We start from the raw sequence: 57362 nt of genomic DNA on the forward strand, positions 1-57362 counted from the left end.
CTGATCGCGGTGGTCGCGCTGCGCAAGGGCGAGTCGAGCTACGAACAGCGCGACGCGCCGCTGGTGCAGCGCGCGAGCGGGCCGGCGCGGGCCGAGGGCCGCAACTTCGCGGTCGAGGTCGGCAACGTCAAGGCCGCGCGCGCCTATCTGCTCAAGGGCGATTTCAGCCGCTCGGAGGATCTGCTGCTGCGCACCCCGGGGCTGTGGCTGTCGGTGCTGGCCAAGGTCGAATCGACCGAGCGCCCGGGTTACGTCAGCGCGCAATTGCTGACCCGCGACGGCCTGGTCTACGCCGCATCCAGCGCCGAGCGCCCCAAGCTGCGCGGCATCAACCTGAGCGAGCGTCCGGTCGCGCCGGGCCTGCCCGAGAGCGGCGCCTGGTTCTTCGAAGTGCCGGCCGACCGGCTCGAAGGCGCGCACCTGCAACTGTATTGGGGCAACGGCATGCCGCAAGGCGGCGACAGCCTGGTCGACGTCGACCTGGGCATCGACGCGGCGCGCGCGCGCAAGCTGCTGGCCGAAGCGAAACCGGTATTGGATCTGCGCTGATGAGCATCGAAATTCCCGCCAGGCCGGTCGCCGGTCCCGCCCCCATCGGTTGGTGGCGGCGCAACACCGGCTGGTTGATCGGCACCGCGGTGCTCGGCGCCATCGCGATCTATGCGCCGTATCGCAACGCCTTGAACGAGTATCGCGACCGCAACCCGAGCATCGCGATCGACGCGCCCAATCACGACTGGGTGCAGTTCGAAGGCGCGCGTTGGCGTCTGGTCGAAGCCGAAGCGCTGGCTCCGCGCGATCCGCGCATCCTCGGTTCGCTGCGCAAGGATGCCGGCGTGTTGCTGGTGCGCTACGAAGTGATTCCGGATTCGGGCACGCCGATCAAAACCCTCGACACCTGCCGCGGGCGCATCGCCGATGCGCAGGGCCGGCAATGGGAGGCCGACCCGGTCGGCCTGCCGCGCCTGGGCGGGCCGAAGCTGCCGACCCGTTGCGGCAGCGGCTACGACGCGCAGTTCAAATCGGTGCTGGCGGTGCCGGGCCGGCCGTTCGCGTTCCAGCACGCCTACGTGTTGCCGCGCACGCAGAAGCTGGAAGGATTGGAGGCGCGGATCGAATTCGGCCCGCTGCAATCCGCCAAGGGCCGCTACCTGCGTTTCAAGCTGTAGCGATCGCGCCGGAGCCCGAGCGCACCGCGCAGTCTGCGCGGATGTGGCTTCCGCCCCGAGGCGCTGCGATCAGCCGCGCGGCAAGCGCGCGATCGCGCGGTCGAAGGTCGCCGCCAGCAATACCACGCGCAACACATCGGTCAGCAACGAGGTGCGGAACGACAGCGGCGTGTTGAGGAACACCGCGAACGGCTGACCGATCACGCTCTGCCATTGCGGGTCCTTCGGACCGACGAACTGCTGCATCAGCCGCCACGACCACGAGTCGATGTAGGCCAGCAGCTGCCAGCACACGCACAGGGTCAGCAAGGCCGGCAGGCCCGCGCGCAACACCAGGCGCAGGCTGTTGACCACCGGCACGCCCTTGCTGCTCCAGCCGGCGCTGGCCTTGTCGGCGAGCATGCGCAGGGTGAAATGCATCGACTTGAAGCGCTCGGCGACTTGGCCCAGGCGCTCGTCGGCCGCGTCGATGCGTTGCGCGCGGCGCAGGTCGATGCCGTAGATGATCGCGGTGATCGCCAGCCAGATCAGCGGCAAGGCGATCGCGCCGGCCGCGGTCGAAACGAAATCCCACAGCGGCGCCAGCGCGCGCTTGCTCGGCGCCAGCAGCTTGAACGCAGCGGTCGGGCTTTCCCACCACTCGGTCGCGGCGACATAGACCACGCGCTCGTGCCACCAGTCCTGGCCGCTCTTGATCAGCTGCGCGATCGCCGCCGCGCCGACGAACACCCAGTACGCCTCGCAACTGGTCGCCACCACATTCCACAACGCATGCCCGGTCGCGGCCGCGCGGCGCTTGCTGAACCAGCGCACCACCCAGGCCACCGCGAGCGCGATCCACAAGCCCTTGAGCTTGAGCACCTGATGCAGGTTTTCCTTGTCCCACACGCTGAAGGTGTAGTGGGTGCGGAAGTTGCGGCGCAGATCCTCGAGTAGGCCCCAGCCGGCGTAATAGGCGAAGAACGGCAGCATCGCGATCGCCAGCGCGGTGATCCACTGCTTGCGCACCGCCGCGGTGTCGGGGGTGGTCGCGCCGCCGGCGAGCATCGGCAGCGACGGCCGCAGCGACTGGAACATCAGGATGGTGCCGGCCAGCTGGGTCACGATCAGCACCGACAGCACCGCGAACGACAGCAACACCGAGCGCTCGCCGAGCTTGACCGCTAACTGCATCAACAGGTCGTAACAGACCCGCTGGGCGAAGAACCAGAACGCCAGCGCGGGCCAGTGGCGCCACAGCAGGCGGGCGCTGAGCAGGGGGATTTCGAGCCACGGGTGGCTGCCGCCGTCGCGAACGGCGGACGGATCGGAGGCCGAAGCCAGGGCGCTGGTCGGGATCGTGCTCGTGGACATCGGATTGACGGACATCGGCGGGGCCGGATCGAGGTCGGGCGATGGTAACCCGCATCGGCGTGGGGCTTGCAGTGACGGATATCAGAGACCCGCCAGTTGACGACCGGCCAGTCCTCAAGGCCACGCCGTATCGATTCGGGCGTGAAGCTATCGCAGCAGCGTCGGCGCCGGCCACCGGCGTCAATGCGCGTTGATCGTTTAACCCACAATTCAGCGGCAAATGACCGAGTCGCCGATCTTCACGAACATCAACGACACAGACCAGCCGCGCCCCTCAACTCAAGCGTCAACCCGCTCGACTGCCGCAGACCCACAGCATCGCCACCATTCCGCCGACCACACAGACCACGCCATCAATCCTCCAACGGCAGCAAATCTTCACGAAAACCCAGCGGCACAGTCGCGCCGTCGACACGGAATACGAACAGTCCGCCCGGCAGTGCATGCACATGCCTGTTGCGGGCATGCACGGCTACGTCGGCATCCTTCAGGCCCAGCCGCGACGGCAGTTGCTGGGTGTACAACGCATCCAGCAAGCGCCCTATCTCGTCCTTCGCCTGATCGACCGCGACGTGCATGCGCTGGCAGCTATCAGCACTCCAAAGCATCGCGCGCTCGCGCTTAAGCGAATCCGCGGACCAATCCGTGGCCCGGGCTTCCCGCATGTTCTTCTGATGCAACTTCATGGCTTCGACCGCTTTCTTGCGATCCAGCGCATCGACACTGCTTTGCGCATTGACGCGCTGAATCAACGCTTCGCCACCGCTCGCCTCGAAACGGGCCTGCTCTTCACTCACCATCCGATCGATGTCGGCCTGAGTCTTGGCCGGCGGCTGCACCTGATCAGAAACGACGATCAACAAGTCCTTCCATGCCGGCTTGCTCTTCCAGCTCGACTGGCCGTCGGCGGGTGCATAGGCAGCGACCTCCACCGAGGTCACCAAGGCATCGAACTCGGGGGTCAATGACGCAGTGATTGCGAACACCTGACGCGGCCCGTCGCTCGCTACGAGTTTATCGAGATCACGATCGTCGGCGGCCGCCATCGCGGGAACCACAGAGGCGCCCCAAGCGCTGCGACCAATCGCGTCCGCTACAGACCGCTGCAGCAACGAATCCACGCGCAGGTCGCAGCCAGCCTGCTGGATCGGCGCGAAGGTTTCGCGGGTCTGACGCTTGAGCCAGACATAGTGCGAACCCGCGACAATCGCGCCGCCGAGCAACCCGCCTCCCATCGCCATGTCCAATCCCGCCCAGCGCGGGTCGGGCGGAGGCCTGGTTTCCGCACCGACTGGACGATGCCTGAAACCCAATTGCGGCCTGATTTTGGTGTTCAACGCCACGATATGCACCGGCAAGGTTGTCGCCAGCGCGGCACGCTCGGCGGTGTAGCCGGCGACGTCTTTTTTCGCGCCATTCGCTGTCGTAACAAAGGCAAGCGCAAGTGCGCCCAATGCGAGCGGCGATATCCTGGTCATACGATGCAATCCCCTGTGGCCGCTTCTCCCCCGAGAAGCGACGGCATCATCCCATTTTCGCGCTCACGGTCACAACTCGGCGCGAGTTGTCAGGCCGCGGCCGGCGGCGTTTCCACGGCCGGCTTGGCCATCTCCGGACTGATCTTCTCGATCGTATGCCGCAGTTCGCGGCCGAGGATCACCTTCGCGTCCTTCGCCCATGCGTCCAGGCGCTGGTCGAAGGCGAGCTTGCCCTCGCTGTCGGGCCAGACCAGCTTGAGTTCGCGCAGTTTCTGGATGAAGCCGCGGAACAGGGCCTTGTCGAAGAATTCCGGCGCGGCCGGCGCGTACAGCAGCGACAGGCGCTGCGCGGCGAGCTGGCACAGGCTTTCGAGTTCGCCGGCCGACATCGTGCCGGGGCCGTTCTTCACCAGCACCGAGATGGCGATGTAATAGCGCTCGAATGCCTGTTGCAGCGAGTGGCCGATCGCGCGCAGGCGGAACACTTCGTCGGTCTGGCCGGCGTTGCGCGCGAGGATGCCGCCGTCGTCGTCGCTGACCCGCTCCAGCAAACCTTCGCGCACGAATACATCGACGGTACGCGACAGGCGCTGGGTGAATTCTTCCTCGCTCCACGGCAGGAACAGTTCGGCCTGCAGGAACGGGTACACGCTGCGGCCAAGGCGCAGCACGCCGGCCAGGCTCATGCGCCGGTTGTGCTGGAAGCAGCAGGCGATCCACGATGCCGCGGTGAACAGATGCAGCACGTTGTTGCGGAAATAACTCAGCAACACCGCCTTGTCGTCGCCGTCGACACCGAGCACATCGCCGAGCGGATGGGCGACGCGTTCGAGCACGTTGATCTCTTCGCCGTGGGCGACGATTTCCTGCGGCGTGTGCGGGGTGACGGTGACGCGGTCGGAATACGGCAACTCGGCCAGCAAGGTTTTCGACAACGCGATCTGCGCGAGCAGGTCGGCCTCGCCCATCGCGTGCTTGGGCGTGGACAGCAGCGCCAGCGCGAGCAGGTTGATCGGGTTGACGTCGGCGGCGCGGTTGACGTTGATCTGGATCTGCTCGGCCAAGGCATCGACCGTGGCCGACAGCCACGCCGGCTTGTCTTCTTCGTCGAGCGGACGGCCGTCCCACTCGGGCGCATGCGTGGCGAGCATGTCGTTGAGCCGGATCGGCTCGCCGAAGTTCACCACCACCTGGCCGTAGTTGGAGCGCAGCACCTTGGGAATGCCCCATAGCAGCTGCCAGATCGATTCTTTTTCCTTCGGCTTGCCCGACAGCTCGTCGAGGTAGCTGTTGCCTTCCATCAGCTTTTCGTAGCCGACGTAGATCGGCTGGAACAGCACCGGACGGGTCGGCTGGCGCAGGAAGCCGCGCACGGTCATCACGATCATGCCGCCCTTGGGCTGCAGCAATCGGCCGGTGCGCGAACGTCCGCCCTCGATGAAGTATTCGATCGAATAGCCGCCCGACACCAACTGCGCGACGTACTCGCTGAGGATGGCCGAATACAGCACGCTGCCGCGGATGCTGCGGCGGATGAAGAACGCGCCGCCGCGGCGCAGGATGCCGCCGATCACCGGCAGATTGAGATTGATGCCGGCGACGATATGCGGCGGCACGATGCCCTTGGCGTAGAGCAGATAGCTCAGCAGCAGATAGTCCATGTGGCTGCGATGGCAGGGCACGTAGACGACTTCGTGGCCGGGCGCGTCCTGCTTGAGCTGGTCGAGGTGATGCACCAGCACGCCGCGGTAGATGCGGTTCCACACCGGGGTCAGGATGAAGCTCAGCGAACGCACCACCGGGTGCGAGTAGTCGGCGGCGATTTCGTAGGCGATCGCGTGGGCTTTCTTCCAGGCTTCGGCGCTGGAGCTGCTGTCGCGACGGGCCTGATCGGCGATGGCTTCCTTGACCGGATCGGCGGCGAGCACGCGATCGATCAGCATGCGCCGGGTCGACAGGTCGGGCCCGATCACCGCCGCGCGAATGCGGCGGAAGTGGGTGCGCAGCACGCGCGAGAGCTTGCGCACGGTGCGTTCGGGCTCCAGCCCTTCGTCGACGATGCCGCGCAGCGACACCGGCGGCGAGAACCGCACCATGGTGTGACGGCCGTTGAGCGCGATCGCGAGCAGTCGGCGGAAGCGGCCGACCAGGGTCCAGTTTTCCGAGAACAGCACCGAGAACCAGCCGCTGCTGCGGTCCGGCGCGCGGCCGACGAAGATCGACACCGGCACCAGTTGCACGTCGAGTGCCGGGTCGGCGCGGTGGGCGTCGAGCAGACGCGCGAGCGAGCCGGAATGGGTCTTGGCCGAGGGCGGGCCGGACGGCGCCAGGGTGCCGGCGTTGCGCCGCGACAGCGCGACGTAGGCGCGCTTGCGGCCCAGCGGATCGCCCGGCAGCGGCTGCAGCGGCGACGGCAGGCCGCTTTCGATGCAGGCGCGTTCGAGGATCAAGGCGTTGGACAGGCCGTAGTCCTCGAGCACGTAGCAGACCGGGCGGCCGTTCCATTCCTCGGCGATGTGTTCGGCCGGGGTCTTGGGCTCGATGGTCAGCGACACCCACGGCGCCATCAGCTGGCCGAGCAGGCGCGCCCACCACGGGCGGTTCTTGGTGGCGGCCTGGATGACTTGGGCGGACGGCTCCGCGGCGGGCGGCGCGGGCGCGTCCATCGGCAGTTCGGCCTGGTGGGTCGGTTCGTCGGCGTGGTGGCTCGACGGCTCGACGGCGGGTGAGGCTTGCTGCGAGTTCGTGACGTCCGGTTCGCGGGCGGTCGAAGCCGTGTCCAGGTCCATGGACGCTGCCGCGGGTGCTTCGGACGCGGGCGGCGCGGGCTCGGACGGCGTTACCTCGGACGGCGCGATCCCGGACGGCTCGGTCGCGGCGGGTTCAACCGGCGCGGGCTCGATCGGGCCGTGTTCGGTCGGGCCAGCATCGGTGTGCGACGCGGCGGTGCCCGGCAACGAGGTCGCGCCGGGCTCTACGCCGGGCGCGGACGGATCGTTGGGGTCAAGCCCGGGGTCGACGGGTGGGGTCGGTTCGGGCATGGCGGAAGGTATGTCGGAAGAGGACGCCGGGTCGGCATCGGCAACGGTGGGGTCGATCGGGTCGGTCGGCGTGCGTGCGCCGGCAACGTCGGTCGCGTGAGGATCGGCCGCGGCGGCGTCGGGAAAAGGCAGGGGCGTCTGTTTCGGCATCCCCGGCATTATGCCTATTCGGCTTCGGCGCGCGCCTGGGCCGAATGGGCGGCTGCCGGGACGGGGTTGGCCCGCTGGCCGGGAGTCTTTTCGTATGCAAGGCGCCGGCCCCGCGGCGGTCCGATCCGCCGCGGCAGGGGCTCGAAGCGGCCTGCGCCGGAAGCGTGCGGCCTGAACGCCTTCCCGAAATGCCGCGGGGCGCGCGGGTCTCGATTGGCTTAGCGGGGTTTCGGCGGCGCGGTGGCGGTGGGACCGGCAGCGGCGGCCGGAGCCGCTGGCTTGGGCGCCGTCGCGGGTGGCGTGGTGGTGGCGCTTGGCTTCGCGGCGGGCTGGGCGGTCGCGGGCGTCGACACGGGACCGGCTTTGCCTGCGCCGGTTTGAGCGGCCCCGGCTTTGGCCGCGGGCTCGGCGGCGTTCGCTTCGGCCACGCCTGCTTTGGCCTCGCTCGCTTCGGGCAGGCTCACCGCTGGCCGGGCCGCTTGAACCTTACCGGTAGCCGGCTTGGCCGGCGCCGGTTTCCTGTTCGCCACGGCCCGCGCCCACGCCGCCTGTTGCCCCGCCTCCGCGGCCGCGCGCGGCGGCGCCTCGATCTCGGCCTGGGCATGGCGCAGCACGTCGCTGAGGTACCAGCGCTCCTGGCGGCGTTCGACCAGCACGTAGGCGTCGACCGGTTCGCCGGCCAGCTGGTAACGGATTCGGACCCGTGCGGTGTCGCCGGTCTGTTCGGCCAGGGTGGCGTCGACGCTGTCCAGCGCCGCGTCCAGGTCCAGGCCGTAGCCGCCGAGCACCTGCTTGAACCGTTCCACGAACGGGCCCAGCCGGCGCAGGCTGCGGTCCATGCCGTTGTGGGCGAAGGCGTCCGGCGCCGCCAACCCGGTCGCGCGCGCGGCCGAGACGAGCTGCGGGATCGCCGCCCGGCCCTTGGCCGAATCGCCCAGCGAGGTGGCCTGCGCCCACTGGCTGATCGCGCCGATCAGCTGGGCGTGGTGGTCGCGCTCGGTGTCGCTGTAGACGGCCTCGCTGCGCACGTACTGGATCGCGAACACGCCCAGGGTCCTGGCCGCCGAATGCAGCTCGCCGTCGGCGCCGGCGAACTGGCGGCGGAAACTCGCCACTAGGTCCCGCTCGGCGTTCTGCGCGGCCAATGCGGCTATGAAGGTCGGGAAGCGGTCGTGCAGCGGCAGCTCGGTCAGCGGCCAGGTGGTGCGGCCCTCGCGCCAGGCGGTTTCAAGGCGCGCGTGCAGCTCCGGCGGCAGCGCGTGGCGGGCGTAGCCGGCCAGGTCGTTGCGACGCAGGTCGGCGACCAGTTGGGTCACCGCCTGGGTCGGCAGGCTCGCCACCGGCTCGGCCGGCGCCGGGTCCGGGCCGCAGCCGGCCGCCGCCACCAGCAGGGCGGTCGACAGGCAGATCGTTCGGACGCGTCGGACGATGGTCATCGGCTCTAAAGCTCGCAAGGCGTGGCTCCGGGCATGGGCTCCCCCCAGGCGTGGGGCATCTTGGCCGCGCGTCCGGGCCGGCACAAGCCGGTGGCCGGCTCACGCTCGCTCACCGATCGCGACGCCAGCCAGCACTTGCTGACGCGCGAGGTCGCTTGCGCTCGCTTTTTTGCAACGCCGAAAAGTGAACGAATCCAGCAGAAAAACCGCTGAACAGGCCGGAGCGGCGATCCCGTGACCCCTATCACCCCGTGCAGGTCCGGCGCCCGATAGGGTGCCGGTACTGGCATGTTTTATGCGTTCTAAACAGGCAAAACCGGCACATCTGTCGGTTCGCCAACGCGCTGCCGCGCAGGAGAACGACCATGCGTCCTACCCCGACCTGTCTGTTCGTCGCCGTCCTGGCCCTGGCCGCTGCCGGCCCCGCCTCGGCCGCCAACGACACCACCCAGTTCAACGTCACCATCACCATCACCAGCGTCTGCGACATCCACACCGTCGCGCCCACCGACGTCAATTTCGGCTCGGTCGCCTCGACCGCGACCAACGTCGACCAGCAGGGCCAGCTGACCATCAACTGCACCCCGGGCACGGCGTACACGATCGGGCTCGACAACGGCCAGAACGGCACCGACGTCAACAGCCGCAAGATGGCCTCCGGCGCCAACCTGGTGCCGTACCAGTTGTACCGGGCCGCCGCGCGCGGCGCCGCCGACGTGTGGGGCAGCACCGCCGGGGTCGGCGGCAACGTCCTGGCCGGCAGCGGCACCGGCGCGGCGGTCAACGTGCCGGTCTACGGCCGGACCCCGAGCGCCAACTTTCCCACTGGTACTTACAATGACGTGGTGACCGCCACGGTGACCTACTGACCGGGCCGGGCCGATGAGCGGCGGCCGGTGGCAGCAGGCAGTCCGCGCCTCGGCCGCGTCCAGCGGGGCTTCGTCGGCCTTGCGCCCGCTCGCGCTCGCTCTGCTGTTGGCCCTGATCGCCGCGCCGGCCGGCGCGACCGGGCTGCAAGTCACGCCCACCACCCTGACCCTGCAGGCCCGGCAGAACGCCGACGGCCTGTGGCTCAGCAACACCGGCACCACCCTGCTGCAGGCGCAGGTACGGGTGTTCCGCTGGACCCAGGCCAACGGCGAGGAACACTTCGAACCGACCCAGGCGCTGGCGATCAGCCCGCCGATGCTGGAACTGGCGCCCGGCGCGCGGCAACTGGTCCGGGTGATCCGGCTTGGCGCCCCGCCGACGCGCGAGGACAGCTACCGCTTGATCGTCGATGAGCTGCCGCCCGACGACGCCAATCGCCCGCCCGGCCTGCAGTTCGTATTGCGCTACTCGCTGCCGGTGTTCCTCGCCCCGGCCGGCGACGCCGCGCCGGCGCCGAAGCTGCGCGCGCAGCTGAGCTTCCAGGGCGAGCAGGTCCGCATCGAAGTCCGCAACGACGGCGACCAGCACGCGCAGCTGGCCGACCTGGTGTTCGTCGACCGCCACGGCACCCGGCATGCGCTGCAGTCCGGCCTGCTCGGTTACGCCCTGCCCGGCCAGCGCATGCGCTGGCCGCTGGCGGCCCCGGCCGAGCTGTTGCGCGGCGGCGGCACCCTCAAGGCGAGGATCAATGGCGAAGCCACCGAGCAGGCGCTGGCGCTGGACCCGCCGGCTGGCTGATGCCATGCCGGCCGGCCTGCTCCTGGCGTCGCAGCTGGGCCACGCGGCGGAACCGCCGCCGCTGGCGGTGCTGCGCGCGAATGAAGCGCTGGGCGGCGGATCGCTGAGCGCCACCGCGGCGGCGGCGAACATGGCCCTGTATCTGGAAGTCAGCCTCAACCAGACCGCCTACGGCCCGCCACAGCCGTTCGAGCTGCGCGACGGCCGCCTGTACGCCAGCGTCGCCACCTTGCGCGCGATCGGCTTCCGCCTCGACGGCCACGACAGCGGCGACACCCTGGCGCCCGACAGCCTGGCCGGCGTCAGCGTGCGCTACGACGCCGCCAGCCAGCGGGTCGCAATCGACGCCCCGCTGTCGCTGCTGTCGCTGGCGACCACCCGGCTCAACGCGCCCGGCGCCGATGTCCCGATCGCCAGCGCCTCGCCCGGGCTGCTGTTCAACTACGACCTGTATTCCAGCCGCGACCGCCACAGCGACAGCACCAGCGCGTTCGCCGAGCTGCGCGTGTTCGGCCTCGGCAGCGGCGTGTTCAGCCAGACCGCGGTGACCCGCAGCTACAAGAACGAGGACGACCCGCGCCGCACCGACTCGGTGCGCCTGGACAGCAGTTGGCGCTGGTCGGCGCCGGCCTCGATGTTCAGCGTCACCGCCGGCGACGTGATCAGCGGCCAGCTCGACTGGACCCGGCCGCTGCGCCTGGGCGGGATCCGCATCGGCCGCGACTTCGGCCTGCAGCCCTACCGCATCACCACCCCGCTGCCGACCCTGCTGGGCGAAGTCGCGGTGCCGTCGGCGGTGGACCTGTACGTCAACGGCATCCGCCAGTACAGCGGCGAGTTGTCGCCCGGGCCGTTTCAGTTGGCGACCCTGCCCGGCATCACCGGCGCGGGCAACGCGCAACTGGTGGTCACCGATGCGTTCGGCCGCACCCGCACCCTCGACTTCCCGTTCTATGCCGCGCAGCAACTGTTGGCCAAGGGCTTGTCGGACTGGTCGCTGAGCCTGGGTCTGGCGCGCGAGGACTACGCGATCCGCTCGTTCGCCTACGGCAACGAACCCTTGCTCAGCGGCGACCTGCGTTACGGCATCAGCGACCGCTTCACCGTCGAAGCGCATGGCGAAGGCGGCGACGGCGTGGTCAACGGCGGCGTGGGCGGGGTATGGCTGCTCGGCCAGGCCGGCGTGATCAGCGGTTCGCTCGCGCACGGCCGCGACGGCGACGACGGCGGCTGGCTGTATGCGGCGGCGTACAACTGGAGCAACGGGCGTTTCAATATTTCCGCCGACACCCAACGCACCCGCGGCGAGTACCGCTATCTCGCCTCGCGTTACGGACTGGGCGCGCCACGCGTCAGCGAACGCGCGGTGGTGAGCTGGAGCGATACGCGGCTGGGCAGCCTCGGCCTGAGCTATGTGCGCCTGATCTATCGCGACGAACCCGCCGCGCGCTACGCCAGCGCGACCTGGAACCGTAGCTTCGGCGGCCGCGCCGCATTGAGTCTGTCGTACAACCAGAACCTGGATCGCGGCGAGGACCGCAACGTCTATCTGGGTTTCACCCTGAACCTGCAGGATCGCGATCGCCGCGCCAGCACCCAGATCAGCGTGTCGGCGCAGCGCAGCCGCGATCTCGATCAGGGCGTGATCGACATCAGCCGCCCGGTGCCGGGCGACGGCGGCTTCGGCTGGCGGGTGCAGGCGCGCGGCGGCGACGGCGAGGAAGGCGGCCTGGCCGAAGCGGGTTGGCTGACCTCGTTCGGGCGCTTCAATTTCGGCCTCGCGCGCCAGGGCGACAACGACTACGGCTACGCCAGCGCCAGCGGTTCGCTGGTGTGGATGGGCGGCCATGCCTTCGCCGCGCGCAACGTCAGCGACGCGTTCGCGGTGGTCTCCACCGGCGGCGTGGCCGACGTGCCGGTGCTGCTGGAAAACCGCCCGATCGGCCGCAGCGATCGCGACGGCATGCTGCTGGTCACTCCGCTCAACGCCTGGCAGCGCAACCGCATCGCGATTGATCCGATGGAACTGCCGGCCGATGTGCAGCTCAGCGAAGTCGAAGTGCAGGCGACACCGAAGGATCGCTCCGGCACCTTGGTGCGTTTCGCGATCGACAAGATCCGCCCCGCGGTATTGGTGCTGCGCGATGCCTCGGGCCAGCCGCTGCCGCTGGGCAGCCGCGTGCGCCTGGACGATGGCGGCAGCGCGATCGTCGGCTACGACGGCGAGGCCTACCTCGATCGCGTGGGCGACGCCAACGACCTGCGCGTCGACACGCCGAGCGGCGCCTGCCGGGTGCGGTTCGCGTATCCGCAGGGGCCGGGCATTCCGCGCATCGGCCCGCTGACCTGCGCACCGGAGCGATCGCCATGAGCCTGCGCCGCCGCCTGATCGTCGTGTTCGTCTTGCTGGCGCTGGCCGCGCCGATGCCGGCGTATGCGTTGACCACCTGCACCGCGACGATGACCAACCTCAGCTTCCCCGCCACCACCGGCGCGATCAGCGACGCCAGCGCGACCTTGACCGTCACTTGCACCACCGGCGCGCTGTCGCTGCTGGCGCGGGCCAAGGTCAACATGTGCGTGAGCATCCTCAGCGGCACCGACGGCGGCGGCACCCTCAACCCGCGGCGCATGATCAATGGCTTCAACGATCCGTTGCAGATGCAGCTGTACACCGACGCGGCGCGCAGCGCGATCTGGGGCGCGCGCGGCAACGGCACCGTGCCGAATTTCCTGCCGCTGCAGTTCGACTACTCCGTACCCCTGCTCGGCGGCAGCCAGACCTTGAACGCGACCCTGTACGGCCGCATCCCCGCGCAGACCGCGCTCAACGCCGGCAGCTACAGCAACCGATTCACCGGCGCGCTCGACACCCTGATCGAATTCCGTTACGCCGAGGCCTTGCTCGGCGATCCGCCGATGCCGACCTCGTGCCTCGCCGGCGGCAGCGGCGGCGCGCCCAGCCAGTTCCCCTTCACCGTGACCGGCTCGGTGCCCAACACCTGCACGCTCACGCCCAAACCGGTGCCCGACCTCGCGTTCGGCAACGTGCCCGGCCTGATCACCGCCAACGTCGACCGCACCACCGCGATCGGCCTGGTCTGCACCGGCCGCACTGCGTGGCAGATCGGCCTCAACAACGGCTTGAACGCCAGCGGCGCGGTGCGGCGCATGCGCAACGCCGGCGGCCAGTTCGTCAGCTACGAGTTGTACCGCGACAGCCCGCGCAGCCTGCGCTGGGGCAACACCCTGGGCAGCGACACCCTGGCCGGCACCGGCACGGGCACCGCGCAATCGCTGACCGTGTACGGCCGGGTCGCGCCGCAGACGCCGAACGTGGGGACCTACAGCGATACGATCGTGGTGACGGTGACGTATTGATCGCGGTGCGTGGTTGCGGTGCGACGAATCGCGTCGCTATCGTCGGCAGGCGGTAACGCTGCGAAACCGCGACCTGCTTGTTCTCGCATGGCGATGTCGTAACCGCCTTGCGCTGGATGTTTCGCGCCTTGCGTCTGGGCATGCCGTGGACCGCAGGCGCCCTCATGGTTGAAAGCACTAACTTGAAAGTTGGTTACGTGCCTTGAACGTTGTTCGCATTGGCGAGCGTCAACCGGTAGCAGCAACTTTCGCAGACAGATCGGAGGGTGATCGAGACGTCTGGGATGACGCGTCGGCAACATCGCTTCGATTCCGCCGTCGGCCAGAAGCGGGCATACGCCCGCCAGGCAGCCGGACGTCTATTTCGTCACCCGGCAAGGACCGATCGATCAGACGGCCTTGCAAGTCGGCGCGTCGACGCGCCGTCGGGGAGTTCTTGCACACTCCCCGACGGCGGTCCTCATATCGATTACTTCGCTGCCGCTCGCGCCGCTTCGACGATGACCTTGGCCACCGATTCCGGGTCGGACGCCATCGGCACATGACTGGTCGGCAGCACCGTGGTCTTCGCGCCGATCTTCTTGGCCAACGCACGCTGCGCGCCCGGGTCGATCATGCGGTCCTGGGCGGCGACGATGTACCACGACGGCTTGGTGGTCCATGCGGCCACGGTGACGGGCTGTTCGAAGTTGGCGCCGCGCACCGCGCCTTGGGTGGCGTGGATCAGGTTGGCTTGCTCGGCGCTGACGTCCTGCGCGAAGTCGCGGGCGATCGCGTCGGCGGGCAGGGTCAGGTAACCATCGGCGTCGGCGATGAAGTGGGCGAAGCCCGGCGGAGTCGGGAAGTCCTTGGTGTCGACCACCGGCGCGGCATTGAGCGAAGGCGCGAAGGCGGCGACGTAGACCAGCGCCTTGATCTTGGCATTACCGCCGGCCTGGGTGATGACCGAGCCACCCCAGGAATGGCCGACCAGCACGACCGGGCCGGACTGCGCGTTGACGACGCGGTTGGTGAAGGTCACGTCGTCTTCCAGCGAGGTCAGCGGGTTCTGCACCGCGACGGCGTTCAAACCCTGGGCCTGAAGCAACGGGATCACTTTGTTCCATGACGAGCCGTCGGCGAAGGCGCCGTGGACCAGCACCACGGTCGGGCGGGGCTTGGCGGTCGGGGCGGGGGTGGCGGCCGAAGCCGTGCCCAGGCTGAGGGAGGCGGCGAGGACCAGGGGGGCGAGGATGTTCATAGAGGCTCCTTGAGGATGGGATTGGCTGGACGGGCCGGGTCGTTCCCGGTGACGTCACTATCCTCGCCCCACCCGGCCTTTAAGTGACGTAAAGTACGAATAACTTGCCATAGAGTCCAAACATGACCGACAGGCTCGAGGCCCTGCTGGCCCACTTCCCGGTGCGGGCATCGATCCTGCACGCCGGCGCCCTGTGCGGCATTCACGAGCTGCCGCCACGCGGAACGCTGGGCCAGTTGCACCTGGTCCGGCGCGGCACCGTGGTCGTGCATCACGCCGCGGGCAAGCCGATCACGCTCACCGAGCCCAGCCTGCTGCTGTATCCGCGGCCCTGTGCCCATCGCTTCGTGATCGACGACCGCGAGGGCGCCGAATTGGCCTGCGCCGACCTCAGTTTCGACGGCGCGGCCGAACATCCGCTGGTGGCTGCGTTACCCGACCTCGTCTGCCTGCCGCTGGACCAACTGGGCAGTGCGCGGCCCTTGCTGGATCTGCTGTTCGAGGAGGCGTTCGACCAGCGCTGCGGTCGTGGCGAGGTGCTGGCGCGACTGTTCGAACTGGTGCTGATCCAGGTGTTGCGGCATCAGATGGAAGGACAGCGGGGGCAGGCGGGATTGATGTCGGGGCTCGCGCATCCGCGCCTGCGCCGCGCGATCACCGCGATGCACGAACGGCCGCGGGAAGACTGGACCCTGGAGGCGCTGGCCGCGACCGCCGGCATGTCGCGCAGCTCGTTCGCGCAGACGTTCCGCAGCACCGTGGGCAACACGCCCGGCGAGTACCTGCAGCGGTGGCGGATCCTGCTGGTGCAGAAGGGGCTGCGCAGCGGCAAACCCCTGAAGCTGCTGGTGGACGACGTGGGCTACGCGAGCGAGTCGGCCTTGTCGCGGGCGTTCAAAGCGCAGGTGGGGGTGTCGCCGAGGCAGTGGCGGGGACGGGCTGCTCCCAGTCCGCCGTGATGGAACTCCACCTTCCCTGTTGAGGGCCCGGACCTGAGACGGGAAGGACATCAACGCCCTCGGCCTTCAAGCCTCGGCTGTCACCGTGCCCGGCTCAATGAAGGGCGGCCGCGGGCAAAAGAAAAGGAGGCCGAAGCCTCCTTGCAAATCGGCTTGCGCCGATAGATTTCGAGTTGTGGCATGGCCCCGGCTGGCACCGGGATGGGCGCAGACTACCGCCGGGGACTAGTTAATGCAACACTTGAAGTAATTCGATATAACCTATTGATTTTAAATGATCGTCAGTCGCCATAACGACTGAGATCGCTCAGGGCGCCACATCCAGCGCGGCGCGCTTGGCCAGCCGGCGCGCGTCGCGCGACTGGCTGTAGTCGTTGTTGAAGGTCATCGCCTCCCATGAGCCGTAGCTCGGGTTCGGCAGCATCCACCAGCGTTCGCCGAACCAGTCGTGGTACTGCGCCAGCAACGCGTCGCGGCCCTCGGGCGTGTTGGCCACGACCTGGACGAAGTCGCCCATCTGGTCGCCGAACTGCATCAGCACGCGGTACTGCTTGCCGGCCAGCAGGCGGCGGCAGTTCTTTTCGCTGCCGTTCTGTTCGCAGCCGTCGACCACCGTGCCCAGGCCGAGGAACACCGAATCGTCGGCGACCGGCAGGCCGGCCTGGCGCAGGTTGGCCAGGGTCGCGTCCTTCAGATGCACCGCGCGGTTGGACAGGTACAGCACGGTCACGCCCTTGGCCTGCGCGGCCTTGGCGAAATCGACCACGCCCGGCAGCGGCTTGGCCTTCTTCTCGGCGACCCAGGCGTCCCAGGTCACTTCGTCGTATTCCTTGCCGTCGCGGACCAGCCGCGCCTGATACGGCGAGTTGTCGAGCACGGTCTCGTCGACGTCCATCACCACCGCCGGCTTGAGGCCCTTGGCCGGATTGCCGCGCTCCTCGGGCACCAGCGCGTCCCAGTTGGGCTGCTTGAGCGCGAGGTCGAGCTTGTCGGCGGCGGCGCGGTAGACCGTCTCGGTGGTCGCGCGGTACTCGACCGAACGCTGCATCCACAACACGGCGTTGAGGTTGTCGTCGGCGCCGGACGGCTTGGCGGCCGGCGCGGCCGGTGCCGCCGCGGGCTTGGCATCGGCGGGAGCGGCGGACGGCGTGCTCGGCGGCGCCGGTTTGCAGGCGGCCAGGGCCAGCACGCAGGCGAGCGTGGTCAGGGGCAGGGCGCGGATAGGCATGCGCGGTCGGTCCATGGGAAAGGCGGGGAGTGTAGGCCGCGAATCAAAACGGTGTCGATTCTCGACCGCCCCGGCTTGGGCGCTCCACAGGGCCCGGACCGGCATGCCGCGACGCTAGTCCGAAATGCTGCAGGCCTCGAGGACCGGCTCGCCCGACTCCTGTCCCGCGCCGGTGCAGTCCAGGCTGATCGACTGGCCCCGGCTCAATCCGGCCACGGCCTCGGCCGACAAATTCTTCGCCCGCACCGGCCCGACCCCGCGATCGGTCAATTTCAGCATCGGCTTATCGCTCGCATCGCGGCCGATGCTGGCGATCCGCCCCGACACGCGCAGCGCAGTGTCTTTGTAGAGCCAATCGGCCGCGGTCGCATCGTCGCGGTAGGCCCTCGCCAGCGTGTTCACATCGACCTCGCGCGGGCTGGCGTCGGCGGCGCGGTCGATCTCGTGAGGGCTGTCGGCATAGCCGTTGTTCTCCAGCGCGGACATCGCCGACAGCCCGCCAAGCAGGAAGATCCAGCCGAACAGATACACCAGCGGCGACACGATCAACGACGCCAGCAACTGGAACAACCCGCCGAGCGCGCCGTGCTTGGCCATGCCAACGATCGCCAGGATGAAAGCGGCCAGGTTCAACGGCCAGCCGATCAGCAGGCCGCTGCCCGGTATCGGGATCAGGAAGCACACCCAGGCGATCACCAGGCAGATCCACGCGGCCCGGCCGGCGCCGTTCGGCGCTGGATGCGAGGGGCTCATTGCATTCATCGAAACAGTCCTTGTCCGGGTGCCATGCGCTCAGCGTCATGGGGATAACGGTTATCCATCGCAACGAACGCGCAGGCCTCGTCGTGGATGGCGACGACTTACTCGCCGCCGCGGCGTCGGCGCATCGGCTCACGCATCAGCGTTTGCGCGACGCAGACGCGGCCGGCGCGGCCACATGCGCGATGCATTCGACCTCGACCTTCGCGCCCATCGCCAGCCCCGAGGCCGCCAGCGCGCTGCGCGCGGGGAACGGCGCGCTGAAGTGCTTGCGATAGACCTCGTTGAACGCCGGCCATTCGGCGATATCGGCCAGGAACACCGTGCATTTGACGACGTTGCGCATCGACGCGCCGTGGCGTTCGAGCACGCCGCGGATATTGACCAGGGTCTGCTCGGCCTCGGCCTGGATGCCGCCCTTGGCCAAGGCATTGCCGCTGCCCGGCACGGTGCCGATCTGTCCCGACAGGAACAACAGCTCGCCGCTGCGCACCGCTTCGGAGAACGGCAGTTTGGCCGCGGCCGGATCGGGCGAACTCAAGAATTCCGGCGCGCGCGCGTCGCTGGCGCAGGCGGCCTGCGCGGCGAACAACAGCGGCACCGCAATGCCGAAGCGGGCGATGGAAGCGCAGTGGATCGCGGCGGATGCAATCGACGGGACGAGGCGCATGCGGACTCCGGTTTCGATAAAGGGTTGGTGGATACGATGCCGCGATCATCGACGCGACGCCGCGCCTTGGCCAGTGTCCGCGCTCAGTCGGCGTCGATCGCGTCGCGGGTCAGCCGGAAGCGCCAGAAATCGCGGGTGCGGCCTTGCACGATCCGCAGCCCGCGCACCAGTTCGTCGCGCCGGAAACCGCATTTCTCCAGCACATGCTGGCTGGCCAGATTGACGTCCAGGCAATAGGCCTCGACATAGTCGTAGCCGCGGATGTCCAAGCCCCAATCGGCGATCGCCAGACAGGCTTCGCTGGCGATCCCGCGGCCCCAGTGATCCGGATGCAGGTTGTAGGCGATTTCGCCGCCGCGCGGCGCGTCCCAGACGGTGTGGAAACCGACCGTGCCGATCAACTCGTCCAGATCGTCGACGATCGCGAACAACGCGGGCGCGTCGTGATCGAACGGCTTGGACGCGATGATTTCCGGGTACAGCACCTCGATGCCGTCGAGCTTCCAACTGGTGTGCTCGGCCGCGCCCGGCAGCGACAGATACGCGAACCAGGCCGGCGCATCGGCCATCGTCATCGGACGCAGGTGCAGGCCGACGCGATGCAGGCGCGGCATCATGCCGGCGGCGCGCCCGGCACCGGCGCGACCTGCAGGGACACCTGCTTGGCGCCGTCGGCGACCCACTGCGTGCCGACCTCATTGAAGCCATAGCGCGCGTGGAAGCGGCTCGACACTTCGTTGAACGGGACGATGTAGAACTCGCAGGTCACCTGCTCGAAGCCGCGCTCGCGGGCCAACGCGAACAGATCATCGTAGAGCAGGCCGCCGAGCCTGCGGCCCTGGTGACTGCCGGCCACGGCGATGCGGTCGACGTAGAGGAAGGTCGGATAGCGCTGCGAGAACCACAGGTAATTGGGGCTGTCGTAGTCGGCGCCCTGGGCGAAGGCGAGCAGGAACGCGACCACGGTGTCGCCGTCGCAGGCGACGCGGTGATAGACCGATGCGCGATCGAGTCGGGCCAGGCGCTGCGCATCGAGCGGGCTCATCAGCGCTTCGGATTCGAGATTGAGGGCGAGGATCGCCGGGTAATCGGCGGCGGTGACGGGGCGGATGCGCAGGCTCATGCGCGCAGTATGCGCGAGCGGTCGTTGCGTGTGCGCATGGGGTTTGGCGTCGTGTGCCCGCAATGCCGGGATGGATGGTTGCGCCGGCGTGTGTGGTTTCGCGGTCGCGGCTTACGCCGCTCCTACACGGCGCGAGCGAAGCACGGCTGCCCCCTGTAGGAGCGGCGCAAGCCGCGACCGCGCGACCGCGACCGCGACCACGACGTCACCTCATGCAATAGACGTCTCGCCAAGACGCCCCGCTCCACTCAGGTAGGCGTCCCCACCTCATCCCAATCCTGCTCATCGAACCGCAGCAACCAATTCAATGCGTAATGCCGCTCGTACACCACGCTGGGATGCAGACCGATCGGCGGCTCACGTTCGTCCAGACGCGCCTGCCGCACCAGCCAATGCCGCCGGTACAGGCCATCGAGCGCATCCAGCAATTCCGGCAACGGCCGCAAGCGCGCCTGCGCGATGCTCGCTTCGTCGGCATGATCGATCGCGATGCGCGCGATCTGCCCCGCATCGCAAATCGCGGTCGGCGGCGGCAAGGTCTCGCTCAGGCCCAAAGCCCATTGCAGCAAGGCCGCGCTTTCGTAGCGCCAGCCGTGGTTGGCCCAGGTTTCCTCGTCGGGCGCGTCGCGCTCGATGAAGTCGCGCTCGGCCGGGGTCAACGCGGCCACGCCGGCGCCGAGTTTGCTGGCGATGTCCTGCAACGACAACGGCTCGGAACTCAGCGATTCGGCGCGCACCGCGACCGCGCACAGCGCGAGCATGCGGCGCATGGTTTCCTCGGGCGTGCGCAGGCGCACCTCGCCCGCGCCGAGCACCGGCGGCAGATGCGCCGGCGAGTGCGCGCCCAGACGTTCGAGCTCGGCCTCGCTGCGCGCCTTGCGTTCGCGCGCGTCGGGCGGATACGGCAGCGTCGCATCGGCCTCGACCGCCGGATCGCCCTGGCTCGCGAGCACATTGCCGGCGGCGTCGCGCACGCTGCCGTCGGGCAGGAAGCACAGCACGTTGGCGGCCTCGCCCCAGGCGGCGAGCGCGTCGAAGTCGTGATCCTCGACTTCGAAGCTGTAGTGGGTCTGCACGCGTTGCAGATGGCGCAGCACGCCGAAGGTGCGCGCGTCCATGCCTTCGACGGTGCCGAGCACGTAACCGACGAAGCCTTGCAGGTGCGGCACGAGTTCCGGATCGCTGCGATCGCGGCGGGCCGGCGGTTCGCGCAGGAACCGCGGTTCCGGCGGCGAGGCGAGCGTGGAGTAGGCGTTGATCAGCAGGCTCATGGCATTGCGCGTTCGCTGGGACGATGCGGGCAAGACTAGCCGATTCGGGGCGTGGGTTCGTAGGGGGCGGTTGTGTTGTGGGACGAGAAGCAAATCCCCCGGCGCAGGAAATTGCGCAACTTCGTTGCAGCAACGCAGGCGCCAGCCCCCTTTTTCAAAGTGGGCTAATTGTCTGCTGGTTCTGTGGATCGAAGTACGCAGGCATACAGCGTCAGCTCAGGCTTAAGGCTCATGAGCGGTGAGCGGTGAGCGGTGAGCGGTGAGCGGTGAGCGAAACTCTAACCAAAGCCAATTGGCGTCATCACGGCGACCCGACGCACCCACCACCCGCTACGCAAGCATTCCCCCCTTTGAAAAAGGGGGCCAGGGGGGATTTGCTTTTGCTTTGTTTTGCTTCTACATACGAAGCAACCCAACCCCTCACCCCTCCAGCAACGCCTTGATCGCCGCAAACCCCGCCGTAGCGCGCTCATGCTTGCGCGCCGCATCGGCGACCGGGTCGGCGCCGTCGCGCTGCAGTTCCTCGGCCGGCAGTTCGTCGATGAAGCGGCTCGGCTTGAGCCGGATGCGCTCGCCCCAGCGCTGGGTTTCGCGCGCATGCGACAGGTACAGCGCTTCCTTGGCGCGGGTGATGCCCACATACATCAGGCGCCGTTCCTCGTCGAGGTGGCCCTCGTCCAGGCTGGCGTCGTGCGGCAGATTGCCGTCTTCCACGCCGACGATGAACACGTAGCGGAACTCCAGGCCCTTGGCCGCATGCAGGGTCATCAGCCGCACCTGATTGCCGGCGTCGCCCTTGTCGGCATGCGACAGCAAGGCCAGCTGCGCGGCCAGTTCGCCCGGGCCCGAGCCCTTGCCGCCGTCGAACCAACCCGACAATTCGGCGAGGTTTTCCTTGCGCCGCTGGAACGAGGCCTCGTCCTTGCACTGGGCGCGGATCGACGCCAGCAGGCCGCTGCGTTCGGCCAACACCCCGACCAGTTCGGCCGGGCTGATCTTCTGCGCTTCGCTGCGCAGGAAGCGCACGATCTGCACGAAGCCGTCGAGCGCGTTGCCAGCGCGCGGGGTCAGCTGCTTGATCGCGTTGATCGATTCGGCCATGCGCGACATCGGCATCTGCGCGTGCTGCGCCATCTCGGCCAGCTTGGCCAGGGTGGTCGCGCCGATCTCGCGCTTGGGCGAGGTGACCGCGCGCAGGAACGCCGCGTCGTCGTCGGGGTTGGCGATCAGCCGCAGCCACGACAGCGCGTCCTTGACCTCATGCCGTTCCAGGAACGCGGTCCCGCCGCTGAGGTGATACGGCACGCGCAGCAACTGCAGGGCTTTTTCCAGCGCGCGGCTTTGGTGGTTGCCGCGGAACAGGATGCAGAAATCCATCCACGGCGCTTCGTTCTTCTGCGCCAGGAACTGGATCTCGGCGGCGACCTTCTCCGCCTCGTGGGCGCTGTCGCGGCATTCCCACACCCGGATGCGCTCGCCGTCGGCCTGATCGCTCCACAGGGTCTTGGGATATTCGTGCGGGTTGTGGGCGATCAGCGCGTTGGCCGCGCGCAGCACCCGGTTGCTGCAACGGTAGTTCTGTTCGAGCTTGATGATTTCCAGGTTCGGATAATCCTTGCCCAGTTCCAGCAGATTGTCCGGATTGGCGCCGCGCCAGGCGTAGATCGACTGATCGTCGTCGCCCACGCAGGTGAACAGGCCGCGCGGCCCGGCGATGCCCTTGAGCAGCCGGTACTGAGCGTCGTTGGTGTCCTGGCACTCGTCGACCAGCAGATAGCCGATGCGTTCGCGCCAGGCCAGCTGCACCTCGGTGTCGGCTTCCAGCAACTGCACCGGCAGGCGAATCAGGTCGTCGAAATCGACCGCGTTGAAGGTGCTCAGACGCGCCTGGTACAACTGATACAGCACCGCCGCTTCCATCTCGCGCGGGCTGCGCGACTCGGCCAGCGCTTGTTCCGGCGACAAGCCGGCGTTCTTCGCGCGCGAGATCAGGTTGCGCATGTCGTCGATCACGTCGGGCTTGGTGCCGGCCGGCAGCAGGTCCTTGATCTGGGCGTTGCTGTCGTCGCTGTCGAACACGCTGAAGCCCCGGCGCAGGCCGAGCTTGGCGTGTTCGAACTGCAGGAATTTCAGCCCCAGCGCGTGGAAGGTGCAGATGGTCAGGCCTTCGGCGCCGTCGCCCTTGATCCGCTTGGCCACGCGCTCGCGCATTTCCTTGGCAGACTTGTTGGTGAAGGTGATCGCGGCGATGCGCTTGGCCGGCATCCGGCCCGAGGCGATCAGGTGGGCGATCTTCTCGACGATCACGCGGGTCTTGCCGCTGCCGGCGCCGGCCAGCACGAGCAAGGGGCCCTCGATGGCGAGAACGGCGGCGCGTTGGGGGGGATTGAGGCCGTGCATGAGGTCTACGTCGCCGACGGAAGGCCGGCCCGGCGCGGCAGTTTATATGACCACGGGGCCGCGCCGCGTCGCTGCGAGCTCGCCGCCGCCGCTGGGACGAACCAGGCGAAATTCGCAACCGATGCGATTGGCGCCACAGACGCCGAGGCGTATGGTTGGCGGCATCGCAGCGACGGTCCGCGCGGACCGAGGGGACGTCATGAAACGCTTCGCCGCCATCGCCTTGGGCCTGGGCCTGTGCAGCCTGGGTTTGTGCAGCTTGAGTCTGTACAGCTCCGCCGCGCTCGCCGCCGACGACGCGTCGCCGCAGGCCGCCGCCGCGGTCAGCGCCGACAGCGATCTGATGACCCGCGACGAATACGACAAGCGCAGCCGCGTCGCGCTGACCCATCCCAACGAGCTGTGGCGCCTGTACGGCAGCCGCGCCGCCGCACGCGGCGACTGGGACGACGCGTTCCGGCATTTCCGCCGCGCCGCCGGTTTCGCCGACAAATATTCGCAGCACCGGCTGAGCCTGATGTACTGGCACGGCGTCGGCGCCCCGCGCGACCGCGCGCTGGCCTACGCCTGGGCCGACGTCGCCGCCGAGCGCCAGTACCCGCAGTTCCTGCTGCTGCGCGAGAAGATGTGGCTGGAACTCGACGAAGCCGAACGCGCCCGCGCGCTGCGCGAGGGCCAGGGGATCTACGACCGTTACGGCGACCAAGTCGCCAAGCCGCGCTTCGAACGCGCCATGGCCCAATCCAAGCGCCAGATCACCGGCAGCCACCTGGGCGATGTCGGCAAGTTGCAGGTGTTCGCGCCCGGCCCGACCGGCTGGACCGATCCGGGCACGGTCGATCTCAACCAGATGTTGAACGAGTGGCGTTGGGACAGCGGCCGCTACTGGGCCGCCGAGGACGTGATCTGGCGCCACGGCAATGTCGAGGTCGGGCCGACCGAGGTCGCGCCGCGCAGTCAGTAACCCGAGGTGCACCGGTCGCATCAAGCCGGCGAGGCCTTGCGCGGCCGAGGTATCGGCCACTGTCCGCCCGGCCGCGACCGGGCGAAAACCGCGCCGATCGCCGCGTCAAGTCTGTAGCGCCGCGCCCGCGCGGCCTAAACTGGCCGCATGGCCAAGCTCTATTTCTATTATTCGGCGATGAACGCCGGCAAGACCACGACCCTGCTGCAGTCGGCGCACAACTACCGCGAACGCGGCATGCGCGTGGCGATCCTGACCCCGCGCCTGGACCACCGCGCCGGCAGCGGCACGGTCGCCTCGCGGATCGGCCTGCGCGCCGACGGCATCGCCTTCGAGCACGACCAGGACCTGGAGGCGCTGATCCGCGCCGACATCGCCGCCCGCGGCGCGCTGCATTGCGTGCTGGTCGACGAAGCGCAGTTCATGACCCGCTCGCAGGTCTGGCAGCTCAGCGAGATCGTCGACCAACTGCGCATCCCGGTGCTGTGCTACGGCCTGCGCACCGATTTCCGCGGCGAATTGTTCGAAGGCAGCCAGTACCTGCTGGCCTGGGCGGACGAGCTGACCGAGATCAAGACCATCTGCCATTCCGGCAAGAAGGCGACCATGACCGTGCGCGTGGACGAAGCCGGCCGCGCGGTGCTGGACGGCCCGCAGGTCGAGATCGGCGGCAACGAGTCCTACATTTCGGTATCGCGCGCCGAGTACAAGAAGGTGATGCGCGGCGAGGGAACGATCGAGCCGTTGCAGCGGTCGTTGGCGTTGTCGGATTGAGCCAGAAGGCGCGCAAACCGTTCCTTTCGCTCGTCATACCCTTGAGGTAAGAACCGCGACGCGAGGTTTTCGCTCGTCATCCCCGCGAAGGCGGGGATCCAGGGCTTCATCCAGGCATGACTCTGAAGTCTCTGGATCCCCGCCTTCGCGGGGATGACGAGCAAGAAAAACCGTGGTCGCCGTGAAGTCTTTAGTGGAAGAGACTTCAGCCCGTCGCTGTTCGTTCAAGACAAGAGTTACGTCGCGATCGGACCGAAGGGCATCGGAGCTGAAACGCCGCCTGCAACAGATCCCGCCGCAGTCCCATCGTCCGCCCCGCACTCACATCAGCGCGGAACGGAAGAACTCGTCTAGCCGATCGGCACTGCCCTTCCCCGCCGCCAACACCGGCGACGACGCCTGCATCCGCTCGAGCTCGGCCTCGAGGAAATCGCTGATCGCCGCGATCCGCGGTCCGGCCGCGACCTCGGCGCTTTGCCGCTTGCGCACCAGCAAGGCATCGACCGCCTCGCGCACCGGCCCGTCGGGCAACAACCGCGCCAGCAAATCCTCGAACGCCATCGGCGGCGGCCCCTCGGCGCGCTCGATCCACTGGCAGGCCAGCACCGGCCGCAGCACGTACAGGTACTTCTTGGTACGAATCTCCTCGCCCTGTAGATGACCGCGGAAAGTTCCCTTGGCCATGCTCAGGTAGTGATGCCACGCCGCGACCGGCGAATAGAACTCTTCTGCCAAGGTCCGCAGCCCCGCGCTGAGCACGCCGTCCTCGCGGTACACGATCGGCGAGCGCAGCCATTCCGACAGGGTCGGATTGGATTTCGACAGCAGCCGCAGGGCCTTGCGCAGGTCCCAGCCGCTGACGTCCAGTTCGCTGTCGATCGGCAGCTCGATCACGTCGCGCTGCGGCTCGTTCGGGCCGCAGCGTTCGTTGACCGTCAGATACCACGGCTGTTTGTGGACATAGACGAAACGCGCGTCGTAATCGCTGTCGGGCGAGGAAAAGCCCCAGCCGCGGCTGCCCGATTCGCAGGCATAGACGATCCGCACGTCGTGATCGCGCTCGATCGCCGCCAGCGCGTCGAGCACGGCGCGGCGCTTGTCGTCGGCGATGGGGTGAATCTCGTGGTGGCGGGACGGATCGGACATGGCGGCGACGCGCGTTCGGGGCGGGCCAGTGTAGCCGCGCATGGCGGCTTCATCGTCGCCTCACCCGGACCGGCCACGCTGCGCCCATGCTGTCGTATCGTTGACCGCACCACCCACCGACCGATCCGCCCATGCCCACGATCCAGACCGAACGCCTGCTGTTGAGCGAACTGACTCCGGACGATGCCGGCTTCATCCTCGAACTGCTCAACGAACCGTCCTTCATCGACAACATCGGCGACCGCGGCGTGCGCGATCTCGACGGCGCGGTGCGCTACATCCTCGACGGCCCGGTCAACAGCTACGCGCGCTACGGCCATGGCCTGCTGCGGGTGTCGCTGCGCGACGGTGGCGAATCGATCGGCATGTGCGGGCTGCTCAAGCGCGACACCCTGCCCGACGCCGACCTGGGCTATGCCTTCCTGCCGCGCCACTGGTCGCGCGGCTACGCGATCGAATCGGGCACCGCGGTGCTGCAACACGCACGCGACGTGCTGGCCCTGCCGCGCGTGCTCGGCATCGTCGACCCGGCCAATCAATCCTCGGTCAAGGTGCTCGAACGGCTCGGCCTGCGCTTCGAACGCGAGCTGCGCATGGGCGAGGAAGACCTGCATGTGTTCACCACCGAAGCGGCTGCCTGAGTGCGCTTGACGGTCGCCACCGCGATGGCGTGGTCGCTGCTGTGCGCCGGCTGCGCCGCCGCGCAAGCGCCGGCCGCGCGCGACGGCGACCTGATCTTCCAGACCTCGCGCTCGGCGCAGAGCCTGGCGATCCAGCGCGCGACCGGTTCGCGTTACAGCCACATGGGCGTGATCGTGCATCAAGGCGGCAAGCCCTATGTGTTCGAAGCGATCGGGCCGACCGTCTACACCCCGCTGGCGCGCTGGATCGCGCGCGGCGAAGGCGGCCATTACGTGCTCAAGCGCCTGCGCACGCCGCTGAGCGCGCCGCAGCAGGCGAAACTGCGCGTGCAGGCCAAGGCGTTAAGCGGTCGGCCTTACGATCTGACCTTCGGGTGGTCGGATCGCAAACTGTATTGCTCGGAAGTGGTCTGGAAAATGTACGACCGCGCGCTCGGCATCCGCATCGGCGAATTGCAGCAGCTGCGCAGTTTCAAACTCGACGATCCCGCGGTGAAGGCCAAACTGCGCGAACGCTACGGCGCCCGCGTACCGCTGGCCGAACCGGTGATCTCGCCGGTGGCGATGTTCGACTCGCCGTTGCTGACGACGGTGGCGTCGGACTGAGCGGCGGGTCGCCGATTGTTCGGATTTCGCGGGATCGCCCTCGTTCGCAACATCGCCTGGGCTGGACGATGCTCATGCAGGCAGCGTCGCCGCGAGGTCTTTTGTGGGAGGGGATTCATCCCCGACGCTTTCCGGCCAGCACTGGTGAAGTTTCGACGCGATCTGAGAAAAGAGCGTTGGGGATGAATCCCCTCCCACAAAAGACCTCCAGCGCCTGCGGTGCTTTTGCTCATCATCTCTGCGTAGACGGGGGTCCGGAGACTTCAGCGAATTACCCCGAGCCAACCGCGATGCCCTTGCGCCAGACCAGACACCGGTTATTCGCCGGCATCGCCACATCCGCGACCAATCGCAGACCGATCCCCGCGGCCAGCGCGTCCACCGCCTCGAAATCGCGCACGCCCGAGACCGGATCGCGCGCCTTCAACCACCCATCGAACTCGCGATTGCTGTCGCTGCTGAACTGCCCGCCGTAGTTGAACGGCCCGTACACCACGACCGTGGCGTCCTTGGCCAACACGCAATCCAATCCAGCGAACAAGGCCTCGACCTGCGGCCATCCCATGATGTGCAGGGTATTGGCGCTGAATACCGCATCGAAACCGACCGCGCCGTCGTCGCCCGCACCCGGCAACACCGGCTGCGGCGAGAACCCGGCCCGCGGCGCGGTCACCGCCTGCAACTCGATCGCCGCCGGCGTATTCGGCAAGCGCGCTTCATCCAGCCACGCGCCGATGCCCGGCAAATACTGCGCGCCATCCGAGCACTGCCACGTCAGCCACGGCATCGCCGCGGCGAAATGCACCGCGTGCTGACCGGTGCCGCTGCCGATTTCCAGCACATGGCGGCGATCGGCGAAGTGTTCGCGCAACACCGCCAGGATCGGTTCGCGGTTGCGCTCGCAGGAAGGGGAATGCGGCTTCATGACGATCACGGCGTCTCTCGGTGAACCCAGGCGCGGCGCCATGCCGCGGGTCGAAGCCGTACCTTAGCCCGCCCGCGCCGCCGCGAACGCCAACCCCGACACCACGCCCAGCGACGCATCGCCAGCCACCTGCTTCGCCTGCGGGAAACAGCGGCGCACCGCTTCGCGCACGTACGGCGCGCGCGACATGCCACCGGTCAGAAACACCGCCGCGGGCGGTTCGCCGATCTGCGCGCCGACCTCGGCCAGCAGTTCGGTCAGATACCCCAGAAACGGATCGGCGGCGCGGGCCAGATCGTCCGCGCTGGAAGCCAGGGCCAGGCCGCGTTCGATGTAGTCGAGTTCGGCGCGGCTGTCCGAGGCGCTGCTCAATACGATCTTGGTCGATTCCACCGCCCGGCTCAGGCGCGTGGTGTTGCCGGTCTGCTGCAGCGCGATCAGGCGCGGGCCGAACGGCGCGTCGACTTCGCGGTAGGCGTCGCGACGCTGGAAATCGCGCTGCCGGACCACGTCGTGCACGGTCGCGGCTTCGACGAAATGGTGCGCGGGCACGCGGGTCGCGCCCTTGCCGAACAGCGGCATGAACCGCGACAGGCTCAGCGACAGATCGACGTCGACGCCGCCGCGCGCGATGCCCCACGACCCGAGCACCACCGGCGCCTGCGCGCCGCCGACTTCGGCCAGGGTGATGTCGGTGGTGCCGCCGCCGATGTCGACCACCAAGGTGCGATGACGATGCGCGCTCTGCGCGTGATAGCCCAGCGCCGCGGCGACCGGTTCTTCGAGAAATTCGACCTCGTCGAAACCGGCGCCGGCCGCGGCTTCGGTCAGGATCGCCAGCGCCTGGTCGCCGCCGGCCGCGCCGAGCGAACTGCGGAACTGCACCGGCCGGCCGAGCACCGCCGAACGCACGTTGGCGCCGAGCTGCTGGCTCGCGCTCAGGCGGATGTGTTCGAGGATGTAGCCGGCGATGCCGACGATGGTCTGGCGCACGTGCGGCGCGAGCTGATAGCCCAGCATCGACTTGGGCGATTGCACCAGGTTGCCGAAGCCTTCGGTGAGATACGCCTCGACTGCTTCTTCGCCGTAGACCGCGTTCTGCAGGCTCGCCGCGGAGGCGCGCGCCTCGCGCACCTGCTGCTCCAGCCACTGCCGGCGCACCGCGCGGATGGCGTCGCGGCGCAGATCGGTTTCCGAACGCTGCGCCGGGGCCAGGATCAGCGCCAACGCGGCCTCGCGCTGATCGGCGGGCAGGCGCGCGGCTTGCTCGCGCCGTGCCTGGGCCTCGTTGAGCGCGCGGGTCTGCGCGCCGCGCGCATTGCGCACCAGGCTATCGACTTCGGCCTCGAGCGCATCGGTCAGTTCGAACTGACTCGGGTCGGGCACGGCCTCGGGGAAATACACCGTGGTGCGGAACTGGCGTTCCTCGCCGAAGGCGACGGTGCGCACCGCGCCGTCGATCACCGCCGCGGCGGCGGAATAGCTGGTGCCGAAATCGATGCCGATCTTCATGACGCGGGGGTCTGGGGTGCGGCGCGCAAGGATACTCGGTGTGGGGCGATGCGACCTGAATTTTTCGGCTTGGGTTGAGTTCGGCCAGAATCGTCAGAGGCCGCTACTTCTGGATTCCTGTGCCATCAACGGCCGTCATTCCCGCGAACGCGGGAATCCAGCGACTTTCGTGCCGCTACGGTTAAAGGCACTGGATTCCCGCCTTCGCGGGAATGACGAGCAAAAGCAGATTCGGCAAAGCCATCCCGAATCCCGAATCCCGAATCCCGAATCCCGAATCCCGAATCCCGAATCCCGAATCCCGAATCCCGAACTAAACCTTCCCCAACCGTCGCCGCAACAGCGCCAGATCATCCTCGGACAAATCCACCACCGGCAGCGTCAGAAACTGCGCCTTGGAAGTGAACAGCATCCAGTAACCCGGCCGCTCCCAGACTTCGATCAGGCTGGCCCACGGAATCGATGCCGACCCGACCCCAGATTCGACCGCCAGACCATCCTCGGCGAACACGAAGGTCGCCTCGGGCGCCGGCAGGTTGCGGAACTTGCCGACCGTGTTGCGGTGGTGCACACGCCATACCACCGCCAGCAGCAGCGGCGGCAACAGCACGACGATGCTCAGCGCGCCCACCAGCCAGCCTCGATCCCCGCGCCACAGCAGGAACGCCACGAACACGAGCAAGGCCGACGCGGCGAGCCACAAGCCCTTCTCGGCGACGACCACCCGCCGCCATACGAAGGTGCGCACCGCGTCGCGCACCATCGCCTCGGTGTACACCACCCGGTGCCGCGTTTCCGATTCGCTCAACGTCCTGTCTCCTTCAACATGAGTACCCCCGGCCGCGGGACCCGACCCTCGCGTACCACCGCCGTATCGCCACCGATCCGGCACGGCACCGTCTCACACACTGAGATCGCCGTCGCGTACAACGAGACTCCGCCCCTGCCGTCGCCGCCATGTCCGCCCTGATCGACCCGTCCTCGCGCGATCTCGTCCCCTCGCCCGCCGCAGCCCGCGCGCTGGCCCGCAGCGACAGCGAGGAGGCCATCGACGCCCGTCACGGCGGCGCATTGGCCGAGCGCCTGCAACGCCGCTACCGCGACCGCATCACCGGCAGTTTCACCCTCCCCGGGCGCGAAGGCCGCTACGCGCCGTTGCCCGAGGACCTGCCCGAATCGCTCAAGGCCGCGCTGCGCGCGCGCGGCATCGACCGCCTCTACAGCCATCAGGCCGAAGCCTGGGACGCGACCCAGGCCGGCGAGCACGTCGCCGTGGTCACCCCGACCGCCTCGGGCAAATCGCTGTGCTACACCCTGCCGGTGGTGGCCGCGGCGATGACCCGCGGCGCCAAGGCGCTGTACCTGTTTCCGACCAAGGCGCTGGCGCAGGATCAGGTCGCCGAATTGCTCGAGCTCAACCGCGCCGGCGACTTGGGGGTCAAGGCTTTCACCTTCGACGGCGACACCCCCGGCGACGCGCGCCAGGCGATCCGTCTGCACGGCGACATCGTCGTGTCCAATCCCGACATGCTGCATCAGGCGATCCTGCCGCATCACACCAAGTGGGCGCAGTTCTTCGAGAACCTGCGCTACATCGTGATCGACGAGATCCACACCTACCGCGGCGTGTTCGGCAGCCACGTCGCCGGGGTGCTGCGGCGGCTGCAGCGGATCTGCGCGTTCTACGGCGTCACCCCGCAATTCATCCTGTGCTCGGCGACGATCGGCAACCCCAAGGCCCACGCCGAAGCGCTGATCGAACAACCGGTGCGCGCGATCCTCGATTCGGGCGCGCCGACCGGCGACAAGCACGTGCTGCTGTGGAACCCGCCGGTGGTCAACCCCGACCTGGGCCTGCGCGCGTCGGCGCGCTCGCAGAGCAACCGGATCGCGCGCATCGCGATCAAGGCCGGGTTGAAGACGCTGATCTTCGCCCAGACCCGGCTGATGGTCGAAGTGCTGACCAAGTACCTCAAGGACGTGTTCGATCACGATCCGCGCAAGCCCGCGCGCATCCGCGCCTACCGCGGCGGTTATCTGCCGAGCGAGCGTCGCGAGGCCGAACGCGCGATGCGCGACGGCCGCATCGACGGCATCGTCTCGACCTCGGCGCTGGAGCTCGGCGTGGACATCGGCAGTCTCGACGTGGTCGTGCTCAACGGCTATCCGGGCTCGGTCGCGGCCACCTGGCAGCGCTTCGGCCGCGCCGGCCGCCGCCAGCAGCCGTCGCTCGGCATCCTGGTCGCCAGTTCGCAGCCGCTCGATCAGTACGTGGTGCGGCATCCGGATTTCTTCGCCGACGCCTCGCCCGAGCATGCGCGGATCGCGCCCGATCAGCCGCTGATCCTGTTCGATCACATCCGCTGCGCCGCGTTCGAACTGCCGTTCCAGCACGGCGAGAACTTCGGCCCGATCGACCCGGAAGTGTTCCTCGAAGCATTGGCCGAAACCGGCGTGGTCCATCGCGAAGGCGAGCGCTGGGAATGGATCGCCGACAGCTACCCGGCCAATGCGGTCAGCCTGCGCTCGGTCGCCGACGGCAACTTCGTCGTGGTCGATCGCAGCGACGGGCGCCAGGTCATCATCGCCGAGGTCGATTACTCGGCCGCGGCGCTGACCTTGTACGAAGGCGCGATCCATATGATCCAGTCGGTGCCGTATCAGGTCGAACGGCTGGATTGGGACGGCCGCAAGGCCTACGTGACCCGCACCCACGTCGACTACTACACCGATTCGATCGACTACACCAAGCTCAAGGTGCTCGAACGTTTCGATGGTGGTGAGGCCGGCCGCGGCGACAGCCATCACGGCGAAGTGCATGTGGTCCGGCGCGTGGCCGGTTACAAGAAGATCCGTTACTACACCCACGAAAGCATCGGCTACGGCCCGGTCAATTTGCCCGATCAGGAGTTGCATACGACCGCGGTGTGGTGGCAGTTGCCGCAGGGTGTGCTGCTGTCGCGCTTCGGCTCCAGGCACGATGCGCTGGACGGCTTCCTCGGCGCCGCGCATGCGCTGCACATCGTCGCCACGGTCGCGGTGATGGCCGATGCGCGCGACCTGCAGAAATCGGTCGGCAACGGCGACGGCGCGTGGTTCGCGACCCAGGACGCGAACGGCCGCGGCCAGTTGCGCGGCGGCGAACACGAGGCGCCGCTCGGCGGCCCGGTGGCGATGCTGGAAGTGCAGCAGTTCGTGCCGACCGTGTATCTGTACGACAACTTCCCCGGCGGCGTGGGCTTGAGCGAGCCGCTGTGGCTGCGTCAGGCCGAACTGGTCGGCCGCGCGCTGGAACTGGTCGAACGCTGCGACTGCCGCGCCGGCTGCCCGGCCTGCGTCGGCCCGGTGCTGGCCGCCGACGAAGACCGCGAACAGGCGACGCCGCGCTCGCTGGCCTTGCAGGTGCTGCGCTTGTTGAGCGGGCGCGACGATTACGGCGACCTCGCATGAGTCTGACCCTGGCCAAATTGCGTGCGTTGCAGCGGCAGGCTGGGCGGGCGGAGACCGAGGTTATGTCTGCACCGGCGGGAAAAGCGAATCTCCCCCGGCCCCTCTTTTCCAAAGAGGGGAGACCAGCGGGTGCGTCGGATGCGGAGTGTCGCAGCGAAGTCGCCGACAACGGCGTTGCCAACACCTTCCCGAAAGAAGCCGAATCCTCCAGCCGCGACGCAAGCACTCCCCTCTTTGCAAAAGAGGGGCTGGGGGAGATTCGCTCTTCGCCCTCATCCGTCGATGCAACCTCGCCCGAAGCGCATTCCCTTACGCCCACCGTCGCATCCCCCAGCCGCGACGCAAGCGCCCCCCTCTTTGGAAAAGAGGGGTTGGGGGAGATTCGCTCTTCACGCACCGACATCGACGCACTGCGCCGCCTGATCGCGTTGCGCGAACGCAAACCCACCGCCCCGACCACGCCGACCAACGCAGCGGCAGCGCCGCAGCCCTCGCCGGCCCGCACGTTCCCGCGATCGGTCCCCGCGCATTCGAGCAACGCAAATCCCTTACCCAACCGCAACCTGCGCGCCCTGCCCGCCGAACGCTCGCTGCCAGGCGAGGAAATCGCCCCCGGCCTGCATCTGATCCAGGCGCACCTGCCATTGCCGGCGCCCGCGCGATCGCTGCCGCTGGCGTTCGCCAAGCGCCCCGACGACGCGCTCGACCCGCGCCGCCTGCTGTTCTTCGACACCGAAACCACCGGCCTGGCCGGCGGCACCGGCACCCGCGCCTTCATGATCGGCGCCGCCGACTGGTATCACGACGCGCAACTCGGCGACGGTCTGCGCATCCGCCAGTTGATGATCTCCACCCTGTCGGCCGAACCGGCGATGCTGCGCGCCTTCGCCCAGTGGATCGAACCGGGCACGGTGCTGTCGAGCTACAACGGCCGCTGCTACGACACGCCGCTGTTGAACACGCGCTACCGCCTGGCGCGCATCGCCAATCCGCTGAGCGGGCTGGATCACGTCGACCTGCTGTTCCCGACCCGGCGGATGTACCGCGGCGTGTGGGAAAACTGCCGGCTGGCGACGATGGAGCGCGAATTGCTGCACATCGTGCGCGAGGACGACCTGCCCGGTTCGCAGGCGCCGGCGGCGTGGCTGCATTACCTGCGCGGGGGATCGTCGGCGTTGCTGCGGCGGGTGGCCGCGCATAACCATCAGGACGTGGTGACCTTGGCGCAGCTGATGCTCAAGTTGATCGAGGCTTACGACGAGCGCGCGTTGGCTTCGGTGTAGCGCCGCGTACCGGCCGCCTCGCAATCACGACGCGATCTGTCGCAACGCGGTCGCGGCTTGCGCCGCTCCTACAGGAGGCCGCCCGACCTTCGTGGTGTGGGTATCTGCCTGTAGGAGCGGCGCAAGCCGCGACCGCGCCATGACGACCACGACGCCACCACCCGCAACGCCGACGCAATCGCAATCGCCGACGACACCACCGGCACCGACACCACACCGACGAATCGTCAACACCGACCTGATCGCGATTACTCAGCACCACACCCGCGCATGAACACACCGCGCATCCCGCCAATTCGCGTCCATCGCCGCGTCGCATCGCCCCGCTACACTGCGCGCCCGGCCTTCATGCGCCGCACACGCCGCCGCCCGCAGGCTCGCGGCACCGATCCGCCGAGCCGTCAGGAGCATCGCCATGTCCCCGAACACCGTCCTTCGCACCGCCTTTCCGATCGCCGCGCTGAGCCTCGCCCTGGCCGCGTGCGCGACGCCGATTCCGCCGACCAACGTCAGCCCGGCCAGCTGCAACGCCGAAGCCGCGCGCTGGGCGATCGGCCGCGCCCCGGACGAACCCACGATCGAGCGCGCCCGCGCTGAAACCGGCAGCCGCTCGGTGCGCGTGCTCAAGCCCGGCATGGCCGCGACGATGGACTTCCAGCAGGACCGTCTGAACATCGACGTCAACGAACGCGGCGCGATCACCGGTCTGCGTTGCGGCTGAGTTCCGCTCGTTCGAACGCATACGCGAACGCACCGATCCGAATCGGTGCGTTCCGCCACGTATCGCCGCCGTTCGCATCACATCGATGCGGATAACCACGCGCGCGCTGTGAACGAGGTCGCGGATCGCGCGATCGGTTTTTCGCGTTAACCCTGGACACAGCCACCCCGGCGCAGGCTCGCCCCATCGTGCCACGCAGGCATTCCGCCATGCGCGGCGTCGCCCAGGAGATCGCCATGTCGAACCGGATCGGCCCGCTGTTCCCGCTGCGCCTTCGTAACCTGCCCGCCGCCCGTATGCTGTCGGGCGCGGTACTGGCCGCGACCCTGCCCCTGGCGATGGCCGCCTGCGCCGGCCCACGCGCCGCCGACGAAATGTCCAGCTCGGCGCCCAGCTCCGACGACCAGGGCGCCGCGGTTAAACCCATTGCGGTGGGCGAACCGCATCCCATGCCCGCGCCGCGCACCTGCAACGCCGAAGCGGCCAAGGCCGCGCTGGTCGGCAAGACCGCCGACACCGCCACGGTCGAGCGCGCGCGCACCCAGGCCGGCGGCCACACCGTGCGCGTGCTCAAGCCGGGCCAGGCGATCACCAAGGAATACATGGACGGCCGGGTCAATGTGCATGTCGACGCGAACAACGTGATCGTCGACGTGGGTTGCGGCTGAGACGACACCCGATCAAAGCCTCGTAGCCATCGTTAGCGTCGTAGCCATCCATGCGATGCCAACTGGAACAACGCGGTCGCGGCTCGCGCCGCTCCTACATGAGGCAGCCGAGGCATCGATTCCGGCTGTAGGAGCGGCGCAAGCCGCGGCGCAGCGCGAACCAACCGGCTCGCAACCGACGCCCGCATCGAAGCGACGCCGACGATCCTCGTGGTCTAAACTGCCGCCATCGTCCGCGAGAGTCATGACCATGCGCCGCAACCTGTGGCTGATCGCCGCCGTACTATTGATCGGCCTATGGGCATGGTCCCAGCACGCAACGCGCACGCCGGTCTCGACATCCGCCTCGGACAGCGCGCCGCAACGCGGACAGACCGCCCCCGTCGGCAACGACACCTCGCGCGTCAACGACACGCGCGGCGACACCTACCCCGCTTTCCTGCCGCGCGAAGCCCACGACGTCCTGCGCCGCATCGCCGCGGGCGGCCCGTACCCACATCGCCAGGACGGCGGCACCTTCCAGAACCGCGAAAACCGTCTGCCGAAACAGCCGCGTGGTTACTACCGCGAGTACACGGTGGAAACGCCCGGCTCGGACGATCGCGGCGCGCGCCGCATCGTCACCGGCGGCGATCCGCCGCGCGAATACTTCTACACCGACGATCACTACCGTAGCTTCCGGCGCTTCGACGCCGAAGGAGCCTCGCGATGAGCGCCATCGATCCGCGCGAGCTGCTCGCCGATCCGGCCCAGGCCGGCGCCTACTTCATCGATGCGCGCGACGCGCGCGCGCTGGCCGATGCCGCGACCGAACTGGAGTTCGCGCTGGCGCGGGTGGATTTCACCGGTTGCGCGGGCAAGGACGACGCGCTCGAACGGATCGCGCGCGCATTGCGTTTTCCCGACTGGTTCGGCGGCAACTGGGATGCGCTCAACGACAGCGTCAACGACCTGTCGTGGTGGCCGGCGCCGGGTTATGTATTGCTGATCGAACACGCCGGTCCGTGGCAGGCGCAACACAGCGACGACGCCGCGACCCTGATCGAAATCCTCAACGACGCCGCCCAGGATTGGGCGAAAGCGCGCACCGCGTTCTGGGCGCTGCTGCCGCTGCCGCAGGCCGAACTGGCGCAGATGGCGCCGTGATCGCCTGCCCGTAGACCGCAAGCGCGCGCTCAGCCGGCATGCTTGCGCGCCTGCTTGAGAAACCGCAGCGCCGCGCTTTCCCACTGCAACTCGCTGCGCGCGCCGTCGGCGTAGCGCGACAGACGGCCTTCGCGCCAACCGCTGAACACCGCCGGATCGATATAGGCCTTGCGGCAGACGCTGGGCGTGTTGCGCAGCGCCTGCGCGACTTCGCCGATGACCGCGTTCTGCGCGAGCAGCAACGCACGCTCACTCGGCTTGCCGGTGCGCGACGGCTCCGGCAACGGCAAGGCGGCCAAGCGCCGGAACGCGGCCAGGGTGCCGCCCCAGGTGCGGAAATCCTTGGCGGTGAAATCCGCGCCCATGGCCTCGTGCAGATAAGCGTTGACCGCGCCGGAATCCACCGGCTGCAGGCGGCCGTCGTCGTCGCGGTACTGAAACAGCGCCTGCCCGGGCAGTTGCTGGCAACGGCGCACCTGCTCGACCAGCTTGGCGTTGTCGAGCTCGACCTCCAGCGCCAGCCCGCCCTTGCCGCGGAAACGAAACCGCGCACGCCCGCCGCGCAGGAAATCGACATGGCGATTGCGCAACGTAGTCAGGCCGAACGAGCGGTTGCTGCGCGCGTATTCGTGATTACCCACGCGCAACAGGGTTTCGGCCATCACCGCGACCACGATCGCCAGCACCTTGTCGCGCGGGAAGCCCGGCAGCTTGAGATCGCGCCGCACTTTCCGTCGCAGCGCCGGCAAGGCGCGACCGAAGGCGATCACGCGTTCGAACTTGCCTTCGTCGCGGGTCTGCCGCCATTGCGGGTGATAACGGTATTGCTTGCGCCCGCGTGCATCGCGGCCGGTCGCCTGCAGGTGGCCGCGTGCATCGGTGCAGATCCACACTTCCGTATAGGCCGGCGGGATCGCCAGCGCGCGGATGCGTTCGAGGGTCTTGGCCGCGCCGACCGCCTTTCCTCGCGGATCGCGATAGGCGAAACCGCGACCGGCGCGACGCCGCGCGATCCCCGGCTCGCCATCGTTGACATACCGCAGGCCGGCCGCGCGCGCGGCGCGGCGGTTGGCGACCGCGGGCAACGCTCCTGACGATTTGGATTCGCTCATGGCCCAGCAATACGGGCCGCCGCGTCAAGGTCGCGACAAGGATGCGGATTGGCCGCCGCCGAACCCTAACGGTTCAGCGTGGCGCGTCGTCCTTCTTCTTGAAGTCGACCTTTTCGCCCTTGCTGTCGCTGTTCCAGTTGGCCTCGGTCTTGCGCTCGCACCAGGCCGGCGGGGTTTCGCCCGGACGGGTCGGGCCGCTGGCGCACTCGGGCCGCGCATCGACCGCGGCGTTGGTGTCGCGGTACTCGACGCCGCCGCAGGCGCTCAGCGCCACGGCGGCAAGAAGCGGAACGATCAAAGCACGCATGAGCAATCTCCCGATCAGTATCCGCGACCTTGCCGGCCGCGCGCCGCGCCTACCTGTGCCATCGGTCAGGTGGGGACCGGCGCGGTTCAGGCCGCCGCTTCGGTCTCCGCCGCCGCGGGCACGGTCGCCGGCACGCGCGCGTAACGCCACGCGATCAGCAGGCCGATGCACAGCAGGATCGCGGCGATGAACCACGGCGCGCCCGGCAGATGGATCGGCGAGGTCTTGCCGATGAAATAACCGAAGCTGCCGGCGAACAGCGCCGGGCCGAGCACGCCGGCCAATGAGATCAGGCTCATCAATGCGCCCTGGATGCGGCCTTGCTCGCTCGGACCGACCTGGCGGGTGACCAGCGCCTGGGTCGCCGGCGCGGCCATCGCCCACAGCGCGCTGATCGGCAGGCCGATCAGGAACACCGTGCCGACATCCGCCAGACCATAGATGACGAAGCCGACCACGCCGCAACCCAGGCCGAGCAGCAACGTGCGGCGTTCGCCGAGCTTGGCCACCACGCGCCCGATCAGGCCGACGTTGACGATGATGTTGCACACGCCCACCACCAGCAGCACCCAGCCGACTTCGCGCAGGCCCCAGTGGTACTGGTAGTCGGCGAACAGCACGAAGATGCTCGGATACACGTAATGCGCCATGTTGGCGATGAACACCACCGCGGCCAGGCCGAACACCTGCGGGTAGCGCTTGAGCAGCATCAGCGAGCCGAACGGATTGGCGTGGGCCCAGTCGAAGCGCGCGGTGCGCTTTTCCTTCGGCAGCGATTCGGGCAGCACGAACAGGCCGTAGAAGAAGTTCAGCAGCGCCAGCCCGGCGGCGAACCAGAACGGCAGGCGCAGGTCGACTTCGCCCAGGTAAGCGCCGATCAGCGGCCCGACCACGAAGCCCACGCCGAACGCCGCGCCGATCATGCCGAAGCTCTTGGCGCGCTGCTCGGGCGGGGTGATGTCGGCGATGTAGGCGTTGGCGGTGGTGAAGCTGGCCGCGGTGATGCCGGAGATGATCCGGCCGATCAGCAACAGCGGCAGGGTGTCGACCACCGCCATCAGCACGAAGTCCAGGCCCAGGCCCAGGCACGACAGCAGGATCACCGGACGCCGGCCGAATCGGTCCGACAGGCTGCCCTGGATCGGCGAGAACACGAACTGGATCAGCGCGAACACGGTGCCGAACAACCCGACCCAGTAGGCCGCGCGCGCGGTGTCGCCGTCGACGAAGCGCTCGATCAGGTGCGGCAGCACCGGGATGATCAGGCCGAACGACAGCACGTCGATCAGCACGGTGATGAAAATGAAGACGAGCGCAGCTCGACGCGCGCCCGGGGCGGGAGCGGAAGACGTGGTCATGGGGGAGGCGGCCGCCTGAGGGGATAACAGTCGGCGCAGTCTAGCGCGCGGTCGCGCAACCGGCAGCGACGATTGTCATGCGCAGATGGTTTCGCGCGTTACCAATTGTCTCGCGGGCCGGTGATTTTTCCATTGCGATCATCGACTTGGAAAAACCGCTGTGAGCGCGCGCGCTCACAAAACCGGGCCCGTGCCGGGATCGCTATTCCCACGTCCGGGAGTGAATTGCCGCATCGCACAATTTGTGATTTATTCGGAGCACGCTCGGTTTCAAGGCCGTCGGTACGGGATCGTCTCCCTTGCCATTGGCGGATGCGCCCTGCGTGCGGGCCTCACGGCCTTGCGCTGAACGACACAGCGACATCGCGAAGACTTCGCATTGGGAACCCATCAGGAATTCGGCACTAGACCATCGGCTCCACACAACCCAATGCGTAGCGGTAGCGAGCTAGCGATCCACGGAACACCCACGGTCCCGGAGATGCGATGCAAGCCAAGCAACAAAGCCCCAGCCAACAGGGCCTCTACGACCCCCGCGACGAGCGGGACGCCTGCGGTTTCGGGCTGATCGCGCAACTCGACGATCGCCCCAGCCGCGCCCTGGTCGACCGCGCCCTGGAGGCGCTGTCGCGCATGACCCATCGCGGCGGCGTCGCCGCCGACGGGCTCAGCGGCGACGGCTGCGGCCTGCTGATTCGCCAGCCCGATGCGTTCTTGCGCCTGATCGCGCGCGAAGCCAACATCCGGCCCGGCCCGCATTTCGCCGCCGGCCTGGTGTTCCTGCCGCACGACCCCGAGCAGGCCACGATCGCCCGCGACACCCTCAACGAAACCCTGCGCGCCGAAGGCATGCGGGTGACCGGCTGGCGCGTGGTGCCGGTCAATCTCGACGCCTGCGGCGATCTGGCGCGCAAGACCATGCCGCGGATCGAGCAGATCTTCGTCGACGCGGCCGCGCCGTTCGATCCGGCCGGCTTCCAGCGTTCGCTGTTCCTGGCGCGCCGCCGCGCCGAACAGCGCCTGCATTCGATTAAAGATTTCTACGTCGTCAGCCTGTCCTCGGCCAGCATCGGCTACAAGGGCATGGTGCTGCCGGATCGGCTGATGCAGTTGTACCCGGACCTGCAGCGCGCCGAACTGGCCGCGAGCGCGGTGGTGTTCCACCAGCGCTTCTCCACCAACACCACCCCGCGCTGGCCGCTGGCGCAGCCGTTCCGTCTGCTCGCCCACAACGGCGAGATCAACACCATCGCCGGCAACCGCGCCTGGGCGCAGGTGCGCGCGCACGCCTGGCGCACACCGACCCTGGACCTGCGCGAGTTCGATCAAGTCGTCAGCACCGACGGCTCGGATTCGCAAAGCCTCGACAACATGCTCGAAGTGCTGCAGGCCGGCGGCATGGACCTGCTCAAGGCCATGCGCATCCTGATCCCGCCGGCGACGCAATCGCTGGAATACAAGGACGCCGACCTCGCCGCGTTCTACGAGTACTACGCGCTCAACACCGACCCGTGGGACGGCCCGGCCGGCATCGTCACCTGCGACGGCCGCTACGCCGCCTGCACCCTGGACCGCAACGGTCTGCGCCCGGCGCGCTGGCTGCGTTCGCGCGACCGCCACTTCCTGATCGCTTCGGAAGCCGGGGTGTGGGAACTGCCGGTCGAGGAGATCGAGGCCAAGGGCAAGCTCGGCCCGGGCGAGATGATCGCCGCCGACTTGTATCAAGGCGAGTTGCTCGACTCCGACGCGATCGACCGCATCAACCGCGCGCGCGCGCCGTACAAGCGCTGGCTCAAGCAGGGCATGACCTACCTGCACAGCGAGCTGATCGATCCGAACCTCGCCGCCGAGCCGTTCGATCCGGAAACCCTCGCCGGGTTCCAGAAGCTGTTCCAGCTGACCCGCGAAGAACGCGAACAAGTGCTGCGCCCGCTGGCCGAGATCGAACAGGAAGCCACCGGCTCGATGGGCGACGACGTGCCGATGGCGGTGCTGTCGCAACAGGTGCGGCCGCTGTACGACCACTTCCGCCAGGCCTTCGCGCAAGTCACAAACCCGCCGATGGACCCGTTGCGCGAGGACTGCGTGATGTCGTTGGCGACCCAGATCGGGCGCGAGGGCAACGTGTTCGTCGACGGGCCGAACAACGTCGGCCATATCCATCTCAACTCGCCGGTGCTCGCGCAACGCAAGCTGCGCCAGCTGCTGTCGATGGCGCCGTACGACCAGTCGCATCGTTATATCGACTTGAACTACACCGCCGAGGAAGGCCTCAAGGCCGCGATCGGGCGCCTGTGCCTGGAAGCCGAGGAAGCCACCCGCGAAGGCATCGTGCTGCTGATCGTCACCGACCGGCGCCCGCGCCGCGACGCGCTGATGATGCATGCGCTGCTCGCGACCGGCGCGATCCATCAGCACCTGAGCAAGGTCGGCCTGCGCTGCGAAGCCAATCTCATCATCGAGACCGGCACCGCGCGCGATCCGCACCACTTCGCTTGCCTGATCGGCTTCGGCGCGACGGCGGTGTATCCGTATCTCGCCTATCAGACCCTGCACGACCTGGGCGCGCGCGGGATCCTGCGCACCAAGCACGGCGAGGTCGCGCAGATCGGCCGCAGCTATCGGCGCGCGATCAAGAAGGGCCTGCTCAAGATCATCTCGAAGATGGGCATCGCGACCATCGGCAGTTATCGCGGCGCGCAGTTGTTCGAGATCATCGGCCTGGACAAGGAAGTCGTCGACCTGTGTTTCACCGGCGCGCCCTCGCGCATCAGCGGCGCGGGTTTCGAATTGCTGCAGCAGGACAACCAGACCCTGGCCGATATCGGCTGGGATGCGAACCGTCTGCCGGAGATCGGCGGCCTGCTCAAGTACACGCCGGGCGGCGAATACCATCTGTTCAACCCCGACGTGGTCACGCGCCTGCAACGCGCGGTCGGCAGCGGCGAATGGGAGGATTGGCAGCATTACGCCGAAGCGGTCAACGAACGCCCGACCGCGGCGCTGCGCGATCTGCTCGAACTCAACGCCGATCCGGCCCAGGCCATCCCGCTCGATCAGGTCGAGCCGATCGCCGATATCGTGCGCCGCTTCGACTCGGCAGCGATGAGCCTGGGCGCGTTGTCGCCCGAAGCGCACGAAGCGCTGGCGATCGCGATGAATCGCCTCGGCGGGCGTTCGAACTCGGGCGAAGGCGGCGAAGATCCGGCGCGCTATCGCACCGACAAGGTCTCGAAGATCAAGCAGATCGCCTCGGGGCGGTTCGGCGTGACCCCGGAGTATCTGGTCAACGCCGAAGTGCTGCAGATCAAGATCGCCCAGGGCGCCAAGCCCGGCGAAGGCGGCCAGTTGCCCGGCCACAAGGTCAACGAACTGATCGCGCGGCTGCGTTACGCGATGCCCGGCATCGGCCTGATTTCGCCGCCTCCGCATCACGACATTTATTCGATCGAGGATCTGGCGCAGTTGATTCACGACCTGCGTCAGGTCAATCCGCAGGCATTGATCTCGGTCAAGCTGGTGTCGCACGCGGGCGTGGGCACCATCGCCACCGGCGTGGCGAAGGCCGGCGCCGACTTGGTGACCGTGTCCGGTCACGACGGCGGCACCGGCGCGAGTCCGCTGTCGTCGATCCGTTACGCCGGCACGCCGTGGGAACTGGGCTTGGCCGAAGCGCGTCAGGCGCTGATCGCCAACGATCTGCGCGAACGGGTGATTCTTCAAACCGATGGCGGCCTGAAAAGCGGCCTGGACGTGATCAAGGCCGCGCTGCTCGGCGCGGAAAGTTTCGGTTTCGGCACCGCGCCGATGATCGCGCTGGGCTGCAAGTACCTGCGCATTTGCCATCTCAACAACTGCGCGACCGGCGTGGCGACCCAGGACGCCGGCCTGCGCCGCGAGCACTTCACCGGCCTGCCCGAGCGCGTGGAGAATTTCTTCCGCCTGCTCGCCGAGGAAGTGCGGCATTGGCTGGCCTCGCTCGGCGTGCGCACGCTCGGCGAAATCGTCGGCCGCACCGATCTGCTCAAGCAAAGCGAAGGCGACAGCGCGCGTCAGCAGCGTCTGGATCTGTCGCCACTGCTGGCCGGATCGGGCCTGGCCCACGGCGGCCATTGCGGCATGCCGGCGCCGGCGGCCGAACCCGACGGTCTGTCGGCGCAGCTCGAAACCGAACTGGCCGAGGCGATCGCGAACAAGGCCGGCGGCGACTACAGCTACAAGATCCGCAACACCGACCGCAGCATCGGCGCGCGCCTGTCGGGACGCATCGCGCGCGCGCACGGCGATCGCGGCATGAGCGATGCGCCGATCACCCTGCGCTTCAGCGGCACCGCCGGGCAGAGTTTCGGCGCGTTCCAGGCCGGCGGTCTGCAGTTCGAACTGTCGGGCGAAGCCAACGATTACGTCGGCAAGGGCATGGCGGGCGGCCGGATCGTGCTGCGTCCGCCGGCCGGCGCGCGCTATGTCGCCAACGAGACGCCGATCCTCGGCAACACCTGTCTGTACGGCGCCACCGGCGGCGAGTTGTACGCGGCCGGCCGCGCCGGCGAACGTTTCGGCGTGCGCAACTCCGGCGCGACCGCGGTGGTCGAGGGCGCCGGCGATCACTGCTGCGAGTACATGACCGGCGGCGTGGTCGCGGTGCTGGGCCGCACCGGTTTGAATTTCGGCGCGGGCTTTACTGGCGGCATGGCCTACGTGCTCGATACCGAGCGCGATTTCGTCGATCGCTACAACCACGAGTTGATCGACATCCTGCGCATCTCGGCCGATGGTTTCGAGCATCACCGCTCGCATCTGCACGATCTGCTGGAAACGCATGTCGCGTTGACCGGCAGCGTGTGGGCGCGGCGGATTCTCGATGAGATGCGCGATTACCTGGGCAAGTTCTGGCTGGTGAAGCCCAAGGCGGCGAGTCTGGAGTCGCTGGCTGAGACGTTGAGGAGTGCGGCGTGATGGATACGGCGACGCGTCTTGGGGAAAAAGCGAATCCCCCCTGCCTCCCTTTTGCAAAGGGGGGAGCAGCAACGGCAAAGGCAACAGCGACTGGTACGGCGGTAAACAGGAAGGTAACGACGATGGCTGGTATTTCGCGATTCGAGCACCCGGGCGAACACCCGCGCACCCCGACGGTAAAACCGACCGGGTTCCCCCCTTTGCAAAAGGGGGGCCAGGGGGGATTCGCTTTTGCTCTTGCTCTGAACGCGAGCCCCATCGCCAGCCGACAACAACGCCAACCAGGCACGCCGCAATGACCAAGAAGCAAGTCTTCCAATTCCGCGACGCCCCGCGCGAAATGCCCTCGCGCATCCCGCTGCAATTGCGCCTCAACGGCGACTGGGGCGAACTGTACGGCCGCTTCGGCGAAGTCGAAGCCAAGAAGCAGGCCGGCCGCTGCCTGGATTGCGGCAATCCCTACTGCGGCTGGGCCTGCCCGCTGCACAACTACATTCCGCAGTGGCTCGAACTGGCGCGCGAAGGCCGCCTGCACGAAGCCGCGTCCTTGTGCCACGAAACCAATCCGCTGCCCGAAGTCTGCGGCCGGGTCTGCCCGCAGGATCGTCTGTGCGAAGGCAGTTGCACGCTCAACGACGGCTTCGGCGCGGTCACCATCGGCGCGGTCGAGAAGTACATCGTCGACAACGCGCTCGCCGACGGCTGGCGTCCGGATCTGTCTACGGTCAAGGCCACCGGCCATCGCGTCGCGATCGTCGGCGCCGGCCCGGCCGGGCTGTCGTGCGCGGATCGGCTCGCGCGCGCCGGCATCCAGGCCGTGGTGTTCGATCGTTACGAAGCGATCGGCGGACTGCTGCACTTCGGCATTCCCAGCTTCAAGCTGGAGAAGTCGGTGATGGTCAAGCGCCGCGAGGTGCTCGAAGGCATGGGCGTGCAGTTCCGGCTCGGGGTCGAGATCGGGCGCGATATCAGCCTGGATGCGTTGACCGCGGAATTCGATGCGGTGTTTTTGGGACTGGGTTCTTATCGCTACACCGACGGCGGTCTGCCTGGGCAGGATCTGCGCAATGTGTTGCCGGCGCTGCCCTTCTTGGTGCAGAACGGCCGCGTAGTGCAAGGCGACGGCGACAACCTGCGCTCGGCGCCGATCGCCGGCTGGGAGGATCAGCTCGAACTGCCCGACCTGCGCGGCAAGCGCGTGGTCGTGCTCGGTGGCGGCGACACCGGCATGGACTGCGTGCGCAGCGCGGTGCGCATGGGCGCGGCGCAGGTGCGCTGTGTGTATCGGCGCGACGAGGCCAACATGCCGGGCTCGGCGCGCGAGGTCGCCAATGCGCGCGAGGAAGGCGTGGAGTTCCTGTTCAACCGGCAACCGCTGGAACTGCTCGGCGACGGCACCACGGTCAACGCGGTGCGCGTCGCCGAAACCCGCCTGGGTCCGCCGGACGCGCGCGGCCGTCAGCGCGCCGAGGCGATCGGGGGCAGCGAATCGGTGCTCGACGCCGACGTGGTGATCATCGCGTTCGGCTTCCAGCCCGATCCGCCGGCGTGGCTGGCGCAGCAGGGCATCGAACTGGCCGACAACGGCCGGATCAAGGTGCTGGCGACCTCGGGCAACTGCGCGACCAAGCGCAAGGTGGCGGCGGGGTTGCCGTACCAGACAACGAATCCGAAGGTGTTCGCCGGCGGCGATGCGGTGCGCGGCGCGGACCTGGTGGTGACCGCGGCGTTCGAAGGACGCGAGGCGGCGGCGGGGATCGTGGCGTTGTTGAGCGAGCGGGCGCCGGTGGCGGCGCGGCAAGATTCGCCGTTGGCCAAGGTCGGCTGAACTCCGCTGCGACGTCGCGACGTTCCCTTCTCCCGCCTGCGGCGACCGAAGGGAGTGCAGGGCTGAGAAGGTGCCCGAAGGGCGGATGAGGGCGCGAACCGGGACAGACGACGCGATCCGCAGCCCCGCGTGCCCTCACCCCAGCCCTCTCCCGCTTCACGGGAGAGGGAGTGGATCAAGCGCGCTGACTCAGCGCCCCGGACCCACGTCGATAAACCGCAGGAACTCCGCGCGCGTGCGCGCATCGTCGCGGAACATGCCGAGCATCTTCGAGGTGATCATGCTCACGCCGCGCTTGTGCACGCCGCGGGTGGTCATGCATTCGTGCGCGCCTTCGATCACCACGCCCACGCCGAGCGGCTGCAGCACGTCCTGGATCGACTGGGCGATCTGCGCGGTCATCTTTTCCTGCACCTGGAAGCGCCGCGCATAGGTCTCGACCACGCGCGCCAGCTTGCTGATGCCGACCACCTTGCCGCTGGGCAGGTAGCCCACATGCGCCTTGCCGATGATCGGGGCCATGTGGTGCTCGCAGTGGCTTTCGAACTCGATATCGCGCAGCACGATCATTTCGTCGTAGCCGGCGACTTCTTCGAACGTCCGCGCCAGGTACTCGCGCGGATCGTCGGTGTAGCCGCTGAACCAGTCGCCGTAGGCGGTGACCACGCGCTTGGGCGTGTCGAGCAGGCCCTCGCGGTTGGGATCTTCGCCGGCCCAGCTGAGCAGGACACGGACCGCGGCCTCGGCCTGTTCGCGTGAGGGCTTATTGTCGTTATCGGCCATGACGCGGCCTCGTGCGGGTGGGACCGGCATCCTACTCCACCGGACCGTTCGCGCCGAGTGCGCCGGCCGCAACGCCGGGTTCCACCAGCCCGACCGCCCAACCTCGCAAGCCCACCCGCTCTTGCGAATCCCGAATCCCCAATCCCGAAAATAAAAAAGGCCGCCCCGATGAACCAGGGCGACCAGAAGCTCCCCGGGGGAGAGAGACCTAGGGAGATTGGCCAGCGCGCATGCTTTCAGCGCAAAGGCCGATCGAGCGCGTGCGGCAGGTTGCGCTCTATGTGGTGCCATCCGTCGCGCACCGCGTCGCGCGCTTCGGTCCAGTGCAATCGCGACGCGGCCCGCGCGTCGCTCCAGCCGCGCGCCAGTTGGGCTTCGACGTCCTCGAAACGACGGTCGCCGCATTCCAGAAAACTGTCGTAGCCGTAGCGATAGGCCGGTTCGTAATCGGGCCATTCGCGACCGGCGCTGTAATAGGCGGCGAAGCGGAACTCGCGGTGAAAGTGCTCGCGGTAGTCGTCCGGATCGATCGCCCGGGCGACCTCCGCGCCGACGCCCTGTTCGTCGTGCTGGGTCATGGTGTGCATCAGCTTCCGTGTACGGCGGGTACGGCCATGCGCCCCACGCTAGGCGCAGGGGGATGCAATGCAGGTGAAGATTCGCCGCGAATTCGGCGATATTCAGCTTGGGCAGGCGACTCGCTCAGCAGCGTCACGGCCGCGTGACGACGGCCTGTGCGCGTGGGTCACTCGGAATGCAGAATCACCGCGACATCGCGGCCGCTGTTCTGTGCCACGCTGATCGCGTTGCGCCCGGCCGAGGCCGCGCTGCGCAGCGCCACGCGCACTCGTTCGAACAATGCCGCCACCTGCTCGCCGCGCTGCGACATGGCCAGACCGATGCTCACGCTCATGACGATTTCGTGGCTGTCGATGCGGAACGGCCGCTGCGCGAAGGTGTCGGCGATGCGCCGTGCGAGCAGTTCGCATTCGACCCGCTCGCATTCGCTGACGATGCCGAAGCAGTCGCCGTCGATGCGCGCGATGGTGTCGTCTGGACGCAGCACCCCGCGCATGCGCGCCAGCGCCTGCTGCAGCAGCGCGTCGCCGACCGCGCGGCCGTAGCGCGCGTTGACCTCGCCGAAGCCGTCCAGGTCGACCAGCAGCAGACCGTAGGTGTTGACGTTGAGGCTGCCCGGCGAGGACCAGGCCTCGAGCATCTGTTCCAGCACCTGGGCGTTGAGCGCGCCGGTCAGCGGATCGCGTTCCACCGACTGCCGCGCCAGCAGCAGGATGCGGTGGCGGTTGGCGGCGTGCTGGCTCAGCGCCAGCGCGAGCACGGCCGATTCCAGCACCGCGGTCAGGGCCAGGCCGCGCTCGGCCCATTCGGCGTCCTGCAGGCCCAGGGTGTTGGCGGCGAGCGCGGCGGCGAACACCAGCATCGGGGTCCAGCCCAGCAAGTAATAACCCGCGTACGGCGCGCCCTTGCGCCAGGCCGCGACCGCGATCACCAGCATCAGCGGCACGCCGAGCAGCAACAGCGCGTTGCCGCCGATGTACCACCAGCCGTAGGACTGTTCGCGCAGCACCAGCAAGACCAGCAGCCAAGCCATGTTGGCCCATTGGATGATGCGCAGCACCCAGGTGGTGCGCGGCATCAGCCGCGGCAGGTCGAGGAAGCGCAGGCTGAAACCGATCTGGAAGATGGTGGCCAGGGTCGCCAGCGCCCAGCCGACCGCCGGTTCGCTGGCCAGACTGGCCAGGCCCCACATTTCCGAGGCGTCGCCGGACAACAGCAACAGATAGGTCGCCATGCAGCCCAGGTAGGCGCCGTAACCGAGGTAGACGAAGTCGCGGAACGCGACCCACACACCGACCATGGCCACCGCCATCAGCATCATCGCGGTGAACGCGGCGGCCATGAAACGCGCGTCGCCGCGCTCCTGGCGGGCGAGTTCGGGAATGCTGGCGAAGGACAGGCGGATCTCGCTCATCGCCGCGCGGCCCTTGATCCGCAGATAGGCGACCGACGACGGCGGCCAGCCGTTGGGCAGCGCCAGCACCCAGCCGCGCCGCATCAGCGGCACGCCGCCGTGCTCGGCGTCCTCGACCTCGCGCGCGCCGGCGCCGGGCGGGTAATACAGCAGCGGCCCCATCGCCCGTGGCCCGCGCAGGACCAGCAGCTGGCCGTCCTGCGCGCCGATCGAGCGTTGGCTGGTCAGGCGCAGCCAATACCCGGCGTCGCGCCGCGGCAGGCTGAAGCGGATCACGTCCTCGGGCCGTTCGGCGACCAGGCTGCGGATCACCGGCGCCCCGACCGGCGGCGCCTGCAGGTCGGTATCGGTCAACAGCACCTCGACCTTCAGCGATTGCGCCGCGGCCGGCAGGCACAGGCAGGCCAACGCGATCAACAGCGCCCACAGGCCAATACGCATACCCCGGTCCGCCCTCGTATCGGTGAGCGTCGCAGTCTAGCCCGAGTCGATGCAGCTTTGGGGTGGCCGGGGTGTGCCGAGAACGCGTTCGCCGTGGGGCGCCGGCATGGGCAGACATCCGCGGCTCGGACGCGGCGCAGACCGGGGGTCGACCGTCAGATCGCTGCTGAATGCTGCTGTTTTTGCTGCTTTTTTGTTGTTTCTATTGCTGTTGCTGTTCCCCCCTTTGGAAAAGGGGGCTGGGGGGATTCGCTTTTCGCTCCGGTCGCCGCGCCAACCGCAAAAGCGAATCCCCCGCGCACCGATCACTTCCGCGAAACACACAGACACCGGCGCTCGCCCCCTTTTCCAAAGTGGGCGCCGACTTTCGCGCGCGGCATCAGCGGGATGCCGAACGTGCATTCATCGCCGTCGAGGCTCTTTGCTGTTGCTGTTCCCCCCCTTTGGAAAAGGGGGGCTGGGGGGATTCGCTTTTCGATCCGATCGCCGCGCCAACCGCAAAAGCGAATCCCCCGCGCACCGATCATCTGTCAGCAACGAATCAGCACCGGCGCTCGCCCCCTTTTCCAAAGTGGGCGCCGACTCGCGCGCCACGCAACCACTCAGCCGCTCAGCCGCTCAGCCGCACAAACGAATAACTCCGCGAGCACCAACCCGCCTCACCCACCCCGATCGCTACGCAACGCCTTCACCCGCCGCTCGTTACCCGCCGCCGCGCGCGCGGCGACCACGCTGAAGGCCACGATGCCGAACATCACCACGCAGGCGCCGAGCAAGGCCCGCCCCTGCGGCCAGGCTTCGCCCAGCCACAGCACGCCGATCACCGTGGCGAACAGGATCTCGGCCGCCTGCATGGCCTCGGCCGCGGCCAGCGCGGTCGGGTCGTTGCGGACCATGCCGGTGGCCTGGAAAAACAACACCGTCGCGATCACGCCCGCGCTCAAGGCCACGCCCGCGGCCAGGCCGATCTGGCCCATCGGCGGCGCGCCGGCCTCGACCCCGGCATACACCGCCAGCGCCCACCACAACGGCTGGCTCGCCAGGGTCATGCCGAACACGCGCTGGGTCGCATTGAGCTCGATACCCGCATGCTCCAGATGCAGCAACAACCCACGGTTGCCGAGCGGATAGGCGACCGCCGACACCGCCACGCAGATCAGCGCGATCCAGCCGGCGCGATCGAGCGTTCCGCCGCCATGACCGAATTGCAGCAGCAACACGCCGGCCACGATCACCACGCCGATCAACAACGCCGGCCACGGCACCTTGGCCCGCGCATCGCGATACAGCAGCGGCGCGCACAACATGCCGGCGATCACGGTGAGCTGGAAGGTCGCGGCGATCAGCCACGACGGCCCGCTCGACGCGGCATAACTCAGGCAGACATAGAACAGAACGAAACCGATCCCGCTCCACAGCAGCCACGGCACGGGATGCGCGCGGATCGCCCGCCACACCGGGCGCACGCCCCCGAGCAGCGGCATCACCAGCAACAGCATCGGCAAGGTCAACAGATAGCGCAGCGCCGCGGTCCAGGCCCAATGCCCGCCGTCGTTGGCGGCGGCGCGGTTGAGCACGTAGGTGCAGGTGAAAAACAAGGCCGCGGCGAGCGCGATCAGCACCGCCCACAGCGCGCGGCGGCGATCGCTCACGCGCGCGGCCTGATCCGGATGCTCGACACCGGCACCTGCACTTCATCGACCCCGCCCACGCGGATCGGCGTGCCGGGCTCGGGGCCCCAGGCGTGCGCGTAGATCACTTCCCAGGTCGCCGGCAACTGGCCGTTGTCGCCGCGCAGGGCTTCGTACGCCTGCGCGGCGCGGGCGAAACGTTCGCGCCCGGTCAGCGCGCGCCGGCGCGTGCTCATCGCATTGGTCGCGCCGAGCGTGCGCAGCTCGCGCATCAGATGCCCGAGGTCGGGATGACCCAGAGTGAATTCGTCGCGATCGAGCACCGGGTTCTTGAAACCCGCGGCGATCAGCGCATCGCCGAACTGAGCGATCGACGGGAACAGGCTCACATGCGGCGCGGCGTCGGCTTCGGCGAACGCGCCGCGCAATTCGTACAGCGTGTCCGGGCCGAAGGTCGACACCAGCAGCAAGCCGCCGGGCTTGAGCACGCGGCGGAAACCGGCGAACACCGCCGGCAAATCCTCGACCCATTGCAGGCACAGGTTCGAAAACAGCACATCGACGCTGTTGTCGCGCAGCGGAAGCGCGCGCGCGTCGGCGCAGACCGGATCGGGCCGGCGCGCGCCGCCGAGCAGGCGCGGGCGCCAACCGCCATCGCCGAAATGACCGCGCGCTTCGCGCAGCATCGGCAGGGCGAGATCCAGCGCGATCACCTGCGCGCGCGGCCAGCGCTTCTGCATCGCTGCGCTCAGATGGCCGGGGCCGCAACCGATGTCGATCACCACTTCGGGCGCGCGATCGTCGAGGTACTCCAGGGTTTCCGATAGGCGCGCGCCGACTTCGCGCTGCAACGCGGCGGCGCCGTCGTAGCCGTGCGCGGCGCGCGAGAACGAGCGGCGAACCTGGCGGTGGTCGAACAGATCGGTCATGACGGTATCAACTGCACAGTGCGGTAAACGGGTGGGGGACGATGGAGCGGTCGGTTTGCGCGATCGCCCGACGAGCGCGCGGGGATCAGGCCTGCGCGCTGCGCGCGGACGCGACGGCGCCGGTGTCGTCGACGAAGGTTTCGATCAGCTGCGCGACCTGATCGGTCGCGCCGAGGAACGGCGCGTGACCGGCCTGCGCGATCACTTCGCTGCGCCCGCCTGGCGCCAGCGCGGCCGCGGCCGGCATCGCGCCCGACGGCACCAGGCGATCGCGACGGCCGGAAATCCACAGGCTCGGCACCTGCAGTCGCGGCAATTCCTCGCGCACGTCGAATTCGTCCAGCAACACCAGCCCTTCCTGCAAGGTCCGCGCGGCCGGCTCGCCGCGCGCGAACGCCTGCTGTTTCAGGCTGCGCAGTTCCTCCTGCGCGCTCGGCGAGCCCAGCGCTTCCAGCGCCAGAAAACCTTCCAAGGTGCCGCGGAAATCGCGATCGAGCGCTTGCCCGAAGTTGCGAAACAGATCGGGCGATACCCCGTGCGGCCAATCCTCGCCGACCACGAAGCGCGGCGAGGACGCGATCAGGATCAGACCGCGCACCCGCTGCGCATGATCCAGACCGGCGCGCAGCGCGACCTGGCCGCCGAGCGACCAGCCCAGCCAATACGCATCGGGAATCCGCGCGACCAGATCGGCGGCGAGCGCGCACGGGTCCAGCGGCGTGCCGTCGTCGCGCGCGTGGCCGTGGCCGGGCAGATCGATCAGATGCACGGTGAATTGCGCGGCGAGGCGTTCGACCAGCGGCGCGAACAGGCCGCCGTGCATGGCCCAGCCGTGGATCAGGGCGATCGCCGGACGACCGCTGTCGGGAGGGGCGCCGGTGGTTTCGATGTACATGGGGGAAAGAAAGTCCGTGTTGCTTTGCTTGCTGGGTTGCCGGGCGTGGCGGTGGATCGTGCCGCGCTCGTTTTGGTTTTATTGCGGCGGCGGTCGCGTGAGTTGCGATGATGCGCCGCCGATGTCTCTTGCTCGTCATTCCCGCGAACGCGGGAATCCAGCGGCTTTCGTGCCAGTTCGATTAAAGACACTGGATTCCCGCGTTCGCGGGAATGACGGTCTGGGAATGATGTCGCGCGTGGGCTTGACCTGCATCGGCTCAAACACCAGCCGCTCAACCATCGGCCGCTGCGCCCTCACCCCGCAACCCATGCAACGCCCTCACCGCCTCCTCGCACCGATCCACCGGCACCAGCAGATGATCGTGATGAAACCCGGCCAGCACATTGCAGGCGATGCCGCGCTCGGCCAGAACCCGCGACACCGCGGCGGTCAGGCCCACCGCCTGCAGCGCCGAATGCACGCGCAAACTCAGCCACGCGGCGACGAAGTCGTAAGCCAGGCCGCGCGCGTCAGCATCCTCGCGGCGCAGCACGCAGGTCAGTCCTTCGTCCTCGACCACGCTGGCGTGCGCGAGTTCGAGCGGCAGGCTCTGCGCGCGCGCGGCGCTGACGAATACGTACTCGCCTGCGCGCACATCGACCTGCAACGTCGCCAGCATCCGCGCCAGATCGGTCTGCGGCCCGCCCTGCATTTGCGAATCGGAACCGACGGGCGACGCGGCCTCGCTCATCGCGCCAGGGTGACGGGCGCGGCGGCGGCGCTGTCGCTGCGTTCGATGGTGACCCGCTCGGCCGCGCGCGCCAGCGCCTCGATCAGGCCGTCGACCTGTTCGCGCGTGTGCAGCGCCGAGAAGGTCACGCGCAAGCGCGCGCGGCCTTCGGGCACGGTCGGCGGACGGATCGCGGCGACCCAGTAACCCTGCTGCTCCAAGGCCTGCGCCATCGCCAGCGCGCGGCGGTCGTCGCCGCACATCACCGGCTGGATCGGGGTGGTCGAATGCAGCACTTCCAGGCCGAGCTTGCCGGCGCGGTCGCGGAAATGCGCGGTGAGTTCGGCTAGCTTCTCGCGCCGCCAATGATCGTGGCGGGCGAGCTTGATCGCCGCGCGCGTCGCCGCGGCCTGGGCCGGCGGCAACGCGGTGGTGTACAGATGGCTGCGCGCGGTTTCGGCCAGATGGCCGATCAGGTCGGCATCGCCGTGCAGCGCGGCGCCGTAGCTGCCGAGCGCCTTGCCGAAGGTCGCCAGTTGCAGCGGCACTTCCTGGGTCGACAGGCGCGAGGCGGCGACCGTGCCGCGTCCGTCCGGACCGGTCACGCCGACACCGTGCGCATCGTCGACGAAGAACACCGCCTTCTGCGCGCGCGCCACCAGGGCCAGGTCGCGCAGCGGCGCGATGTCGCCGTCCATGCTGAAGACACCGTCGGTGGCGAGCATCGCCAGGCCCTCGGGCACGTTGCGCAACTGGCGGATCGCCCCTTCGGGATCGGCGTGCGGATAGCGGCGCAGGCGACAACCGGCCAGACGCGCCGCATCGATCAGGCTGGCGTGGTTCAAGCGGTCCTGCACGCACACGTCTTCTTCGCCGAGCAAGCCCTGCACCGCGGCGATGTTGGCCAGGAAACCGCTGCCGAACAGCAGCGCGCGCGGCGAACCCAGCCAGTCGGCGAGTTCGCGCTCAAGCGCTTCGTGCTGGGCGTGATGACCGCAGACCAGATGCGAGGCCAGACCGCCGGTGCCTTCGCGCGACGCCGCATCCTGGAACGCATTGGTCACCGCGAAATGCTGCGACAAGCCCAGATAGTCGTTGCTGCAGAAGTTCAGCAGCGAACGCCCGTCGACTTCGCAACGCGCGCCGTCGCGGTGGGTGACCACGCGATGGGTGCGCGTGCGCGCTTCGGCCACGCGCTGGGCGTGGGCGGCTTGAATCCGTTCGCGCCAAAGGGTTCGCTGGCTGCTCATCGCGGGCTGCTCGTCGCGTTACTGCGCCGCGTCAGGCGGCGCAGGTGTGGGCGGGTACTTCGTCTTCCTCAATACTCGCATGGACGGTGCCCGCGGTCTCGACGATTTGCATCGGCCGCAGGCCCAGGCGGGCGAACAGGGCCATGTCGCGCTCGGTGTCCGGGTTGCCGGTGGTCAGCAGCTTTTCGCCGTAGAAGATCGAATTGGCGCCGGCCAGGAAGCACAGGGCCTGCAATTCGTCGCTCATCGACTCGCGGCCGGCCGACAGCCGCACCATCGACTTGGGCATCAACAGGCGCGCAACTGCGATGGTGCGCACAAATTCGAAGGGGTCGAGCTCGGCGGTGCCAGCCAGCGGGGTGCCTTCGACCTGGACCAGCCGGTTGATCGGCACCGAGTCCGGATGCGCCGGCAGGTTGGCCAGGGTCTGCAGCAGGCCGGCGCGCTGACCGCGCGACTCGCCCATGCCGACGATGCCGCCGCAGCAGGTCTTCATGCCGACATCGCGCACGTGCTCGAGCGTGTCCAGACGGTCCTGGAACTCGCGGGTGTGGATGATTTCGTTGTAGAAATCCGGCGCGGTGTCGAGGTTGTGGTTGTAGTAGTCCAGCCCGGCCGCCTTGAGCGACTTGGCCTGGTCGCCCGAGAGCATGCCGAGGGTCGCGCAGGTCTCCAGGCCCAACGCCTTCACTTCGCGGATCATCGCCGCGACCTTCGGGATATCGCGGTCCTTCGGCGAACGCCAGGCCGCGCCCATGCAGAAGCGCGAGGCGCCGGCGGCCTTGGCCTGCTTGGCTTTTTCCAGCACCGCTTCGGTGCTCATCAGTTTGGTCGCGTCCACGCCGGTGTGGTAGCGCGCGGCCTGCGGGCAGTAGCTGCAGTCTTCGGGACAGCCGCCGGTCTTGACCGACAGCAGGGTGCTGACCTGCACTTCGGCCGGATCGAAATTCTCCCGATGCACGCTGGCGGCGCGGTGCAGCAACTCGGGGAACGACAGATCGAACAGCGCGCGCACTTCGGCGCGGGACCAGTCGTGGCGGAGCACAGTCGGGGCTTGGGGCGGGGTTTGCACGGGGGCTGGCTCCACAGCGGGGACGTCACTGACGGCGGGCAAGGGGGAGACCGAGGCGCGCCTCGGAGCCGGCAGTCTGGGAAGACGGCGGGTTGCTGTCAACTGACTCGGGGTGAATCTTGTTGACAGGATTGGGCGGGGTGGATGGCTGTGTCCAGGGTTGTGTATCGGGGGATTCGGGTAGGGGGAGGGAAAAGCGCCGGAGTTCGAGCGCTTCCATATGAATGCGGTGGTGGCCTTGCCGGATTCGGGGCGGCGGATTCCGCTGCGTCGCCATCTTTGTGGGAGCGGGCCAGCACGGCGGGGGGGGTTCTCAGGACGAACCCGGCGGTGTGCCGGCTCGCCATCGAGGGCGACTGCGACGCCTGAGGATTGGCGGCGCGTGGGTCGATGCGGTCATCCGAGATTGATGCATCGCCACCAATCGGTGCTGTACGCGCAAGCCGTGGCTGATCCGCGCCATCGACTCGTCCCGTTGCAGTCCCCATCGGCACAGTTTGCGAACTGAAGGGGCCTCCTCCGGCGAGACGCTGAAGAGGCCGCGTCGTTACTCCTGGGCCTACACGGCCACGAGTCCCGCCTGAGCGAGCCTCTCAGGCCCGATGCATTGATACGAATGCGAGTCGCGCCCCGATCCGACCGAGCGTCCATCGTCGGCGATCGCGGCATTTCCCGACATCACCGTCAGCCCCTCGCCGACACAGGCCGGCCGCCGGGGTCGCCATGCTGCGGACATGATCCTCCACGCCCTGGCGGGCCGCGCCCGACGCTTCGACGAATTCTGGCGGCGGGCGGGCTGGTCGCTGTGGCCGTCGCGTTGCCTGGTCTGCGCCGAATCCGGGCTTGAAGGCCGGGACCTGTGCGGCGCCTGCTGCGCGGCGTGGCCGCGAGCGGGATCGGCGTGTGTGCGGTGTGCAATGCCGTTGCCTGCCG

General features: G+C 68.3%; 48 protein-coding genes and 1 pseudogene (2 of these 49 running past the window's edge). 20 read left to right on the forward strand and 29 right to left on the reverse strand.

Annotation, left to right across the window (positions count from 1 at the left end; genetic code table 11):
• A protein-coding gene (locus AC3A4T_RS18445; RefSeq protein ID WP_487676694.1) for a hypothetical protein crosses the window boundary here: on the forward strand, positions 1 to 549 show its 3' portion. The gene continues 78 nt to the left of window position 1, outside the view; only the last 549 of its 627 coding nucleotides appear in the window; the start codon falls outside the window, past its left edge; the stop codon is at positions 547 to 549.
• Positions 549 to 1169: a hypothetical protein gene (locus tag AC3A4T_RS18450; RefSeq protein WP_487676695.1), complete on the forward strand. Its 621-nt coding sequence runs from the start codon at positions 549 to 551 to the stop codon at positions 1167 to 1169. Before AC3A4T_RS18445 ends, AC3A4T_RS18450 begins: the two co-directional genes overlap by 1 nt.
• A 69-nt stretch (positions 1170 to 1238) precedes the next feature.
• On the opposite strand, the gene AC3A4T_RS18455 is transcribed toward AC3A4T_RS18450, so the two are convergent.
• From AC3A4T_RS18455 to AC3A4T_RS18470, 4 genes are all read right to left on the reverse strand, one after another.
• A complete protein-coding gene (locus AC3A4T_RS18455; protein ID WP_487676696.1) occupies positions 1239 to 2522 on the reverse strand; it encodes a hypothetical protein in 1284 nt (427 codons plus the stop codon).
• 353 nt (positions 2523 to 2875) lie between these two features.
• A complete protein-coding gene (locus AC3A4T_RS18460; RefSeq protein WP_487676697.1) occupies positions 2876 to 4000 on the reverse strand; it encodes a hypothetical protein in 1125 nt (374 codons plus the stop codon).
• Positions 4001 to 4089: 89 nt separating this feature from the next.
• A complete protein-coding gene (plsB, locus tag AC3A4T_RS18465; protein WP_487676873.1) occupies positions 4090 to 6789 on the reverse strand; it encodes a glycerol-3-phosphate 1-O-acyltransferase PlsB in 2700 nt (899 codons plus the stop codon).
• Between the two features lie 620 nt (positions 6790 to 7409).
• Positions 7410 to 8627, reverse strand: coding sequence for a hypothetical protein (locus AC3A4T_RS18470; protein ID WP_487676698.1), 1218 nt, complete (start codon positions 8625 to 8627; stop codon positions 7410 to 7412).
• A 365-nt stretch (positions 8628 to 8992) separates the two neighbouring features.
• Between AC3A4T_RS18470 and AC3A4T_RS18475 the strand changes: the two genes are divergently transcribed.
• The 4 genes from AC3A4T_RS18475 to AC3A4T_RS18490 are packed head-to-tail and all read left to right on the forward strand — an operon-like array spanning position 8993 to position 13676.
• Entirely contained in the window at positions 8993 to 9496 is a 504-nt protein-coding gene (locus tag AC3A4T_RS18475; RefSeq protein ID WP_487676699.1) for a Csu type fimbrial protein, read from the forward strand.
• A gap of 13 nt (positions 9497 to 9509) precedes the next feature.
• The gene (locus AC3A4T_RS18480) at positions 9510 to 10295 is read left to right on the forward strand and encodes a fimbrial biogenesis chaperone (protein ID WP_487676700.1); all 786 of its coding nucleotides are present in this window, start codon (positions 9510 to 9512) and stop codon (positions 10293 to 10295) included.
• Positions 10246 to 12666, forward strand: a complete 2421-nt coding sequence (locus AC3A4T_RS18485; RefSeq protein WP_487676701.1) for a fimbria/pilus outer membrane usher protein — start codon at positions 10246 to 10248, stop codon at positions 12664 to 12666. The genes AC3A4T_RS18480 and AC3A4T_RS18485 overlap by 50 nt, the downstream gene beginning before the upstream one ends.
• Complete coding sequence (locus AC3A4T_RS18490) at positions 12663 to 13676, forward strand: Csu type fimbrial protein (protein ID WP_487676702.1); 1014 nt, start codon at positions 12663 to 12665, stop codon at positions 13674 to 13676. The genes AC3A4T_RS18485 and AC3A4T_RS18490 overlap by 4 nt, the downstream gene beginning before the upstream one ends.
• 469 nt (positions 13677 to 14145) lie before the next feature.
• Here the strand turns inward: AC3A4T_RS18490 and AC3A4T_RS18495 are convergent, their stop codons facing one another.
• On the reverse strand, positions 14146 to 14916 hold the full coding sequence (locus AC3A4T_RS18495; protein ID WP_487676703.1) for an alpha/beta fold hydrolase: 771 nt from the start codon (positions 14914 to 14916) through the stop codon (positions 14146 to 14148).
• A gap of 122 nt (positions 14917 to 15038) precedes the next feature.
• On the opposite strand from AC3A4T_RS18495, the gene AC3A4T_RS18500 reads away from it, so the two are divergent.
• On the forward strand, positions 15039 to 15875 hold the full coding sequence (locus AC3A4T_RS18500; RefSeq protein WP_487676704.1) for an AraC family transcriptional regulator: 837 nt from the start codon (positions 15039 to 15041) through the stop codon (positions 15873 to 15875).
• Positions 15876 to 16182: 307 nt separating this feature from the next.
• Here AC3A4T_RS18500 and AC3A4T_RS18505 read toward each other — a convergent pair whose 3' ends face one another.
• The 7 genes from AC3A4T_RS18505 to AC3A4T_RS18535 all read right to left on the reverse strand — a co-directional run bounded on the left by AC3A4T_RS18505 (position 16183) and on the right by AC3A4T_RS18535 (position 23326).
• Complete coding sequence (locus AC3A4T_RS18505; protein WP_487676705.1) at positions 16183 to 17118, reverse strand: 5'-nucleotidase, lipoprotein e(P4) family; 936 nt, start codon at positions 17116 to 17118, stop codon at positions 16183 to 16185.
• A 99-nt stretch (positions 17119 to 17217) separates the two neighbouring features.
• Positions 17218 to 17865 carry an OB-fold protein gene (locus AC3A4T_RS18510; protein ID WP_487676706.1) on the reverse strand — a complete coding sequence of 216 codons (648 nt, stop codon included), beginning with the start codon at positions 17863 to 17865 and terminating at the stop codon, positions 17218 to 17220.
• A 136-nt stretch (positions 17866 to 18001) separates the two neighbouring features.
• Entirely contained in the window at positions 18002 to 18532 is a 531-nt protein-coding gene (locus tag AC3A4T_RS18515) for a RidA family protein (RefSeq protein WP_487676707.1), read from the reverse strand.
• An 83-nt stretch (positions 18533 to 18615) separates the two neighbouring features.
• Positions 18616 to 19149 carry a GNAT family N-acetyltransferase gene (locus tag AC3A4T_RS18520; RefSeq protein ID WP_487676708.1) on the reverse strand — a complete coding sequence of 178 codons (534 nt, stop codon included), beginning with the start codon at positions 19147 to 19149 and terminating at the stop codon, positions 18616 to 18618.
• Complete coding sequence (locus AC3A4T_RS18525; RefSeq protein ID WP_487676709.1) at positions 19146 to 19655, reverse strand: GNAT family N-acetyltransferase; 510 nt, start codon at positions 19653 to 19655, stop codon at positions 19146 to 19148. The genes AC3A4T_RS18520 and AC3A4T_RS18525 overlap by 4 nt, the downstream gene beginning before the upstream one ends.
• Before the next feature lie 248 nt (positions 19656 to 19903).
• On the reverse strand, positions 19904 to 20926 hold the full coding sequence (locus tag AC3A4T_RS18530; protein WP_487676710.1) for a DUF4272 domain-containing protein: 1023 nt from the start codon (positions 20924 to 20926) through the stop codon (positions 19904 to 19906).
• Between the two features lie 420 nt (positions 20927 to 21346).
• Positions 21347 to 23326 (reverse strand): UvrD-helicase domain-containing protein, encoded by a 1980-nt coding sequence (locus AC3A4T_RS18535; protein WP_487676711.1) that lies wholly within the window; start codon positions 23324 to 23326, stop codon positions 21347 to 21349.
• A 199-nt stretch (positions 23327 to 23525) separates the two neighbouring features.
• Between AC3A4T_RS18535 and AC3A4T_RS18540 the strand changes: the two genes are divergently transcribed.
• Positions 23526 to 24290 carry an SEL1-like repeat protein gene (locus AC3A4T_RS18540; RefSeq protein ID WP_487676712.1) on the forward strand — a complete coding sequence of 255 codons (765 nt, stop codon included), beginning with the start codon at positions 23526 to 23528 and terminating at the stop codon, positions 24288 to 24290.
• 147 nt (positions 24291 to 24437) lie between these two features.
• Entirely contained in the window at positions 24438 to 25064 is a 627-nt protein-coding gene (locus AC3A4T_RS18545; protein ID WP_487676713.1) for a thymidine kinase, read from the forward strand.
• Positions 25065 to 25385: 321 nt separating this feature from the next.
• Here AC3A4T_RS18545 and AC3A4T_RS18550 read toward each other — a convergent pair whose 3' ends face one another.
• Positions 25386 to 26210 (reverse strand): nucleotidyltransferase domain-containing protein, encoded by an 825-nt coding sequence (locus tag AC3A4T_RS18550; RefSeq protein ID WP_487676714.1) that lies wholly within the window; start codon positions 26208 to 26210, stop codon positions 25386 to 25388.
• Positions 26211 to 26341: 131 nt separating this feature from the next.
• Here AC3A4T_RS18550 and AC3A4T_RS18555 point away from each other — a divergent pair, with 131 nt between their 5' ends.
• A complete protein-coding gene (locus AC3A4T_RS18555) occupies positions 26342 to 26851 on the forward strand; it encodes a GNAT family N-acetyltransferase (RefSeq protein ID WP_487676715.1) in 510 nt (169 codons plus the stop codon).
• A gap of 6 nt (positions 26852 to 26857) precedes the next feature.
• Entirely contained in the window at positions 26858 to 27457 is a 600-nt protein-coding gene (locus tag AC3A4T_RS18560; RefSeq protein WP_487676716.1) for a YiiX family permuted papain-like enzyme, read from the forward strand.
• 72 nt (positions 27458 to 27529) lie between these two features.
• On the opposite strand, the gene AC3A4T_RS18565 is transcribed toward AC3A4T_RS18560, so the two are convergent.
• The 4 genes from AC3A4T_RS18565 to AC3A4T_RS18580 form a co-directional block, all read right to left on the reverse strand.
• Positions 27530 to 27796, reverse strand: a complete 267-nt coding sequence (locus AC3A4T_RS18565; RefSeq protein WP_487676717.1) for a DUF6053 domain-containing protein — start codon at positions 27794 to 27796, stop codon at positions 27530 to 27532.
• Entirely contained in the window at positions 27729 to 28424 is a 696-nt protein-coding gene (locus tag AC3A4T_RS18570) for a DUF938 domain-containing protein (RefSeq protein WP_487676718.1), read from the reverse strand. The genes AC3A4T_RS18565 and AC3A4T_RS18570 overlap by 68 nt, the downstream gene beginning before the upstream one ends.
• Positions 28425 to 28445: 21 nt before the next feature.
• The gene (locus AC3A4T_RS18575; protein WP_487676719.1) at positions 28446 to 29894 is read right to left on the reverse strand and encodes an Hsp70 family protein; all 1449 of its coding nucleotides are present in this window, start codon (positions 29892 to 29894) and stop codon (positions 28446 to 28448) included.
• Positions 29895 to 30207: 313 nt separating this feature from the next.
• Positions 30208 to 30702: a YcxB family protein gene (locus AC3A4T_RS18580; RefSeq protein WP_487676720.1), complete on the reverse strand. Its 495-nt coding sequence runs from the start codon at positions 30700 to 30702 to the stop codon at positions 30208 to 30210.
• 149 nt (positions 30703 to 30851) lie between these two features.
• Between AC3A4T_RS18580 and AC3A4T_RS18585 the strand changes: the two genes are divergently transcribed.
• The 6 genes from AC3A4T_RS18585 (at position 30852) to AC3A4T_RS18610 (ending at position 37162) form a co-directional block, all read left to right on the forward strand.
• The gene (locus AC3A4T_RS18585) at positions 30852 to 33344 is read left to right on the forward strand and encodes a DEAD/DEAH box helicase (RefSeq protein WP_487676721.1); all 2493 of its coding nucleotides are present in this window, start codon (positions 30852 to 30854) and stop codon (positions 33342 to 33344) included.
• A complete protein-coding gene (locus tag AC3A4T_RS18590) occupies positions 33341 to 34627 on the forward strand; it encodes a ribonuclease H-like domain-containing protein (RefSeq protein WP_487676722.1) in 1287 nt (428 codons plus the stop codon). Before AC3A4T_RS18585 ends, AC3A4T_RS18590 begins: the two co-directional genes overlap by 4 nt.
• Before the next feature lie 415 nt (positions 34628 to 35042).
• On the forward strand, positions 35043 to 35348 hold the full coding sequence (locus AC3A4T_RS18595) for an I78 family peptidase inhibitor (RefSeq protein ID WP_487676723.1): 306 nt from the start codon (positions 35043 to 35045) through the stop codon (positions 35346 to 35348).
• 236 nt (positions 35349 to 35584) lie between these two features.
• Complete coding sequence (locus AC3A4T_RS18600; protein WP_162253654.1) at positions 35585 to 36016, forward strand: I78 family peptidase inhibitor; 432 nt, start codon at positions 35585 to 35587, stop codon at positions 36014 to 36016.
• 250 nt (positions 36017 to 36266) lie between these two features.
• Positions 36267 to 36728 carry a guanyl-specific ribonuclease gene (locus AC3A4T_RS18605; RefSeq protein ID WP_487676874.1) on the forward strand — a complete coding sequence of 154 codons (462 nt, stop codon included), beginning with the start codon at positions 36267 to 36269 and terminating at the stop codon, positions 36726 to 36728.
• The gene (locus AC3A4T_RS18610) at positions 36725 to 37162 is read left to right on the forward strand and encodes a barstar family protein (protein ID WP_487676724.1); all 438 of its coding nucleotides are present in this window, start codon (positions 36725 to 36727) and stop codon (positions 37160 to 37162) included. Before AC3A4T_RS18605 ends, AC3A4T_RS18610 begins: the two co-directional genes overlap by 4 nt.
• Before the next feature lie 29 nt (positions 37163 to 37191).
• On the opposite strand, the gene AC3A4T_RS18615 is transcribed toward AC3A4T_RS18610, so the two are convergent.
• The 3 genes from AC3A4T_RS18615 to AC3A4T_RS18625 all read right to left on the reverse strand — a co-directional run bounded on the left by AC3A4T_RS18615 (position 37192) and on the right by AC3A4T_RS18625 (position 39939).
• Positions 37192 to 38274, reverse strand: a complete 1083-nt coding sequence (locus AC3A4T_RS18615; RefSeq protein ID WP_487676725.1) for a DNA topoisomerase IB — start codon at positions 38272 to 38274, stop codon at positions 37192 to 37194.
• Positions 38275 to 38347: 73 nt separating this feature from the next.
• Complete coding sequence (locus AC3A4T_RS18620; protein ID WP_487676726.1) at positions 38348 to 38581, reverse strand: hypothetical protein; 234 nt, start codon at positions 38579 to 38581, stop codon at positions 38348 to 38350.
• Positions 38582 to 38667: 86 nt separating this feature from the next.
• Positions 38668 to 39939 carry a TCR/Tet family MFS transporter gene (locus tag AC3A4T_RS18625; RefSeq protein WP_487676727.1) on the reverse strand — a complete coding sequence of 424 codons (1272 nt, stop codon included), beginning with the start codon at positions 39937 to 39939 and terminating at the stop codon, positions 38668 to 38670.
• Positions 39940 to 40425: 486 nt separating this feature from the next.
• Here AC3A4T_RS18625 and gltB point away from each other — a divergent pair, with 486 nt between their 5' ends.
• Positions 40426 to 44895, forward strand: a complete 4470-nt coding sequence (gltB, locus tag AC3A4T_RS18630) for a glutamate synthase large subunit (protein WP_487676728.1) — start codon at positions 40426 to 40428, stop codon at positions 44893 to 44895.
• A 295-nt stretch (positions 44896 to 45190) separates the two neighbouring features.
• The gene (locus AC3A4T_RS18635) at positions 45191 to 46723 is read left to right on the forward strand and encodes an FAD-dependent oxidoreductase (protein ID WP_487676729.1); all 1533 of its coding nucleotides are present in this window, start codon (positions 45191 to 45193) and stop codon (positions 46721 to 46723) included.
• A 189-nt stretch (positions 46724 to 46912) separates the two neighbouring features.
• Here the strand turns inward: AC3A4T_RS18635 and folE are convergent, their stop codons facing one another.
• The 9 genes from folE to bioB all read right to left on the reverse strand — a co-directional run bounded on the left by folE (position 46913) and on the right by bioB (position 56402).
• Positions 46913 to 47506 carry a GTP cyclohydrolase I FolE gene (gene folE, locus AC3A4T_RS18640; protein WP_487676730.1) on the reverse strand — a complete coding sequence of 198 codons (594 nt, stop codon included), beginning with the start codon at positions 47504 to 47506 and terminating at the stop codon, positions 46913 to 46915.
• Between the two features lie 236 nt (positions 47507 to 47742).
• Positions 47743 to 48093, reverse strand: a complete 351-nt coding sequence (locus AC3A4T_RS18645; protein WP_487676731.1) for a hypothetical protein — start codon at positions 48091 to 48093, stop codon at positions 47743 to 47745.
• 158 nt (positions 48094 to 48251) lie between these two features.
• Complete coding sequence (locus tag AC3A4T_RS18650) at positions 48252 to 49940, reverse strand: sensor domain-containing diguanylate cyclase (protein ID WP_487676732.1); 1689 nt, start codon at positions 49938 to 49940, stop codon at positions 48252 to 48254.
• A 659-nt stretch (positions 49941 to 50599) separates the two neighbouring features.
• The gene (locus AC3A4T_RS18655) at positions 50600 to 51592 is read right to left on the reverse strand and encodes a multidrug resistance efflux transporter family protein (RefSeq protein WP_487676733.1); all 993 of its coding nucleotides are present in this window, start codon (positions 51590 to 51592) and stop codon (positions 50600 to 50602) included.
• Positions 51589 to 52500: a malonyl-ACP O-methyltransferase BioC gene (gene bioC, locus AC3A4T_RS18660; protein WP_487676734.1), complete on the reverse strand. Its 912-nt coding sequence runs from the start codon at positions 52498 to 52500 to the stop codon at positions 51589 to 51591. Before bioC ends, AC3A4T_RS18655 begins: the two co-directional genes overlap by 4 nt.
• Before the next feature lie 85 nt (positions 52501 to 52585).
• Complete coding sequence (bioH, locus tag AC3A4T_RS18665; RefSeq protein ID WP_487676735.1) at positions 52586 to 53395, reverse strand: pimeloyl-ACP methyl ester esterase BioH; 810 nt, start codon at positions 53393 to 53395, stop codon at positions 52586 to 52588.
• 274 nt (positions 53396 to 53669) lie between these two features.
• Positions 53670 to 54128 (reverse strand): ACT domain-containing protein, encoded by a 459-nt coding sequence (locus AC3A4T_RS18670; protein ID WP_487676736.1) that lies wholly within the window; start codon positions 54126 to 54128, stop codon positions 53670 to 53672.
• Complete coding sequence (gene bioF / locus AC3A4T_RS18675; RefSeq protein WP_036105166.1) at positions 54125 to 55357, reverse strand: 8-amino-7-oxononanoate synthase; 1233 nt, start codon at positions 55355 to 55357, stop codon at positions 54125 to 54127. The genes AC3A4T_RS18670 and bioF overlap by 4 nt, the downstream gene beginning before the upstream one ends.
• Before the next feature lie 31 nt (positions 55358 to 55388).
• Positions 55389 to 56402 (reverse strand): biotin synthase BioB, encoded by a 1014-nt coding sequence (bioB, locus tag AC3A4T_RS18680; protein ID WP_046658339.1) that lies wholly within the window; start codon positions 56400 to 56402, stop codon positions 55389 to 55391.
• Positions 56403 to 57163: 761 nt separating this feature from the next.
• On the opposite strand from bioB, the pseudogene AC3A4T_RS18685 reads away from it, so the two are divergent.
• Positions 57164 to 57362: pseudogene (locus tag AC3A4T_RS18685) on the forward strand (double zinc ribbon domain-containing protein) (its annotated part continues 2 nt past the right edge of the window); the annotation flags it as partial.

Source organism: Lysobacter sp. Soil_N_51 (assembly GCF_057655755.1).

Bases quoted from the DNA above. Each gene is read 5' to 3' on its own strand.
- AC3A4T_RS18615 (WP_487676725.1), bottom strand. From the start codon at position 38,274: ATGAGCGAATCCAAATCGTCAGGAGCGTTGCCCGCGGTCGCCAACCGC.
- AC3A4T_RS18575 (WP_487676719.1), bottom strand. From the start codon at position 29,894: ATGAAGATCGGCATCGATTTCGGCACCAGCTATTCCGCCGCCGCGGCG.
- AC3A4T_RS18520 (WP_487676708.1), bottom strand. From the start codon at position 19,149: ATGATGCCGCGCCTGCATCGCGTCGGCCTGCACCTGCGTCCGATGACG.
- AC3A4T_RS18460 (WP_487676697.1), bottom strand. From the start codon at position 4,000: ATGACCAGGATATCGCCGCTCGCATTGGGCGCACTTGCGCTTGCCTTT.
- AC3A4T_RS18515 (WP_487676707.1), bottom strand. From the start codon at position 18,532: ATGCGCCTCGTCCCGTCGATTGCATCCGCCGCGATCCACTGCGCTTCC.
- bioC (WP_487676734.1), bottom strand. From the start codon at position 52,500: ATGACCGATCTGTTCGACCACCGCCAGGTTCGCCGCTCGTTCTCGCGC.
- plsB (WP_487676873.1), bottom strand. From the start codon at position 6,789: ATGGACCTGGACACGGCTTCGACCGCCCGCGAACCGGACGTCACGAAC.
- bioH (WP_487676735.1), bottom strand. From the start codon at position 53,395: ATGTACATCGAAACCACCGGCGCCCCTCCCGACAGCGGTCGTCCGGCG.
- AC3A4T_RS18585 (WP_487676721.1), top strand. From the start codon at position 30,852: ATGTCCGCCCTGATCGACCCGTCCTCGCGCGATCTCGTCCCCTCGCCC.
- AC3A4T_RS18485 (WP_487676701.1), top strand. From the start codon at position 10,246: ATGGCGAAGCCACCGAGCAGGCGCTGGCGCTGGACCCGCCGGCTGGCT.
- AC3A4T_RS18510 (WP_487676706.1), bottom strand. From the start codon at position 17,865: ATGAATGCAATGAGCCCCTCGCATCCAGCGCCGAACGGCGCCGGCCGG.
- AC3A4T_RS18505 (WP_487676705.1), bottom strand. From the start codon at position 17,118: ATGGACCGACCGCGCATGCCTATCCGCGCCCTGCCCCTGACCACGCTC.
- AC3A4T_RS18625 (WP_487676727.1), bottom strand. From the start codon at position 39,939: ATGACCACGTCTTCCGCTCCCGCCCCGGGCGCGCGTCGAGCTGCGCTC.
- AC3A4T_RS18635 (WP_487676729.1), top strand. From the start codon at position 45,191: ATGACCAAGAAGCAAGTCTTCCAATTCCGCGACGCCCCGCGCGAAATG.
- AC3A4T_RS18545 (WP_487676713.1), top strand. From the start codon at position 24,438: ATGGCCAAGCTCTATTTCTATTATTCGGCGATGAACGCCGGCAAGACC.
- AC3A4T_RS18450 (WP_487676695.1), top strand. From the start codon at position 549: ATGAGCATCGAAATTCCCGCCAGGCCGGTCGCCGGTCCCGCCCCCATC.
- AC3A4T_RS18610 (WP_487676724.1), top strand. From the start codon at position 36,725: ATGAGCGCCATCGATCCGCGCGAGCTGCTCGCCGATCCGGCCCAGGCC.
- folE (WP_487676730.1), bottom strand. From the start codon at position 47,506: ATGGCCGATAACGACAATAAGCCCTCACGCGAACAGGCCGAGGCCGCG.
- AC3A4T_RS18495 (WP_487676703.1), bottom strand. From the start codon at position 14,916: ATGAACATCCTCGCCCCCCTGGTCCTCGCCGCCTCCCTCAGCCTGGGC.
- AC3A4T_RS18470 (WP_487676698.1), bottom strand. From the start codon at position 8,627: ATGACCATCGTCCGACGCGTCCGAACGATCTGCCTGTCGACCGCCCTG.
- AC3A4T_RS18500 (WP_487676704.1), top strand. From the start codon at position 15,039: ATGACCGACAGGCTCGAGGCCCTGCTGGCCCACTTCCCGGTGCGGGCA.
- AC3A4T_RS18555 (WP_487676715.1), top strand. From the start codon at position 26,342: ATGCCCACGATCCAGACCGAACGCCTGCTGTTGAGCGAACTGACTCCG.
- AC3A4T_RS18540 (WP_487676712.1), top strand. From the start codon at position 23,526: ATGAAACGCTTCGCCGCCATCGCCTTGGGCCTGGGCCTGTGCAGCCTG.
- AC3A4T_RS18550 (WP_487676714.1), bottom strand. From the start codon at position 26,210: ATGTCCGATCCGTCCCGCCACCACGAGATTCACCCCATCGCCGACGAC.
- AC3A4T_RS18565 (WP_487676717.1), bottom strand. From the start codon at position 27,796: ATGTGGCGATGCCGGCGAATAACCGGTGTCTGGTCTGGCGCAAGGGCA.
- AC3A4T_RS18530 (WP_487676710.1), bottom strand. From the start codon at position 20,926: ATGAGCCTGCTGATCAACGCCTACTCCACGCTCGCCTCGCCGCCGGAA.
- AC3A4T_RS18535 (WP_487676711.1), bottom strand. From the start codon at position 23,326: ATGCACGGCCTCAATCCCCCCCAACGCGCCGCCGTTCTCGCCATCGAG.
- AC3A4T_RS18455 (WP_487676696.1), bottom strand. From the start codon at position 2,522: ATGTCCACGAGCACGATCCCGACCAGCGCCCTGGCTTCGGCCTCCGAT.
- AC3A4T_RS18595 (WP_487676723.1), top strand. From the start codon at position 35,043: ATGTCCCCGAACACCGTCCTTCGCACCGCCTTTCCGATCGCCGCGCTG.
- AC3A4T_RS18645 (WP_487676731.1), bottom strand. From the start codon at position 48,093: ATGCACACCATGACCCAGCACGACGAACAGGGCGTCGGCGCGGAGGTC.
- AC3A4T_RS18480 (WP_487676700.1), top strand. From the start codon at position 9,510: ATGAGCGGCGGCCGGTGGCAGCAGGCAGTCCGCGCCTCGGCCGCGTCC.
- bioF (WP_036105166.1), bottom strand. From the start codon at position 55,357: ATGAGCAGCCAGCGAACCCTTTGGCGCGAACGGATTCAAGCCGCCCAC.
- AC3A4T_RS18650 (WP_487676732.1), bottom strand. From the start codon at position 49,940: ATGCGTATTGGCCTGTGGGCGCTGTTGATCGCGTTGGCCTGCCTGTGC.
- AC3A4T_RS18525 (WP_487676709.1), bottom strand. From the start codon at position 19,655: ATGAGCCTGCGCATCCGCCCCGTCACCGCCGCCGATTACCCGGCGATC.
- AC3A4T_RS18670 (WP_487676736.1), bottom strand. From the start codon at position 54,128: ATGAGCGAGGCCGCGTCGCCCGTCGGTTCCGATTCGCAAATGCAGGGC.
- AC3A4T_RS18620 (WP_487676726.1), bottom strand. From the start codon at position 38,581: ATGCGTGCTTTGATCGTTCCGCTTCTTGCCGCCGTGGCGCTGAGCGCC.
- AC3A4T_RS18475 (WP_487676699.1), top strand. From the start codon at position 8,993: ATGCGTCCTACCCCGACCTGTCTGTTCGTCGCCGTCCTGGCCCTGGCC.
- AC3A4T_RS18600 (WP_162253654.1), top strand. From the start codon at position 35,585: ATGTCGAACCGGATCGGCCCGCTGTTCCCGCTGCGCCTTCGTAACCTG.
- gltB (WP_487676728.1), top strand. From the start codon at position 40,426: ATGCAAGCCAAGCAACAAAGCCCCAGCCAACAGGGCCTCTACGACCCC.
- AC3A4T_RS18570 (WP_487676718.1), bottom strand. From the start codon at position 28,424: ATGGCGCCGCGCCTGGGTTCACCGAGAGACGCCGTGATCGTCATGAAG.
- AC3A4T_RS18605 (WP_487676874.1), top strand. From the start codon at position 36,267: ATGCGCCGCAACCTGTGGCTGATCGCCGCCGTACTATTGATCGGCCTA.
- AC3A4T_RS18490 (WP_487676702.1), top strand. From the start codon at position 12,663: ATGAGCCTGCGCCGCCGCCTGATCGTCGTGTTCGTCTTGCTGGCGCTG.
- AC3A4T_RS18590 (WP_487676722.1), top strand. From the start codon at position 33,341: ATGAGTCTGACCCTGGCCAAATTGCGTGCGTTGCAGCGGCAGGCTGGG.